This is a genomic window from Vibrio sp. B181a, assembly GCF_030248375.1.
GTDB lineage: Bacteria > Pseudomonadota > Gammaproteobacteria > Enterobacterales > Vibrionaceae > Vibrio > Vibrio campbellii.
Genome location: NZ_JAHGAD010000046.1, coordinates 1 through 57,671 on the forward strand (window position 1 = coordinate 1; position 57,671 = coordinate 57,671).

Sequence of the window (57,671 nt, forward strand, 5' to 3'; positions counted from 1 at the left end):
TATATTGTTAAAGAGCTTTTCGATTGAGCTTTGCTCAAATCGGACGGCCATTTTAGCGAGTTAAAGTTTAGTGTCAATCACTTTTTTCAAACTTTTTTCAAGCGTTTCCGCTTGGCTAATTGGCTTGCTAACTCAACCTCGTTTCTTTCGAAGCGTTGCCGTGTCAGCGAGGTGGCATTATAGAGATTGCGATCACATTGGCAAGCCCTTTTTCTCGTTTTTTTTGATTTTTTTATCGTTCGGATAAATTTGCATCAAAAGCGGTCAAAAGAGCACGTTATTTCTACAGTTCTTTGAATTTATCTGCGAAAAAAGCCACTTTTTCCCAATTGGTGTATTCCACCTCTTTGGTCGTATCGGTTTCGCCACCAGTCATCGACATAATGAACTTAATCATAGTTCTATCGAACCAGCTGTAACGTGGGTAATAAAGTGCACCGGCAAAAACACCGATTAAGGTTGGTTTCCATGGCGACTTGGTTAGGAACTTACGAATGTAAGCGCTGCCTTCTGGCGTATCCTTTCCTTGGTCTTCTTTGCGAGCGGTTAGATTCACACAGAAAAATGCCACTTTGCTTTGCTCTAGTTGAGTTAGGTTTTTCTCAATAAACTGGTATAGCTTCTTATTAAGATGGCCATAACGAATAGACGCTCCAATCAATACTCTGTCGTATTGGCTGAAATCCATCGCCTCTACATTATGTAAATCCACCAGCTCGCAATCGAAGTCTGGTAGTTGTTCATCTATATAGTGGAGAATTTTTTTCGTCTGCCCTTCACGGGAAGAGTATAGAAATAATGCTTTTGCCACGATTTCCCCTTAGCTACGCCAAAACGTCGGCGTCAGTAGTATAAGTAAGGTAAAGATTTCCAAACGACCAAACAGCATAGAAACAATCAATACCCATTTTGCTTTATCGTTAACATCACCAAAGTGAAGTGCCACTTCTCCTAAGCCAGGGCCAAGGTTATTCAATGTTGCCGCTACCGCGGAGAACGCACTTAGTTCATCCATTCCAGTAGCAATCAAACACAGCATGCAAACCACAAATACCAGCGCATAAGCAGAGAAGAATCCCCAAACCGCATCAACGACACGTTGTGGTAGTGCACTGCCACCTACTTTAATGGTGTAAACCGCACGCGGGTGAACCAAACGCTTTAGCTCACGCGCACCTTGTAAGGTCAGTAGCAAAATACGGATCACTTTCATGCCGCCGCCTGTCGAACCAGCACAGCCACCTATAAAAGAAGAGAACAATAGCAACACTGGTAAGAACAATGGCCAATCAGCAAAGCCGGTCGTTGTAAAACCTGCAGTTGTAGATATAGACACGGTTTGGAAGAGCGCTTGGTCAAAAGCGTCATATGGCGAGTCATACGAGTGGTGGTTCAATAATAATAAGAAGCACACTAAAAACAGGACAACTTGTATAAAGATGAAGGCGCGGAACTCTGGATCTTTCCAATAGTATTTAGGATGCACGCCGCCGGACGCAAACGCGGCGAAGTGCAAAGAATAGTTACATGCCGATATCAACAAGAAGACAACGGTAATCATGTTAATGGCATAGCTATCGAAATAGCCCATGCTAGCGTCGTGTGTGGAAAAACCACCGATGGCAATCGTAGAGAAGCTATGACTAATAGCATCAAACGGTGTCATACCTGCTAACCAAAATGCCAAGGCACACGCAATAGTCAGACTCAAATAGATGTACCACAGCGCTTTTGCTGTTTCTGCAATACGTGGAGTCATCTTAGTGTCTTTGACTGGACCCGGTATTTCAGCTCGATACAGCTGCATACCACCGATACCAAGAACAGGAAGAATCGCTACCGCCAATACGATGATACCCATACCACCAAACCACTGTAGAAGCTGGCGATAAAAGAGAATCGCTTTTGGTAGTTCGTCCAGTCCGACAATAACCGTCGCGCCTGTAGTCGTTAAGGCAGAGAAAGACTCAAAAAATGCATCAGTCACAGATATATTGGGATTATCTGAGATCAGAAAAGGGATAGAGCCTGCACTACCAAGTACGGTCCAGAAAAGAACCACTATAAGAAAGCCATCACGCGCTTTTAGCTCATGCTTGTGCCTGCGGTTTGGGAACCAACATATCCCACCACACATTAAAAGCACGAAGAAAGTCGTGACAAATGGTACACCGGCACCATCCCGATAGATAAGCGCTACCAGTGCTGGTGCGAGCATTGTGACACTAAAAAGCGCGAGCAATAGCCCGACGATTCGAATAATTGAACGAAATTGCATGGATTGATTGACTAGCGAAGCTGTCCCTGTGGCTTCCTATTTTTCATTATTGTCCGTCTAGTGGGGTGACAACTGCCTTTGCACCACTTTTGTTGATGATAGCTTGGGTAAACGCGCTCACTTCACGTAGCTCAATTTCCACCACTAATACCACCTGATCGCTGTATTCAGCATCCACTTCAACCGCGCCAAACTGGGGCATGAGTGACTGTGCGATAGGCATAAACCCATAGTCTAACTCTAGTCGGAGTTTTGTGGTTATTTTTTTCTCAATTGTTTGAAGCAGCTTGAGCGCTTGTTGCACACCACCACCATAAGCTTTGACCAAACCACCCGTACCAAGCTTGATGCCGCCAGAATATCGAGTAACCACCGCGGTGATCTCACCAACTCCAGAGCCAGACAGCTGAGCGAGGATCGGTTTACCAGCCGTCCCTGATGGCTCTCCATCATCACTAAAGCCCCACTTCATCGAATCTTCTGGTCGACCAGCAACAAATCCCCAGCAGTTATGCCTTGCATCAGAGTGTTTGGTTTTGATCTGCTCAACGAATGCCTTCGCAGCTTCCACGCTGGGCGTATGAGCTAAGTAAGTAATAAAGACACTCTTTTTGATCTCTTCTTCAAATTGAGTGGGCTGGGCAGGAATCAGATAAGGCAGGTCATTCATAGGATTAGGTCACTTTTCTCTTTGTTCAAAGTCTATCACGAGACGGAATTGTGAGTCGCATAAGATCTGCACCAGCGCACAATGTTAAACACTTGTTTAAAAAATGTATTGAAATTAACCAATCCGAGGTCCAAACTAACTCCACTGGTCAAACCAGAACAACAAATATAACGACTTTCCTCTATATCTATTTGTTGCCCTACAGGCGCTCAGCCCGCATCAAATCGGTATACAGACAATCCAAGATTGTATGTCATGGAGATAGACAATGATTTACCAAGCCGAAACCCTACAGGTAAAGGAAGTACAAGATGGCATTGCAGAGCTTAGCTTCTGCTCTCCAAAATCCGTTAACAAGCTCGACCTAGCGACACTAGAGTCACTCGACAAGGCCCTTGATGCACTAAAAGCACACCAAGGACTGAAGGGCTTGATGCTCACCTCAGATAAAGACGCGTTCATTGTTGGCGCTGATATCACCGAATTCTTAGGTCTTTTCGCTAAGACAGACGCTGAACTCGATCAGTGGCTGCAATTTGCTAACAGCATCTTTAACAAGCTGGAAGACTTACCGGTCCCGACTATCTCGGTACTAAAAGGTCACACGTTAGGTGGCGGTTGTGAGTGCGTGCTTGCAACTGACATGCGAATTGGTGACAAGACCACCAGCATCGGTCTGCCAGAAACAAAACTGGGCATCATGCCGGGCTTTGGTGGTTGTGTGCGTCTGCCACGTGTTATTGGCGCCGACAGTGCGATGGAAGTGATCACACAAGGCAAAGCGTGTCGTGCGGATGAGGCATTAAAGATTGGTCTTCTGGATGCGGTTGTCGACAGCGACGCACTTTACGAGTCAGCACTCAAGACAATTACCTCGGCAATCAACGAGAAGTTGGACTGGCAAGCTCGTCGTAAGCAAAAGACATCACCACTTACGTTAAGTAAGCTCGAATCAATGATGAGCTTTACCATGGCGAAAGGTCTGGTGGCACAAAAAGCAGGTCCTCACTACCCAGCACCAATGACTGCCGTTATTACTATTGAAGAAGGCGCTCGCTTCGCTCGTAACGAAGCACTCGACATTGAGCGTAAACACTTCGTAAAACTGGCTAAGTCTGAAGAAGCAAAATCACTGGTTGGTTTGTTCCTTAACGACCAATACATTAAAGGGCTTGCTAAAAAATCCGCTAAGTCAGCGAGTAAAGACACGCAACGTGCCGCTGTGCTTGGTGCGGGCATTATGGGCGGCGGCATCGCCTACCAATCTGCATTAAAAGGCGTACCGGTGTTAATGAAAGACATCGCGCAACCTTCACTCGATTTAGGCATGACTGAAGCATCTAAGCTACTAAATAAACGCTTATCTCGTGGTCGCATTGATGGCTTTAAGATGGCTGGTATTTTAGCGTCTATCACACCAAGCCTACATTACGCAGGCATCGAAGAATCAGACGTGATTGTTGAGGCCGTAGTAGAAAACCCGAAAGTAAAAGCAGCAGTTTTGAGTGAAGTGGAATCACATGTCGGTGACGACACGGTTATCACCTCAAACACCTCGACGATTCCTATCAATCTATTAGCGAAATCACTAAAACGCCCAGAAAACTTCTGTGGCATGCACTTCTTCAACCCAGTGCACCGCATGCCTCTTGTTGAGATCATCCGTGGTGAACATACCTCTGATGAAACCATCAATCGTGTTGTTGCGTACGCAGCGAAAATGGGTAAATCACCAATTGTCGTTAATGACTGCCCTGGGTTCTTTGTAAACCGCGTATTGTTCCCATACTTTGGTGGCTTCAGCATGCTACTTCGCGATGGTGCTGACTTTACGAAAATCGACAAAATTATGGAGCGCAAGTTTGGCTGGCCGATGGGACCTGCATACTTGCTCGATGTCGTTGGTATTGATACAGCTCACCACGCACAAGCCGTTATGGCGCAAGGCTTCCCTGAGCGTATGGGTAAACAAGGTCGTGACGCGATCGATGCACTATTCGAAGCAAGCAAATACGGTCAAAAGAATGGCAGTGGCTTCTACAGCTACACCATAGATAGAAAAGGTAAGCCGAAGAAAACCTTCTCTGAAGAGATCTTGCCGGTGCTCGCTGACGTTTGTGCCGATAAGCAGGACTTTGACGATCAGACCATCATTCAACGTATGATGATTCCGATGATCAACGAAGTGGTACTGTGTCTACAAGAAGGCATCATTGCCACTCCACAAGAAGCGGATATGGCATTAGTTTACGGTCTTGGTTTCCCTCCATTCCGCGGCGGCGTATTCCGCTACCTAGATAGCGTAGGTATCGCTGAGTTTGTTGCAATGGCAAAACAATACTCAGAGCTTGGTGCTATGTACCAAGTACCACAGATGCTGATTGATATGGCGGCGAAAGGTGAAAGCTTTTACGGTGCACAACAGCAAGGTTCTATCTAAGGAGGGATTCTAAAATGACTAATCAAACAAGAAATGTTGTCGTAGTTGATTGTCTACGTACGCCAATGGGTCGCTCTAAAGGTGGTGCTTTCCGTCATACACGAGCAGAAGATCTGTCTGCGCGCCTAATGAAAGGTATTCTTGCGCGTAACCCACAGGTAAACCCAAGCGAGATTGAAGATATCTACTGGGGCTGTGTACAACAAACCCTAGAACAAGGCTTTAACGTGGCACGTAATGCCGCGCTGCTTGCTGGCCTACCAATTGAGATTGGCGCCGTGACGGTTAACCGCTTGTGTGGTTCATCCATGCAAGCACTTCACGACGGTACACGTGCCATCATGACGGGTGATGCTGAAATCTGCCTAATTGGTGGTGTTGAGCACATGGGACACGTACCAATGAACCACGGCGTGGACTTCCACCCTGGCATGTCAAAGACGGTTGCAAAAGCAGCAGGCATGATGGGCTTAACGGCAGAAATGCTTGGTAAGCTGCATGGCATTAGCCGTGAACAACAAGACGAATTTGCTGCGCGTTCTCATGCTCGTGCACATGCTGCAACCGTAGAGGGTCGTTTCAAAAACGAAATCCTACCAATTGAAGGTCATGCGGCTGACGGCACGCTGTTCACTCTAGATTACGATGAAGTGATTCGCCCTGAAACATCCGTTGAAGGTCTGTCTCAACTTCGTCCTGTTTTCGACCCAGCAAACGGCACAGTAACAGCCGGTACATCATCGGCGCTGTCTGATGGTGCATCAGCAATGTTGATCATGAGTGAAGAGAAAGCCAATGAGCTAGGCCTAACGATTCGCGCACGTATTAAAGGTATGGCAATTGCCGGCTGTGATCCTTCTATCATGGGTTACGGTCCTGTACCTGCGACGCAAAAAGCACTCAAGCGTGCTGGTCTTTCAATTGAAGACATGGATGTGGTTGAGCTAAACGAAGCATTTGCCGCGCAGTCTCTACCATGTGCGAAAGACTTGGGTCTGCTTGATGTGATGGATGAGAAGGTCAACCTTAACGGGGGTGCGATTGCATTGGGTCACCCGCTTGGTTGTTCTGGCTCACGTATCTCAACAACGTTAATCAACCTTATGGAAGCGAAAGACGCGAAATACGGTCTGGCAACCATGTGTATCGGTTTAGGCCAGGGTATTGCGACCGTATTTGAACGACCTTAGGTTATTTGAGAATCACAGCAAATACTCCAATACTGAAAAGTTTTAGGTTTACACTTAAGGGCGGCATCTAATGTCGCCCTTTGTTTTACGCCAAACATTGCTTACATGCACAATAAGCATACATTAAATGCTCAAGTTTCATTTTATTCATAGACAAAGAAGACATACACTTAGCAGCAGTTGATATCTTGCTGCATGTGACCCAGAGTCACGCTACCGCACAATCGGAGAACCTTATGTTTAATGCTCTAGTTCTAAATCAAGAAGACAAACGCACTATCGCTAGCATCGAGCAAATCGATGAAACACAACTGCCTGAAGGCGACGTTCTGATTGACGTTGATTACTCATCGTTGAACTACAAAGACGGCCTTGCAATTACAGGTAAAGGTAAAATCATCCGTAACTTCCCGATGGTGCCGGGTATTGACCTAGCAGGTACAGTAGTAAGCTCAGAAGACCACCGCTACCAAGCAGGCGACAAAGTTGTTCTTACTGGTTGGGGTGTAGGTGAAAACCATTGGGGCGGTATGTCTCAACGTGCTCGTCTAAAAGCGGATTGGCTAGTACCACTACCAAAAGGTCTAGACAGCAAGAAAGCAATGATGGTGGGTACTGCTGGCTTCACTGGCATGCTATGTGTTCAAGCACTGCTTGATGCAGGCATCAAACCTGAAAATGGCGAAATCCTAGTAACTGGCGCAAGTGGCGGTGTAGGCTCAGTAGCCGTAACGCTTCTAGCACAGCTTGGCTACAAAGTTGCTGCAGTGACAGGTCGCGTAGAGAAAAATGGCCCACTACTAGAAAAACTTGGTGCTAGCCGTATCATCGACCGCGTTGAATTTGAAGAGCCAGCACGCCCGCTTGAAAAGCAAGTATGGGCAGGTGCCGTTGATACTGTGGGCAGTAAAGTACTAGCAAAAGTATTGGCACAAATGGATTACAACAGTGCAGTTGCGGCTTGTGGTCTTGCAGGTGGCTTCGATCTACCGACGACAGTGATGCCATTCATTCTACGTAACGTTCGTCTACAAGGTGTGGATTCTGTTTCATGCCCATTTGAAAAACGTACTGCAGCATGGGAAAAATTGGTTGAGCTACTACCAGACAGCTACTTCGAACAAGCTTGTACTGAAGTTGAACTAGCAGAAGCACCAAAATACGCTGAAGACATCACAAACGGCCAAGTAACTGGTCGTGTGGTTATCAAGCTATAAGCGTTAACCCTTTAATAGAATAAACAAAGCCGGGTCATTGCCCGGCTTTTTGCTATTTCGATTTTCGGAAAAATCAGTCCAATCCCATATCTTCAATTCGCTTGGCAATAAGACGACTACATTCTTCACGAACCACCGCACGCAACCATTCTTGAGCGGGAGAGTGCTCGCAACGTGCGTGCCAAATCATCGAATATTCAAACGGCGTGAATTGGAATGGTAATGGCTTCACCACCAAGTCATAACGATCAGCAACCAAGTACGCTAAATCGGCAGGTACGGTAATGATAATTGGCAGAGTATCGACAATCGCTAGCGCTGCTTCCAAGTGATAAGCGCGCAATACCATCTGGCGTTGTGGCTTCTCCACCAGCGCTTGCTCAATCAGTGCCTTAACCCCATCACTGATGGCGATCATGGCATGCGGGTGACTGAGATAATCATCCAGACTCATCTCTTTGTCAGCTAGCGGATGCTGCTTAGAGAGCAGACACAACACACCAACTCGCCCTAACACTTCACTGCGTAATGGTTCCACTGGACCTGTAGGACGACAAATCGCTAAGTCCGCGCCTTCGTATGTTAATTGATCAGATAAACGGTCATGTTGCAGCGGCAAGAAGTTAAACGACACGTTCGGCGCTTCCTGATAGATACGTGGCAAAGCGAAAGGCAGAATGGTTTGCATTGCGTAGTCAGTCGTGGCGATATTAAACGTCTGATCGCAACTGCGTGGATCAAACTCGCGTGGAGAAAGTAATTGGCGCAGTGATTCCAGCGGCTCACCCAAAGAGCGATCAATTTCTAACGCTTTTTGAGTTGGGATCAAATGCTGACCTTGACGAGTAAACAGTGGGTCACCAAGCAGATCACGTAAACGCCCTAGCACACGACTCATTGCCGATTGGCTTAAATTGAGACGCGTTGCAGCTTTACTTACACTGCTCTCTTCGATCAGCACACGTAACGCAACCAATAAGTTCAGATCTCGACGATAAATGTCTTCTAATTCCACGATTTGCCACTTAACATGTAGGGGATTTAGATAAATTGTACTCTTCAGGCAAAAAAAATCCCGCCTTTCAGCGGGGAAGCCCAAGAAAAATGGGGATAGTGTCGGAATGAAGTGTCGTTAAAATTGGTGAGCTGTATATCAATAGGTTCCGATTACAGCAAGAAGCGCTAATTTTCTTGCTCAGATGCACCTGACCATTTGTGCATCTCAATCCAAATCCCAATAATTGTTGCACTCATGCCTACGAGAGGCATCAATGAGGTTTCACCTGGCGTCCTAAGTACCAATGCACAGAACGAGATGAAACATAAAACCGAATAGATGGTTAGTCTGTCTAACGCTGTTAACATCGTCTCTCCTTGCCAGTTGTTACCAAATTGTTAATTTAAGGTAAATCAAAAAATTCGGTTTGCCAAGTGGTTATTGAATATTTTTTCAACGAAAGTAAAATTCAATGCTCAGTTAGTTACGAGAATCACACTATGAGTTTTAATCCTGAACTGGCGACCAAAACATTAGAGGCGGAAGGATTACGCTGCCCAGAGCCAGTGATGATGGTCAGGAAGACAATTCGAAACATGCAAGATGGTGAGGTATTGCTAGTGAAAGCGGACGACCCATCTACGACTCGAGATATCCCGAGTTTCTGTCGATTTATGGATCACCAGTTGATAGCGGCACAAACGGAACAACTTCCATACCAGTACCTGATCAAGAAAGGTTTGGAATAATCTCAGCAAGATCAAAAACGGCAGCCTATTGGGCTGCCGTTTGTTTATTCATCGTATTCTAGTGTGCGAACTTCAGATTGTAGCTTGTTCAGTTGCTTTCTCATTGCACGCATCTCTTCGTGCATTGGGATAATATGCGCGACTCGAATCCAAGCCTCTACCGTTAGACCGGTAAGGATGAAGGTCCCTGCCACAATCGGCAGCCACATATCAGTCAGCACCATAGCCAACAAGCACAACGCCAAACCAAAGGTGAATAAATAACTCTGACTCTTTGGGGACATCCCCATATAACGTGTAAGCATAAACTTGCCCTCTCGCCATCATTCACACCATTAAAGTACCATGACAAGTATGGCACTAATATGTCACCCGTCACGGTCTTGAACGATTTTAAGCCAGAGTTTGAATTCGCGCATTACTTCACTAGTTATTGATAATTAACACCATTTACGTGGAAAAAATCAGAATAGTGCTGCACCAATAGCAAGAGCAACAAACAGGAATGCGGTCACCTTACGAATCAACCCTAAAGGCATCTTATCGGCCGACAATTTACCAATCAGGACCACAGGTACATTCGCCAGCAGCATACCAATCGTGGTGCCAAGAATCACCCAACTCAATGCATCTGCGTATTGCGCACCCAAGATAGAAGTCGCAATCTGAGTCTTATCGCCAATCTCCGCAACGAAGAAAGCAATAAAACTGGCAATGAATGGACCACGGTTGGAGATCTGCTCGTCGTCATCCAGTTTATCTGGGATCAACACCCAAGCCGCCATGGCGACAAAACTGACCACCAGCACCCATTTGAGAACTTCAGGCGAAAGATAGTCGGCCACCACCACACCTAACCATGCAGCCAAAGCGTGGTTGGCAATGGTTGCCAAAAAGATTGCTGCAACAATAGGGATTGGCTTGCGGTAACGACTGGCAAGTAATAGAGATAGCAATTGGGTCTTATCGCCAATTTCTGCTAACGCTACAGTAGTAATTGAAATAGCTAAAACGCTCACGACATGCTCATTGGGGCGGGATAATTATTTTTAACCATAGACAAACCTCACGCCCCACCCCGGTTCGTGATGATTTGTCTAAGGTCTTGCTAAACTCATCGGGCTGATGAGTCTCGAGCGCCATGGTGATTTTGCACCAATTATGTTGACGAACGAACCGGATGAAACAGACATTTCATCGAGTAAGCTACTCCCCAAAGACAGGCGCAATTCTAGCCACCTTTTTCCACCACCTCAAGAGCGAAAGCCAGCGAAAACTCCCTTTTAAGAAAAATTCAGCAGATAACGCGGTAAAAATCCATTAAAGGAGAAAATTGCCCACGAATTAATCAAGATTAGCTCTACTCCCATGCTCAATATCTGGGTATACTTGATTGTTAATTTATTCAACCGTAATTACTTTGAATCGCCATTGTTGAGGCAAGAAAACCCAACAAAAGAGACGAATTCACGAGTAATAAGAGAATCGCGCGAACCTGACTTATGCAAAAATACGATATCAAAACCTTCCAGGGAATGATCCTCGCGCTGCAGGATTATTGGGCTCAGAATGGTTGTACCATTGTTCAACCACTAGATATGGAAGTTGGTGCGGGTACCTCTCACCCAATGACCTGTCTACGAGCACTTGGCCCAGAGCCAATGTCTACAGCTTACGTACAACCTTCACGTCGTCCTACTGATGGCCGTTATGGTGAAAACCCTAACCGTCTTCAGCACTACTACCAATTCCAAGTAGCGCTAAAACCATCGCCAGACAATATCCAAGAGTTGTACCTAGGTTCTCTAGAGGTTCTTGGTGTCGACCCACTTGTTCACGACATTCGTTTCGTAGAAGACAACTGGGAAAACCCTACACTAGGCGCATGGGGTCTAGGCTGGGAAGTTTGGCTAAACGGCATGGAAGTGACTCAGTTTACTTACTTCCAACAAGTTGGCGGCCTTGAGTGTAAGCCAGTCACTGGTGAGATCACTTACGGTATCGAACGTCTGGCAATGTACATCCAAGAAGTAGACTCTGTTTACGACCTAGTTTGGAATATCGCACCAGACGGCAGCAAAGTGACTTACGGTGACATCTTCCACCAAAACGAAGTAGAGCAATCGACTTACAACTTCGAGCACGCAGACGTTGACTTCCTATTTGGTTTCTTCGAACAGTGCGAGAAAGAGTGTAAAGAGCTGCTTGAGCTTGAAAAGCCACTGCCACTACCTGCTTACGAGCGCATTCTAAAAGCGGGTCACGCATTCAACCTACTAGACGCGCGTAAAGCGATCTCAGTAACTGAACGCCAACGTTACATCCTACGCATCCGCAACCTGACGAAAGCAGTTGCAGAAGCATACTACGCATCGCGTGAAGCTCTAGGCTTCCCAATGTGTAAGAAAGAACAAGCGTAAGGGGCAGAGTAACATGGCAAAAGAATTTCTAATCGAGCTAGGTACAGAAGAGCTACCACCAACGCAACTTCGCACTCTAGCTGAAGCATTCGCAGCAAACTTCGAAGCAGAACTAAAAGGCGCTGAGCTTGCTCACGAAGGCGTGAAATGGTTCGCGGCACCTCGTCGTCTTGCACTAAAAGTAGCAGCACTAGCAGACAGCCAGTCTGACAAAGTTGTTGAAAAACGTGGCCCTGCGGTTTCTGCAGCGTTTGACGCGGAAGGCAACCCAACAAAAGCAGCTCAAGGCTGGGCTCGCGGTTGTGGCATCACGGTTGACCAAGCAGATCGCATGGTTACAGACAAAGGTGAATGGCTACTGTTCAAACAAGAAGTGAAAGGTCAGCCAACGTCTGAGATCGTAGTTGAACTTGCAGCGAAAGCACTAGCAAACCTACCTATCGCAAAACCAATGCGCTGGGGCAACAAAACGACTCAATTTATCCGCCCAGTTAAGACGCTAACCATGCTAATGGGTAGCGACCTAATCGAAGGCGAGATCCTTGGTGTCGCTTCAGACCGCACAATCCGTGGTCACCGCTTCATGGGTGAACAAGAGTTCACTATCGATTCTGCTGAGCAATACCCTGCGATCCTAGAAGAGCGCGGTAAAGTAATGGCAGATTACGAAGCGCGTAAAGCAATCATCCTAGCTGACGCACAAAAAGCGGCAGCAGCGGTTGGCGGTATCGCTGACCTAGAAGATGACCTAGTAGAAGAAGTAACGTCTCTGGTTGAATGGCCAGTGGTACTAACAGCGAAGTTTGAAGAAGAGTTCCTAAAAGTACCTTCTGAAGCGTTGGTTTACACCATGAAGGGTGACCAGAAGTACTTCCCCGTCTATTCACATGAGAATGGCGATGAAAACAAGAAGCTACTGCCTAACTTCATCTTCGTATCGAACATCGAATCAAAAGAGCCTCGTTACGTAATCGAAGGTAACGAGAAAGTAGTTCGCCCTCGTCTTGCTGACGCAGAGTTCTTCTTCAACACAGACCGTAAGCGTCCGCTTATCGACCGTCTACCTGAACTAGAGCAAGCGATCTTCCAAAAGCAACTGGGTACGATCAAAGACAAAACAGACCGCATCACAGAACTTGCTGGCTACATTGCTGAGCAAATCGGTGCTGACGTCGAGAAATCAAAGCGTGCTGGTCTACTAGCAAAATGTGACCTAATGACCTCAATGGTATTCGAATTCACGGATACTCAAGGTGTTATGGGTATGCACTATGCTCGTCACGACGGTGAAGCAGAAGAAGTTGCAGTAGCACTGAACGAGCAATACATGCCTCGTTTCGCAGGTGATGAACTGCCATCAAACGGCGTTTCAACAGCCGTTGCAATGGCAGACAAGCTAGACACTATCGTAGGTATCTTCGGTATTGGTCAAGCACCTAAAGGCAGCGATCCATTCGCACTACGCCGCGCATCTCTAGGTGTACTACGTATCATCGTTGAATACGGCTACAACCTAGATCTTGTTGACCTAGTGGCGAAAGCGAAATCACTATTTGGCGATCGCCTAACTAACGACAACGTTGAACAAGACGTTATCGAGTTCATGCTTGGTCGTTTCCGTGCTTGGTACCAAGACGAAGGCTTCAGCGTAGACATCATTCAAGCGGTTCTAGCGCGTCGTCCAACGAAACCAGCTGACTTCGACCAACGAGTTAAAGCAGTTTCTCACTTCCGTGAACTAGAAGCAGCAGAGTCTCTAGCAGCAGCGAACAAACGTGTAGGTAACATCCTAGCGAAATTCGACGGCGAACTAGCAGCAGACATTGACCTAGCACTTCTACAAGAAGACGCAGAGAAAGCACTAGCAGAAAGCGTTGAAGTAATGACAGAAGCGCTAGAGCCAGCATTTGCTACAGGTAACTACCAAGAAGCCCTAAGCAAGCTAGCTGACCTACGTGAACCAGTTGATGCGTTCTTTGATAACGTAATGGTAATGGCAGACGACGAAGCACTTAAGAAGAACCGTCTAACACTACTGAACAACCTGCGTAACCTGTTCCTACAGATCGCAGATATTTCTTTGCTTCAAAAGTAATTCATTACTCTTCGAAGTGATTAAGAAATAAGTAAAAGGGAAGCAGATGCTTCCCTTTTTTGTTGCTCTTTTTTCCTTTTCATCTCGTACCTCTGGTCTGATGACACACTTTTTTCTTTTTCGGCTTAATTCACACTTTGCGTCGTATAGACATTAAGGTAAGGTCAAGGATTATCCTATTGACCAGTCAAAGACTGGCGTTAAGACACATAAAGCAATCACAATGAATTAGGTATAACGACAAATGCAGTTCTCAAAGTTTGGTGAAAAATTTAATCAGTATTCAGGTATCACGCAGTTAATGGACGATTTGAATGATGGTCTGCGCACACCAGGTGCCATCATGCTCGGTGGAGGTAACCCAGCCGCCATTCCTGCCATGCTCGATTACTTTCGCCAAGCCAGTGAGGAAATGCTCGCCAGTGGGGAGCTCGTCGCCGCCCTCGCCAACTACGATGGTCCGCAGGGCAAAGATGCGTTCGTTAAAGCGCTGGCTCAGTTATTCCGTGAAACTTACGGCTGGGATATTTCCGAGAAAAACATCAGCCTAACTAACGGCAGCCAAAGTGGCTTTTTCTACTTGTTCAACTTGTTGGCAGGTAAACAGCCAGACGGTTCGCACAAGAAAGTGCTACTGCCTATCGCGCCTGAGTACATAGGTTATGGTGACGCAGGTATTGATGAAGATATCTTTGTCTCATACCACCCAGAGATCGAACTGTTGGATAACGGTCTGTTTAAATACCACGTCGATTTTGAGCAGCTAAAAGTTGATGACTCTGTTGCGGCAATCTGCGCGTCTCGCCCAACCAACCCAACGGGTAACGTACTGACAGACGAAGAAGTACGTAAGCTGGACAAGCTAGCACGTGAGAACAACATTCCTCTGATCATTGATAACGCCTACGGTCTGCCGTTCCCGAATATCATTTTTGAAGATGTCGAACCGTTCTGGAATGAAAACACCATCCTGTGCATGAGCTTATCTAAACTTGGCTTGCCGGGCGTGCGTTGTGGGATTGTGATCGCGAGTGAAGAAATCACGCAAGCGTTGACCAATATGAACGGCATCATCAGCCTAGCACCGGGCAGTGTTGGTCCAGCGTTGGCAAACCACATCATTGGCAAAGGCGATCTGCTTAAACTGAGCTCAGAGGTGATTAAGCCGTTTTATAAGCAGAAGTCGCAACGTGCGGTTGAACTGCTCCAAGAAGCGATTACCGATGAGCGCTTTCGTATTCACAAACCGGAAGGCGCTATCTTCTTGTGGCTATGGTTTGATGAACTGCCAATTACGACAATGGAACTTTACCAACGCTTGAAAGCGCGTGGGGTCTTGATTGTTCCGGGTGAATACTTCTTTATTGGCCAGAAGGACGAGTGGGATCATGCGCACCAATGCTTGCGTATGAACTACGTTCAAGACGATGAGATGATGCAAAAAGGCATTGCGATTATCGCTGAAGAAGTTGAAAAAGCTTACCGCGAAGGTAAATAGACCGATTAAACTCAGCCGTTGTTCTCTTTGAAATTAAGGCTTTGAAATTGCGGCTTTGAAAGCCCCAAACTAAAAAGAGCGCCCTTTTCCATAATGGAAGGCGCTCTTTCTCATTCTATAACCGTGTGGTTAACTGAAATGTCATCAGCTGATTAGCTGTTTTCAATCAGGTTGTTACCACCGATAGCAATCTTACGCGGTTGCATCGCTTCTGGAATTTCACGAACTAAATCGATATGAAGTAGACCGTTTTCCATTGATGCTCCGACAACTTTTACGTAATCCGCGAGTTGGAATTTACGTTCAAAATCGCGTTCTGCAATGCCTTGGTAAACGTAGTTTTTGCCTTCTTCGGCTTTACGCTCGCCCTTCACGATCAACATGTTTTCGTTTTGAGTCAAATCGAGCTGATCTTCAGCAAAACCTGCAACTGCCATAGTAATACGGTAGTTGTGCTCGTCTTTTTGCTCGATGTTGTATGGAGGGTAACCGCCAGAAGTGTTCTTCGCAGAGCTTGCTTCCATCAGGTTAAACAGACGGTCGAAGCCAATTGCATTACGGTATAGTGGTGAGAAATCTACATTGCGCATAATCTATCCTCTTTTAAGCAATAGTCTTAGCTCAGATGAAGGTCATCCACGTGGCGTATTTATGCAAGAAAACGCCGAGCTAAGAGATCCGATGATTCATTCCTCTGACCTACTCTTTAGGTGCGGGGACATGATGTCGAATCTAGGGTCAAGTTGTGTGCTAATACTGAGTATCCTCTCCTGAGCGATCTCGTTTAGCGATTCCAGAGGCGCTGTTCTTCTCTTGTTGAGCAAGTTAGCCATCCCTCTTCATAACTAGATATAAGGTCGAAAAATGGGCTTTCAAGGGCTTCAGTGAAAATATTTTTAGCTCCTCGACTCTTTTATCTCGTTTCTACCCCCATAAAAAAAACGCCACCTCTTGCGAGATGGCGTTTTTAGTATGATTTGACTGAGTCTGTAAGACTACACGTCTAGGTTTGCTACTTTCAGCGCATTCTCTTCGATGAAGTTACGACGCGGCTCAACTTGGTCACCCATTAGCGTTGTGAACAATTGGTCTGCGCCTACCGCATCTTCAATGGTTACTTGCATCATGCGACGTGTCTCAGGGTCCATTGTGGTTTCCCAAAGCTGATCTGGGTTCATCTCACCTAGACCTTTGTAGCGCTGTAGGCTTAGACCACGACGCGATTCTTTGATTAGCCACTCAAGTGCCGATGCAAAGCTCGATACAGGCTGAGTACGCTCACCACGCTTGATGTAAGCGCCTTCTTCTAGCAGACCGTCTAACGCTTCAGATAGATCCGCTAGCTTGCCGTACTCTTTAGAGTTCAGTAGGTCGATGCTTAGTGCGTAGTCGTGAGTCACACCGTGAGTACGCACGATGATCTTAGGTAGGTTAAGACCTAGCTCTTCGTGTTGCTCAACTTCGAAGCTGTATTGGCTTGCGCCTACTTCTTTCGCGTTAAGCTGTTCAACTAGCTGTTTTGTCCACGCTTCTACTGCTGCTGCATCGTGGCATTGCTCTGCCGTTAGACGCGGCGTGTAGATTAGCTCATGAACTAGCGCGCTTGGGTAACGACGGCTCATGCGATCCGCCAGCTTGATACCTGCGTTGTATTGCTGAACTAGCTTCTCTAGCGCTTCGCCTGCCAATGCTGGTGCTTCTGCGTTTACGTGTAGCGATGCGTTATCAAGTGCCAAAGCAACTTGGTATTGGTTCATCGCGTCTTCATCTTTGATGTACTGCTCTTGTTTGCCTTTCTTCACTTTGTAAAGCGGTGGCTGAGCAATGTACACATAGCCACGCTCGATAAGCTCTGGCATTTGACGGTAGAAGAAGGTCAACAGTAGCGTACGGATATGCGAACCATCGACGTCAGCATCGGTCATGATGATGATGTTGTGGTAACGCAGTTTGTCCGGGTTGTACTCGTCACGACCGATACCACAGCCTAGTGCCGTGATCAGCGTTGCTACTTCTTGAGAAGAAAGCATCTTGTCGAAACGCGCTTTTTCTACGTTAAGAATCTTACCTTTTAACGGTAGGATTGCTTGGTTCTTACGGTTACGGCCTTGTTTTGCGGAGCCGCCTGCCGAATCACCCTCCACTATGTATAGTTCAGAGAGTGCTGGATCTTTTTCCTGACAGTCTGCAAGTTTGCCTGGCAGACCTGCTAGGTCTAGTGCGCCTTTACGACGAGTCATTTCACGAGCTTTACGCGCTGCTTCACGAGCACGAGCTGCATCGATGATTTTCGAACAAACCATCTTCGCTTCTGTCGGGTTCTCAATCAGGAACTCAGACAGTTTCTCACCCATTGCTGATTCAACCGCTGACTTCACTTCAGAAGAAACCAGTTTGTCTTTTGTTTGGCTAGAGAACTTAGGATCTGGCACTTTAACTGAAACAACCGCAGTTAGACCTTCACGCGCATCATCACCAGAAGTTGCTGTTTTCGCTTTCTTAGAGAAGCCTTCTTTGTCCATGAAAGAGTTCAGTGTACGCGTTAGCGCTGCACGGAAACCGGCAAGGTGAGTACCACCGTCGCGTTGTGGGATGTTGTTAGTGAAACAGTAGATGTTCTCTTGGAAACCGTCATTCCACTGCATCGCCACTTCTACCGAGATACCATCTTCGCGCTCAAAGTCGAAGTGGAAGATTTTCTCGATGATTGGTGTTTTGTTGGTGTTTAGGTGCTCAACAAACGCTTGGATACCACCTTCAAACATGAAGTGGTCGCTCTTGTCTGCTTCACGCTCATCAACCAGTTTGATTGAAACACCAGAGTTCAGGAAAGAAAGTTCACGTAGACGCTTCGCTAGGATGTCGTAGTGAAATTCTGTGTTCGAGAATGTTTCTGCACTTGGCCAGAAACGGATTTGTGTACCAGTTTGGTCAGTATCACCAATTACTGCTAGTGGCGCTTGAGGCTCACCATGATGGTAAGTTTGCGTATGGATATGACCGCCGCGGTGGATAGTCAGAACCACTTTCTCAGACAGTGCGTTTACTACTGAAACACCTACGCCGTGTAGACCGCCTGATACTTTGTATGAGTTATCATCGAACTTACCACCAGCGTGAAGTACCGTCATGATAACTTCTGCAGCAGATACTTTTTCTTCTGGGTGCATTTCTGTTGGAATGCCACGACCATCATCCGTAACTGAAACCGAGTTGTCCTCATGAATTGTCACAACGATGTCTTTACAGTGACCTGCCAACGCTTCATCAATTGAGTTATCCACCACCTCGAAGACCATGTGGTGAAGACCAGTGCCGTCGTCCGTGTCGCCGATGTACATACCTGGACGCTTACGTACCGCATCCAGACCCTTCAGTACCTTAATACTCGATGAATCGTAATTTTCAGACATGAGTTTCTCTCTTCTAGTTTTACTCTATCCTGCCATGTTCCACATGAAACAATTTGCCCGTATCATCCAACATATCGGCGATTTGGCTTTCAGTGATAGAGCTTACAAATACTTGTGCGCCCGTCTCTTTCAAGCAGTCCGCTAGACGCTTGCGACGTTGGCTGTCTAATTCCGACGCAAAGTCGTCAATTAGGTAAATACATTGTTTGCCGGTCATTTCGGTAAGGTGTTGCCCCTGCGCCACACGCAAAGCACACACCATGAGTTTTAATTGACCGCGTGACAAAACGTCCTCAACGGGCGTTCCGTTCACTTTAATGCGCAGATCAGCTTTATTCGGACCACTAAAGGTGTAACCCAATGACTGATCACGCTCGAAATTTTTTTCTAGTATCTCATGATAAGGGGTATCTTTGTCCCATCCACGATAATACTTTAATTGGATCTCAAATTCTGGCAAAAACGTCTGACAGATAGTTTCCGCTACAGTTTTCATCTGTTCGATGTACAGCGCTCGCCATTGACTGATGTTTTCAGCCAAACGCGCCATCTCTTGATCCCAATAACTGAGTTCGCGATAACTTCTGGCAGTTTTAAGCAGTGCATTACGTTGCTTGTTAAGACGCTTGAACCGTCCCCATGCATCATAGAAAGCTGGCTCGGTATGAAACACACCCCAGTCGATGAATGCACGACGATGTTTTGGACCATCCGTTAGTAGATCAAATCCTTCTGGATGTATCAACTGCAGAGGCAAAACTTGTGCAAGTTGCGCCAGTTTTTGTCCAGATTGACCGCCTATTTTAACCTCTGTTGAGCCATCACGCTGCTTATTAATGCCGATAGGTAGCTCAAATTGATCCGAGTTCAAAAAACGACCATGAACAAACAGTTCGTCACACTCATTTTGGATAACTCGACCCGTCAGCGAACTCTTGAAAGAACGTCCGTGTCCGAGCAAGTAAATTGCTTCTAGAACACTGGTTTTACCGCTGCCGTTCGGCCCAATAAGAAAGTTAAAGCCTGCTGATAGGTCAATATCACAGGCTTTAATGTTTCGAAACTGCTGAATGATGAGGCGAGAAAGTGGCATTCAGATGGCTTATAGACGGATTGGCATCACCACGTACATTGCACTGTCGTCGTCTGCGTTTTCAATCAACGCACTGGCGTTGGCATCCGACATCGACACACGCACGTTGTCGCAACGCAGGGTATTAAGTACATCAAGCACGTAGCTTACGTTGAAGCCGATCTCGATAGCGTCACCTTCAAAGGTCACGTCGAGCATTTCTTCCGCTTCTTCTTGCTCTGGGTTGTTAGCAGTAATGCGCATTTCACTGCCCGCAAGATTTACACGAACACCACGGAATTTTTCGTTAGAAAGAATCGCGGCACGTGAGAAAGCCTGACGCAGTTCATCACAACCGGTTTCCAACGTTTTGTTGGTACTTTGTGGCAATACGCGGCGATAGTCAGGGAAACGACCATCAACAAGCTTAGAAGTGAAAATAAAGTTGTTCACTTCTGCACGCACATTTGAGCTACCGATTTGTAGTACAACAGGTTGCTCTGGTGCGTCCATCAGTTTAACCAACTCTTGTACACCTTTACGTGGCACGATGATTTGCTTCTGCGCAAAATCCGCACCGAGCTGAGTTTGAGATACCGCCATACGGTGACCGTCAGTAGCTACGCTGCGTAGCGTCGTACCATCGATTTCAAACAACATGCCGTTTAGGTAGTAACGAACGTCTTGGTTCGCCATTGAGAATTGCGTTTTTTCGATCAGCGTACGCAGATCAGACTGAGTCAGTGATACTTCCACTTCACTCTGCCAATCTTCGATGTTCGGGAAATCGTTCGCTGGAAGTGTTGCCAATGAGAAACGGCTACGGCCAGAACGAACTTGCACGCGATCGCCTTCTAGTACGAAGGTGATGATAGAGTCATCCGGCAAACCACGACAGATATCAAGAAACTTACGAGAAGGAACGGTAATGCTGCCCGCTTCGAAATCCCCTTCTAGAGTCACTTTGCTCACCAATTCCACTTCCAAATCGGTCGCGGTCATGGATAACACGTTCTCTTCTACTTTAAGCAGTAGGTTACCCAGAATTGGTAGGGTTGGTCGGCCACCTAGTGCGCCCGAAACCTGTTGTAGCGGTTTGATTAAATGACTACGTTCAATGGTAAATTTCATGCTTGGCTCTTTACGCTGTCAGCTCAATTAATGATTTGCTTAGAATACTGTCATTCTAACCGATTACGAAGACAGGGTGCGAATCAAGTTAGAGTAATCTTCTTTAATATCGTGGCTCTCTTCACGCAGCTGCTCAATCTTGCGACATGCATGCAGTACCGTGGTGTGGTCACGACCACCAAACGCATCGCCAATTTCTGGCAAGCTGTGATTGGTCAACTCTTTTGCCAACGCCATCGCCAACTGACGAGGACGAGCAACCGAGCGAGAGCGACGTTTAGATAGTAGGTCAGCAACCTTAATCTTGTAATATTCAGCGACCGTCTTTTGAATGTTATCGATCGTCACCAACTTCTCTTGCAGAGCAAGCAAATCACGCAGCGCTTCACGAACAAAATCAATCGTAATTGGACGACCAGTAAAGTTTGCGTTTGCGATTACGCGGTTCAGTGCACCTTCCAGTTCACGAACGTTAGAGCGTAGACGCTTAGCAATAAAGAACGCTACTTCATCCGCTAAGTGGATTTGGTGGTCTTCGGCTTTCTTCATCAAGATCGCCACACGAGTTTCTAACTCAGGCGGCTCAATCGCGACGGTTAGACCCCAACCGAAACGTGATTTCAGACGATCTTCTACGCCGCTGATCTCTTTTGGATAACGGTCAGATGTCAGGATGATCTGTTGGTTACCTTCTAATAGTGCATTAAAGGTATGGAAGAATTCTTCTTGTGAGCGCTCTTTATTAGCAAAGAATTGGATGTCATCGATAAGTAGCGCATCAACACTGCGGTAGTAGCGTTTGAACTCTTCAATCGCGTTGTTTTGCAGTGCTTTCACCATATCTTGCACAAAACGCTCAGAGTGCATGTACACCACTTTTGCGTTGGGATTGTTATCCACAATCGCGTTACCTACCGCGTGCAAAAGGTGAGTTTTACCCAAACCTGTACCACCGTATAAGAATAGTGGGTTATAGGCTGCGCCTGGGTTATCCGAAACTTGACGAGCAGCAGCAAGACCCAATTGGTTCGACTTACCTTCTACGAAGTTGTTGAACTTGTGTTTTGGGTTCACGTTTGAACGGTGGTTGATGTCAGCGATCGCTTGCGCGTCGTCATCCCACGTTTTATGCACAGGCTTACGTGCTTGCAGTTGAGCAGGCGCTGAAGATTCTGCAGCCACGTCTGCCGGCGTACGTGTCGGTGCCGGTTTTGGTGCTGCAACTGGGCGACTGCCCACTTCAAAGCGCAGGCTAGGTACGTCGTTACCGCAGTATTCTTGCAGTAAACGATTGATGCTGTTCAGGTACTTGTCGCGAACCCAATCCAACACGAAGCGGTTAGGTGCGAACAGAGTGAGAGTATTGTCATTGAGCTCCGCTTGTAACGGACGAACCCACATGCTGAATTCTGTAGCTGGTAGCTCTTCTTGAAGCTGCTGCAAACATTGCAACCAAAGCGAAGATGACACGGTGCCCCCACTGAGTATTTGAATTATCGGAAAAGACTGGCAATTTTACCTGTTGATAACCAAGATCGCCAGCAATTGATCGACGATCCAGTGAATAAGATCTAAGTTATTCACAATATTTTCGCTCAACTTAGAGAGTTCAACACATCTTGCCCCAAATTTGCCCACACAACGATCCACATTTGGGCAAAATAGGCCAGATCGAGCGATTGGTGATAACTCTGTGTATGAATTTCTGTTCACTGATATTTTTCGATCGTCATTTCCACTCTTTCCGATCGTTTTTTCATCATTTATCCCTATATCTTGGCTACTATCTATACCAAATAAGATCTTATTACTCTGAGGTCTAGGTTATTGCACTTGGTTATTTATTTAATTGAGCTAACTGACAGTAGTATTTCCAACCATAAAAGTATGGAGATGTATTATGAAAAACTGGATTAAGGTTGCCGTTGCAGCCATCGCTTTGTCTGCTGCGACCGTTCAAGCGGCTACTGAAGTAAAAGTAGGCATGTCTGGCCGCTACTTCCCATTCACCTTTGTGAAGCAAGATAAACTGCAAGGCTTTGAAGTGGATATGTGGGATGAGATCGGTAAACGTAACGATTACAAGATCGAATACGTCACAGCGAACTTTTCTGGTTTATTTGGCCTATTAGAAACGGGCCGTATTGATACCATCTCGAACCAGATCACCATGACAGATGCGCGTAAGGCGAAATACCTATTTGCTGACCCATACGTAGTAGACGGTGCGCAAATTACCGTGCGTAAAGGCAACGACAGCATCCAAGGTGTCGAAGATCTAGCAGGCAAAACCGTTGCAGTTAACCTAGGCTCTAACTTTGAGCAGTTGCTTCGCAGCTACGACAAAGACGGTAAGATCAACATCAAGACTTACGATACTGGTATTGAACATGATGTGGCACTAGGTCGTGCTGATGCCTTCATCATGGACCGTTTGTCTGCTCTAGAACTGATTAAAAAGACAGGTCTACCGTTACAACTTGCGGGCGAACCATTTGAAACGATTCAAAACGCTTGGCCATTCGTTGATAACGAAAAAGGTCGTAAGCTACAGGCAGAAGTGAATAAAGCGCTTGAAGAGATGCGTGCCGACGGAACAGTAGAGAAGATTTCTGTGAAATGGTTTGGTGCCGACATCACTAAGTAAAACTTCTCTTCTTTTAGGACGCAGAGCTTTATCTCGCGTCCTTTTTTAACTCAATGACAAGGTGGAACTTCGTATTCCACCTTTTCTTTTCTCAAGGTAAGTCGTATGGGATTTGATTTTAATTACATGTTGGAACTGCTGCCAATACTGCTCAAGTATCTTGGCACAACCATGGAAATGGCCACATGGGGATTGGTCTTTTCACTGATTCTAGCCGTCATTTTAGCGAACATTCGCGTATTTAAGCTGCCAGTTCTCGATCAATTGAGCCAACTTTATATCAGTTTCTTCCGTGGTACCCCACTTCTAGTACAACTGTTTTTGCTTTACTACGGCTTACCGCAAATCTTCCCATTCATGGTGGGTATTGATGCCTTTTCCGCGGCAGTGATTGGTTTGACATTGCACTTTGCCGCCTACATGGCAGAGAGCATTCGTGCCGCTATCATTGGTATTGATCGCAGTCAAATGGAAGCGAGCTTGTCAGTGGGGATGACAACACCTCAAGCGATGCGTCGGGTTATTTTGCCACAAGCAACGCGAGTCGCACTGCCTTCATTGATGAACTACTTCATCGATATGATTAAGTCCACTTCCCTCGCCTTCACGCTTGGTGTGGCTGAAATTATGGCTAAAGCGCAAATGGAAGCCTCTTCTAGCTTCCGCTTCTTCGAGGCTTTCCTTGCCGTCGCTCTTATTTACTGGGGTGTGGTGGTGATTCTGACTCGAGTACAAATTTGGGCAGAGGCAAAATTGAATAAGGCGTACGTACGATGATCAAATTAGAAAATATCCACAAACGCTTTGGCGAAACAGAAGTCCTCAAAGGTATTGATCTCGATATCAAACAAGGTGAGATCATCGTTATTATTGGCTCAAGTGGTACGGGTAAATCGACCCTATTGCGCACCGTTAACTTCTTAGAGCAAGCGGATGAAGGTCGCATTACCATCGATGACATCTCCGTAGATACACAAAAACATACCAAAGCCGAAGTATTGGCTCTACGCCGCCGAACTGGGTTTGTTTTTCAAAACTATGCCCTATTTACTCATATGAACGCGCGTCAGAACATCGCAGAAGGCTTGATCACGGTACGCGGTTGGAAAAAAGAAGACGCTCTCAAGCGTGCTCAAGAAATTCTGGATGATATCGGTCTTGGCGATAAAGGAGAAAGTTATCCAGCGGCTCTGTCTGGTGGACAACAACAACGTGTAGGTATCGGCCGAGCGATGGCGCTACAACCGGAACTGCTGCTTTTTGATGAGCCAACGTCTGCGCTGGATCCGGAATGGGTCGGAGAAGTTCTCTCATTAATGAAGAAGTTAGCCAATCAACATCAGACCATGTTGGTGGTTACACACGAGATGCAATTTGCCAAAGAAGTGGCGGATAGAGTGATCTTTATGGCCGAAGGCAACATCGTTGAACAAGGTTCTCCACAAGATATCTTCGATAATCCACAAGATCTTCGTTTGAAAAAATTCCTTAACCAAGTGGGAATAGAGTAAAGATCAAGCATCAAGATCAATCGATCCTTGAGATTTTACTCACACTACGTATAATCGCCCGGCCGGAATTTCGTACTCATGAGTCATTGACACATTATGTGAGTGTGATTACAATTCCGCCTCTTTGTTGAGAGGCGTCGGTTGTTCTTCTTTAATAAAGAGCTTCTTTATATAAAGAAAGCAAAATGCCCACGCCGGGTTTAACAAGAACCTAAAACTACTGATCAGTAAAGGTAATTATCATGAAACGCACTTTTCAACCTACAGTTCTAAAGCGCAAGCGTACTCACGGCTTCCGTGCTCGCATGGCAACTAAGAACGGTCGTAAAGTTATCAACGCACGTCGTGCAAAAGGCCGTGCGCGCCTATCAAAATAATCGCTAGTTTATTTTGAACACGTACGCGTTTAATCGGGAGTTACGCTTGTTAACTCCCGAGCATTATCAAAACGTCTTCCAGCAAGCTCATCGAGCTGGCTCGCCTCATTTCACCATCATTGCTCGCAATAACAAACTTTCTCACCCACGCTTAGGTTTAGCTGTTCCGAAAAAGCAAATCAAAACTGCTGTCGGTCGTAACCGTTTTAAGCGTTTGGCTCGTGAAAGCTTTCGTAACAATCAACATCAGCTTCCAAATAAAGATTTTGTTGTGATCGCGAAGAAAAGCGCGCAAGATTTAAGCAATGAGGAATTATTTAAGTTGTTTGATAAGCTATGGCATCGCCTGTCTCGCCCTTCACGTGGATAGCCATTGGGCTCGTTAATCTTTATCGCTGGTTTATCAGCCCTCTGATTGGTCCTCGCTGCCGGTTCACACCAACTTGTTCCACTTACGCGCTAGAAGCTTTGAGAGCTCACGGTTTTGTAAAAGGATGTTGGTTATCAGGCAAACGTCTATTAAAATGCCACCCTTTGAATGAAGGGGGGTATGACCCCGTTCCACCAGTCCAAAAACAAGACAGAGATAACTAACGATGGATTCTCAACGTAATATCCTGCTCATTGCTCTGGCACTGGTTTCTTTCTTGCTGTTCCAACAGTGGCAAGTCGCAAAGAACCCAGCACCTCAAGCAGTTGAACAGGCTCAATCAAGCAGTACTCTACCTGCACCATCTTTTGCTGACGAGCTAGACCCAGTTCCTGGTCAACAGCAAGCTTCTGCAAAAACTATCACAGTAACGACTGATGTTTTAACTCTGTCGATCGACACCGTTGGTGGCGATGTGGTACATGCCGACCTAAACAAATACTCTGCTGAACTTGATTCATCAGACCCATTCGTTCTGCTAAAAGACACTAAAGGTCACCAGTTCATCGCGCAAAGCGGTCTAGTGGGCCCTCAAGGTATCGACCTAAGCAGCACTAACCGCCCTCACTACAACGTGAGCGCAGACAGCTTTACTCTAGCTGATGGTCAAGACGAACTACGCGTTCCAATGACATTCACTGCGAACGGTATCGAATACATCAAGACTTACGTATTCAAACGTGGCAGCTACGCGCTAAACGTAGAATACGATGTCGTGAACAACTCTGGTAACAACGCAACATTTGGTATGTACGCTCACTTGCGTCAAAACCTAATGGACGCTGGTGGTAGCATCACAATGCCTACTTACCGCGGCGGTGCTTACTCAACAGAAGACGTTCGCTACAAGAAATACAGCTTTGAAGATATGCAGGATCGTAACCTGTCTATCAACCTAGCAGATGGCCAAGGTTGGGCAGCAATGATCCAACACTACTTCGCTGCAGCTTGGATCCCACGCAACGAACCAGGTACTAACCTGTACACTCGCGTAATTGGTAACCTAGGCGATATCGGCGTACGTATGCCAAACAAAACTATCGCAACGGGTGACCAAGCGAAGTTTGAAGCAACACTATGGGTTGGTCCTAAGCTACAAAACGAAATGGCAGCAGTGGCACCAAACCTAGACCTAGTAGTGGACTACGGCTGGCTATGGTTCATCGCTAAACCACTTCACTCACTGCTTGCTTTTATCCAAAGCTTCGTGGGTAACTGGGGTGTGGCAATCATCTGTTTGACCTTCATCGTTCGTGGTGCAATGTACCCACTAACGAAAGCGCAATACACGTCTATGGCGAAAATGCGCATGCTACAGCCTAAGCTGCAAGCAATGCGTGAGCGCATCGGTGATGACCGTCAGCGCATGAGCCAAGAGATGATGGAACTGTACAAGAAAGAGAAAGTGAACCCACTGGGTGGCTGTCTACCTCTTATCCTACAGATGCCTATCTTCATCGCGCTTTACTGGGCACTAATGGAATCGGTTGAGCTACGTCACTCACCATTCTTCGGTTGGATTCACGACCTTTCAGCACAGGACCCTTACTACATCCTGCCGCTACTGATGGGTGCGTCAATGTTCCTAATCCAGAAGATGAGCCCAACAACAGTAACGGATCCAATGCAGCAGAAGATCATGACCTTTATGCCGGTTATGTTTACCTTCTTCTTCTTGTTCTTCCCATCAGGCCTAGTTCTATACTGGTTGGTGTCGAACATCGTTACGCTTATCCAGCAAACTTTGATTTACAAAGCGCTGGAGAAAAAAGGCTTACACACTAAGTAACCTTGATAGAAAAGCATAAGAAAGGCGGCCAAAAGGTCGCCTTTTTGTTTTTGGCTGATTACAATTCAGCTAATTAATTGGTTCTGGCTCCCTAGGGGTGTAAACCCTATAGCCCAGCTCAAAAGGCAAGATTATGACTACAGATACGATTGTCGCTCAGGCTACCGCACCCGGTCGTGGTGGTGTCGGCATTATTCGTGTTTCAGGCCCTAAGGCCAATCAAGTGGCGCTAGAAGTCACAGGTAAAACGCTAAAGCCTCGCTACGCAGAGTATCTGCCATTCCAAGCGGAAGATGGTACCGTGCTAGACCAAGGCATTGCCCTGTACTTCCCTAACCCACATTCGTTTACTGGCGAAGACGTACTTGAACTGCAAGGTCATGGTGGCCCTGTTGTAATGGATATGCTGATTAAGCGTATCTTGGGTATTGACGGTGTGCGTGCTGCTCGACCAGGTGAGTTCTCAGAACGCGCTTTCCTAAACGACAAGATGGACCTCACTCAAGCAGAAGCGATTGCCGACCTGATTGATGCCAGCTCAGAAGAAGCGGCAAAATCAGCACTACAATCACTGCAAGGTCAGTTCTCACAACGCATCCAAACGCTGGTGGAATCTCTGATCCACTTACGTATCTACGTGGAAGCGGCAATTGACTTCCCAGAAGAAGAAATCGACTTCTTGGCCGATGGTAAAGTATCTGGTGACCTTCAAGCGATCATCGATAACCTCGATGCAGTACGTAAAGAAGCCAACCAAGGCGCGATCATGCGTGAAGGCATGAAAGTCGTGATTGCTGGCCGTCCTAATGCGGGTAAATCTAGCCTTCTGAATGCTCTATCTGGAAAAGAATCCGCTATCGTTACGGATATCGCCGGTACCACACGTGACGTATTGCGTGAACACATCCATATCGATGGTATGCCTTTGCACATCATCGATACCGCTGGTCTGCGTGATGCTTCTGATGAAGTAGAGAAAATCGGTATCGAGCGTGCATGGGATGAAATCGCCCAAGCAGACCGTGTTCTGTTTATGGTAGATGGCACCACAACCGAGGCAACGGATCCAAAAGACATTTGGCCAGACTTCGTTGATCGCTTGCCAAACAGTATTGGCATGACGGTGATCCGTAACAAAGCGGATCAAACAGGTGAAGAAATGGGGATCTGCCATGTAAACGATCCGACTCTGATTCGCCTTTCTGCAAAAACAGGCGCAGGTGTGGATGCTTTGCGTACTCACTTAAAAGAGTGTATGGGCTTCTCAGGCAATACGGAAGGCGGCTTTATGGCTCGTCGTCGTCACCTAGATGCGCTAGAACGTGCTGCTCAACATCTTCAAATCGGCCAAGAACAGCTTGAAGGCTATATGGCTGGCGAAATCTTGGCAGAAGAGCTGCGCATTACTCAGCAGCACTTGAATGAGATTACCGGAGAGTTCAGCTCTGATGACCTCCTCGGCCGAATCTTCTCCTCATTCTGTATCGGTAAATAATCAAAACACGCGGTGTTAAGCATAGGTTTAACACCGCGTTTCTTTTTGTACTGGCGCTAATAACACGTTGGCGTCAGTGAGGCTCAATAAAGGAAGACACATGATCCACATTATTACAGGCAGTACGTTAGGTGGCGCAGAATACGTTGGTGATCACCTAAGTGATCTACTCAATGAGAACGGTTTTGAAACAACGATCCACAACCAGCCGGAGTTATCTGCGATCGAAAACCAAGGCACTTGGTTGGTGATCACTTCAACTCACGGCGCGGGTGAATACCCAGATAACATTCAGCCTTTCATTGCTGCATTACAAAACACACCGCCTAAGATGGCAGACGTAAAGTTTGCTGTGATAGCGATTGGTGACTCAAGTTACGATACGTTCTGTGCTGCAGGCCAACATGCTTACGACCTGTTAGAAGACATTGGCGCAACGCCAATCACAGACTGCTTGAAGATTGATGTACTTAGCCACGACGTACCTGAAGACGCCGCAGAAGTGTGGTTGAAGGAAAATCTGGCTCGCTTTTCTGCTTAATTCCTCTATCACAGAGTCGCATTGCGGCTCTGTTTCTCCCCATTGTGAATAACTCCCCTAAAAAATCTTGTTCAATCGCTCAAAAAACACCCAAACCATCTGTGGATAAGTCAGGTAAGATCCAGTGATTTTCCTTTAGTTATCCAAAGAACAACTTAGATCCTTTTTTACCCCTGTGTATAACCCCGCATTTTGATCTCAGGAAATCCTCGATCTGATCAAGCCATGATCACAAGATATGATCCAAAGAAGATCCATGATCTTGTTGATCATTTTCTAGTTATCCACAGAAACGTGCGATCCTAATAATAGATCCAATAAAAGATCATATATATAGATCTTATATATATAGTCTTAGGGACTAAAATTTGAAAAGCGAGAAAACGATTCTCTCTCACACAGAAAAAAGGTAAAATACCGCTCTTTTTTATCTGTTCATTAAATCCTTTGAATACCTGAGGTCAGTTCATGCTTTATCACGAAAACTTTGACGTCATTGTTGTCGGTGGCGGACACGCAGGAACGGAAGCCGCGCTCGCATCTGCACGCACAGGACAAAAAACACTCCTCCTTACCCATAACATCGATACGTTAGGCCAGATGTCTTGTAATCCAGCGATTGGTGGTATCGGTAAAGGTCACTTAGTAAAAGAAGTGGATGCTATGGGCGGTCTGATGGCTGAAGCCATTGACCATGCAGGTATTCAATTCCGAACACTGAACGCCTCTAAAGGTCCAGCGGTTCGAGCAACACGTGCTCAAGCTGACCGTGCATTGTACAAAGCGTACGTACGCAACGCGCTAGAAAACGCACCAAACCTAACTCTGTTCCAACAATCGGTTGATGATCTGATTGTGGACCAAGATCGTGTGGTTGGCGTCGTAACGCAAATGGGTCTGAAATTCCACGCGAAAGCGGTGGTATTAACCGTAGGTACTTTCCTTGGCGGAAAGATCCATATCGGTATGGAAAGCTCTTCAGGTGGTCGCGCTGGGGATCCACCATCGATCGCACTGGCGGATCGACTACGTGAACTACCATTCCGTGTCGATCGTTTGAAAACAGGTACACCACCACGTATCGATGCACGCAGCGTGGATTTCTCAGTGTTGGAAGCACAACACGGTGATAACCCAACACCTGTATTCTCATTCATGGGCAAACGTGAACATCAGCCGCGTCAAATCCCATGTTTTATTACTCACACTAATGAGCAAACTCATGATGTGATCCGCAACAACCTTGATCGTAGCCCAATGTACGCAGGCGTGATCGAAGGTATTGGCCCGCGCTACTGTCCTTCTATCGAAGACAAAGTGATGCGCTTTGCGGACAAGAACAGTCACCAAATCTTCATTGAGCCAGAAGGCCTAACCACGCACGAGTTATACCCTAACGGTATTTCCACCAGCTTGCCGTTTGACGTGCAAGTGCAAATCGTTCGTTCAATGAAAGGTTTTGAGAACGCACACATCGTTCGTCCAGGTTATGCGATCGAGTACGATTTCTTCGACCCACGTGATTTGAAGCAAACCTACGAGACCAAGTTCATCAGTGGTCTGTTCTTTGCTGGTCAAATCAACGGTACGACTGGCTACGAAGAAGCTGCAGCACAAGGTTTGATGGCAGGCTTGAACGCAAGTTTGCACAGTCAAGGCAAAGAAGGCTGGAGCCCACGCCGTGACCAAGCTTACATGGGCGTGTTAATCGATGATTTGTCGACCATGGGTACCAAAGAGCCGTACCGCATGTTCACTTCTCGTGCGGAATACCGTCTGTTGCTTCGTGAAGATAACGCCGATCTACGTTTGACGGAAAAAGCGCGTGAACTTGGTTTGATTGATGATGTTCGTTGGGCACGTTTCAACGAGAAAATCGAGAACATGGAAACCGAGCGCCAACGTCTAAAATCGACATGGATGAACCCGAATTCTGCAGGCATTGATGAGCTGAACAAGCTATTGAAAACACCAATGGCTCGTGAAGCAAGTGGTGAAGATCTTTTGCGTCGTCCAGAGATCTCATACTCAGATCTCACTCAGCTTGATGCATTTGCACCTGCTCTGGAAGATCAACAAGCGTCAGAGCAAGTTGAGATTCAAGTGAAGTACGATGGCTACATCAAGCGCCAGCAAGAAGAGATCGAAAAATCGCTGCGTCATGAGCACACTAAGCTCCCAGCAGACTTGGATTACAAAGACGTGAAAGGTCTGTCTAACGAAGTCGTTGCTAAGCTGACAGAAGCCAAACCAGAAAGCATTGGTATTGCTTCTCGTATCTCAGGTATCACACCGGCAGCGATCTCTATTCTGCTTGTTCACCTGAAGAAGCACGGTTTGCTGAAGAAAGGCGAGGAAGAGTAATGAGTGCTTTACGTACCAGATTAGACGAGCTGATCGCACAAACCAATTTGGAAGTGTCTGAAAAACAACGCGAGCAGTTGGTCGGTTACGTCGAACTGCTCGACAAGTGGAACAAAGCTTACAACCTAACGTCGGTTCGTGACCCACTTGAGATGCTAGTGAAACATATCCTTGATAGCATCGTTGTTAGCACTCACTTACCAGGTGAGCGTTTTATCGATGTTGGCACAGGACCAGGTTTGCCAGGTATTCCATTGGCAATCATGAATCCAGAGAAAACCTTCTTCTTGCTCGATAGCCTTGGCAAACGCATCCGCTTTATCAAGCAAGTTGTGCACACGCTAGGGCTGAAAAATGTGACGGCAATTCAAAGTCGCGTCGAAGAATTCCAGCCAGAAGAAAAATTTGATGGCGTTTTGAGTCGAGCTTTTGCTTCAATGACGGACATGGTGGAATGGTGTCATCATCTGCCTAAACAAGATTCTGGGGTGTTCTTAGCTTTGAAAGGGCTTCACCCTAAAGATGAAATAGATCTGCTTCCTGAATGGTGTAGTGTGACAGAGATCATATCTTTAGCTGTTCCTGAGTTGGAAGGTGATCGTCATCTAGTAATCTTATCGCGCAAGGAAAATTAGCGAGGTAATCGTGGGTAAAATTGTAGCAATCGCCAACCAGAAAGGTGGGGTCGGCAAAACAACAACGTGCATTAACTTAGCAGCTTCGATGGCGGCAACAAAGCGCAAGGTTTTGGTGATCGATCTCGACCCTCAAGGCAACGCTACGATGGCCAGTGGCGTCGACAAATATATGGTCGACGCAACGGCGTATGATCTTCTGGTTGAAGATACCCCGTTTGATCAGGTGGTTTGTACCGAAACCACAGGGAAATACGATCTGATTGCAGCGAACGGAGACGTTACCGCTGCAGAAATCAAATTGATGGAAGTGTTCGCGCGTGAGGTACGTCTGAAAAACGCCCTTGCGTCAGTTCGCGATAACTATGATTTCATCTTTATTGATTGTCCTCCTTCTCTAAACCTTCTTACAATCAATGCTATGGCCGCAGCCGACTCTGTGCTGGTGCCGATGCAATGTGAATACTTTGCGTTAGAAGGTTTAACTGCTCTTATGGATACAATCAGCAAGTTAGCGGCCGTGGTCAATGAGAACCTCAAAATCGAAGGTTTACTGCGTACCATGTACGATCCACGTAACCGCCTGTCTAATGAAGTATCCGATCAACTTAAAAAACACTTTGGTAGTAAAGTTTACCGTACTGTGATCCCACGTAATGTGCGTTTGGCCGAAGCGCCGAGCCACGGTAAACCAGCCATGTACTATGACAAGTACTCTGCTGGCGCCAAAGCGTATCTTGCTTTAGCGGGCGAAATGCTCCGCCGCGAAGAAATCCCAGTTTAACTCTAACCTAAGGAATTCCTCCTATGTCTAAGCGTGGTCTAGGAAAAGGACTGGATGCGTTGTTGTCGACCAGTTCGTTAGCTCGTGAAAAACAGCACATTGCATCGCACAGCCAAGCATTGTCGGCTGACGGTGAACTGACGGATTTGGCGATTGGTCAATTGCAGCCGGGTGTTTACCAACCGCGTAAAGATATGGCGCCAGAAGCGCTAGAAGAGCTGGCAGCTTCGATTCAATCACAAGGCATCATTCAGCCGATCGTGGTTCGCCAAGTTGCGGGTGGTCAGTTTGAAATCATCGCTGGTGAACGCCGTTGGCGCGCTGCAAAACAGGCTGGTCTTAAACGTGTGCCTTGTTTAGTGAAAAAGGTCGAAGACCGCGCAGCGATAGCGATGGCACTGATCGAAAACATTCAACGTGAAGATTTGAATGTGATTGAAGAAGCGCAAGCGCTTGAGCGCCTGCAGGATGAATTCACGCTGACGCATCAGCAAGTGGCCGATGTGATTGGCAAATCAAGAACCACAGTAAGTAACCTATTACGTCTAAATCAGTTGGAAATTGATGTAAAGGGTCTGGTTGCAGATAAAAAATTAGAAATGGGTCATGCTCGAGCTCTGTTAGCGCTAGAAGGCGAACAGCAAATCGAAGTGGCTCAACAGGTGGCTAAGAAGCAAATGACGGTTCGACAAACCGAACAGTTAGTAAAAAAGTGCTTAGCCCCACAAAATGAGCAAAAAGCTCAACAAGAAGATACCGAAGCGGAGCAAATGTCGCATAAATTGAGTCAACTGCTTGATGCCAAGGTTTCTTTGGTCCGTTCTGCAAACGGCAAAGCGAAAGTGACGATAAGTCTTGATGAGCCTCACAAATTGAATCAACTGATTGCCAAGCTAGAGGCCTAGATGAGATAATTGATTTAGGTCAATTAATCAAAATAATCGAATTTTGTGTGAAAGTTGTCGGATTGTAAACAAAACTGTAAGTTTTTGATGCAATATAATTGCATTCAATTGTTCTCACCGTATAATTTTCGCCAATTTCCCTGCACAGAGAGTTTAGTGCAAAGTGGATATTACTAGAGGTACGAATACATGGTAGCTGCGTTAGCTAGACCAGGACGAGAGCTCGCAAAGCAATTGTTAATGATCCAGTCTGGCGCGGTTATTTTTGTGGCTGCAGGAATGGCGATGGCCGTGAATCCTGAATGGGGAATTTCAGCGCTGGTTGGTGGGGGCATTTTTGTTGTTGCCAATGCTGTCTTTGCGCTATGTGCTTTTATGTTTAGTGGGGCTCGTGCTGCCAAGCGCATCGCGGCGTCCTTCTACACAGGTGAAGTTCTGAAAATCCTCATCACGGTTGTGTTGTTCTACGTAGCCTACATGTATATGCAGGTGGAACTTGTTCCCCTCAAACTAACCTATTTGCTGGTACTAGGTATTAATATCTGTGCACCAGTGCTATTCATTAACAACAAAAAATAGGATGAGTTATGGCTGCGCCAGGTGAAGCGCTAACATCGTCCGGTTACATTGCCCACCACTTATCAAACCTATCTTTAGCTAAGTTAGGCTTGGTAGCGGATGAAGCAAGTTTCTGGAACGTACATATCGATAGCCTGTTTTTTTCTTGGTTTACTGGTTTAATCTTCCTCGGAATTTTTTACAAAGTAGCAAAGAGAACAACAGCGGGTGTACCGGGTAAGCTTCAGTGTGCTGTAGAAATGATCGTTGAATTTGTCGCGGAAAACGTCAAAGACACGTTCCATGGACGCAACCCACTGATCGCGCCTTTAGCACTGACTATCTTTTGTTGGGTATTTTTGATGAACGTGATGGACTTAGTTCCGATCGACTTCTTACCGTACCCAGCAGAGCATTGGCTAGGTATCCCTTATCTTAAGGTTGTACCGTCTGCTGATGTGAATATCACCATGGCTATGGCTCTAGGCGTTTTCGCATTGATGATCTACTACAGCATCAAAGTGAAAGGTCTAGGTGGATTCGCAAAAGAACTTGCACTACATCCATTCAATCACCCACTGATGATTCCGTTTAACCTACTGATTGAAGTGGTATCGCTACTAGCGAAGCCTCTATCACTTGGTATGCGTCTATTCGGTAACATGTTCGCGGGTGAGGTTGTATTCATTCTTTGTGCGGCAATGCTACCATGGTACTTGCAATGGATGGGTTCACTACCGTGGGCAATCTTCCATATCTTGGTTATTACGATTCAAGCCTTCGTATTTATGATGTTGACAATTGTTTACCTGTCAATGGCACACGAAGATTCTGATCATTAATTTTTTAAGCTTTTTATTTGGGCACATAAGCCAACAACTATAAATTGGAGATAGTAATGGAAACTTTACTGAGCTTTTCTGCAATCGCCGTAGGTATTATCGTCGGTCTTGCTTCTCTTGGTACAGCGATTGGTTTCGCACTACTAGGTGGTAAATTCCTAGAAGGTGCAGCACGTCAACCAGAAATGGCTCCTATGCTACAAGTTAAGATGTTCATCATCGCAGGTCTACTTGATGCGGTTCCAATGATCGGTATCGTAATCGCGCTACTATTCACATTCGCAAACCCATTCGTTGGTCAACTAGGTTAATCACCTTTAACTCGGGACGAGCTCAGGCTTGTCACTGATTAACACTAAGTCCAAATAGAGGGGTAGCTGTTGTGAACATAAACGCAACTCTGCTAGGTCAAGCAATCTCGTTCGCACTATTTGTGTGGTTCTGCATGAAGTATGTATGGCCACCGTTGATGCAAGCGATCGAAGAGCGTCAGAAGAAAATTGCTGATGGTCTTCAAGCAGCGGAACGTGCTGCAAAAGACTTGGATCTAGCACAAGCCAACGCTTCTGATCAGTTGAAAGAAGCGAAGCGCACAGCAACTGAGATCATCGATCAAGCGAACAAGCGTAAGTCTCAAATTATTGACGAAGCTCGCGAGGAAGCTCAGGCAGAACGCCAGAAAATCCTAGCGCAAGCAGAAGCAGAACTTGAAGCTGAACGCAATCGTGCACGCGATGAGCTGCGCAAACAAGTTGCTACTCTGGCTGTAGCTGGTGCTGAGAAAATCCTTGAGCGTTCTATCGATAAAGACGCTCAGAAAGATATTCTCGACAACATTACTGCAAAACTTTAAGTCTGGGGGCGCATATGTCTGATTTGACTACAATCGCACGCCCCTATGCTAAAGCAGCCTTCGACTTTGCTGTAGACAAAGACCAGTTGGACCAATGGGGCCAAATGTTGTCTTTTGCTGCTGAAGTCGCTAAAAACGAGCAAATGAACGAACTTCTAACGGGTTCGGTTTCTGCTGACAAAATGGCAGAGATTTTTGTTGCAGTTTGCGGCGAACAAGTTGATACGCACGGCCAAAACCTGATTAAGGTAATGGCTGAGAATGGTCGTCTAACGACCCTTCCTGATGTTTGTGAACAATTCTTCCTATTGAAGAAAGAGCATGAGAAAGAAATCGATGTTGAAGTGATTTCAGCAAGCGAACTTTCTGATGAACAACTTGCAAACATTGGCAGCAAACTTGAAGTGCGTCTAGAACGCAAAGTGAAGCTGAATTGCAGTGTAGATGAGACCCTACTTGGTGGGGTTATTATTCGAGCCGGAGACCTAGTCATCGATGACTCAGCGCGTGGTCGTTTGAACCGCCTGAGCGATGCATTGCAGTCTTAATGGGGATTGGAGCATGCAACTTAATTCCACGGAAATTAGCGATCTGATCAAACAACGTATCGAATCTTTCGAAGTTGTTAGTGAAGCTCGCAACGAGGGTACTATCGTATCGGTAAGCGATGGTATCATCCGCATCCACGGCCTAGCGGACGTGATGCAAGGTGAAATGATTGAATTACCGGGTGGCCGTTATGCACTAGCACTTAACCTTGAGCGTGACTCGGTTGGTGCGGTAGTAATGGGCCCATATGCTGACCTTAAGGAAGGCATGAAAGTTACAGGTACTGGCCGCATTCTTGAAGTGCCAGTTGGTCCAGAACTTCTAGGTCGCGTAGTGAACACACTAGGTGAGCCTATCGATGGTAAAGGTCCAATCGAAGCTAAATTGACTTCGCCTGTAGAAGTAATCGCACCAGGTGTAATCGACCGTAAATCGGTAGACCAACCTGTACAAACTGGTTACAAATCAGTTGACTCAATGATCCCAATCGGTCGTGGTCAGCGTGAGCTTGTAATCGGTGACCGTCAAACTGGTAAAACAGCAATGGCGATCGATGCGATTATCAACCAGAAAGACTCTGGTATTTTCTCAATCTACGTAGCAATCGGTCAGAAAGCATCGACTATCGCTAACGTAGTTCGCAAACTAGAAGAGCACGGCGCGCTAGCTAACACTATCGTTGTTGTTGCATCTGCTTCTGAATCTGCAGCGCTACAATACCTAGCGCCATACGCAGGTTGTGCGATGGGTGAATACTTCCGCGATCGCGGTGAAGACGCACTGATTGTTTACGATGATCTATCTAAGCAAGCGGTAGCTTACCGTCAGATCTCTCTACTACTAAAACGTCCACCAGGCCGTGAGGCATTCCCAGGTGACGTATTCTACTTACACTCTCGTCTACTAGAGCGTGCAGCTCGTGTAAACGAAGAGTACGTAGAGCGTTTCACTAACGGTGAAGTGAAAGGTAAGACTGGTTCTTTGACTGCTCTTCCTATCATCGAAACTCAAGCAGGTGACGTTTCAGCATTCGTACCGACTAACGTAATCTCGATTACCGATGGTCAGATCTTCCTACAAACTGAGCTATTCAACGCGGGTGTACGCCCAGCCGTTGACCCAGGTATCTCAGTATCTCGTGTAGGTGGTTCAGCTCAGACGAAAATCATCAAGAAGCTATCTGGCGGTATCCGTACTGCACTAGCTCAGTACCGTGAACTAGCGGCATTTGCACAGTTCTCGTCTGACCTTGATGAAGCGACGAAGAAACAGCTAGACCACGGTCAAAAAGTTACAGAACTAATGAAGCAGAAGCAGTACGCTCCAATGTCTGTATTTGACCAAGCACTAGTAATCTTCGCGGCAGAGCGCGGCTATTTAGCAGATGTTGAACTAAACAAACTGCTAGATTTCGAAGCGGCTCTACTATCGTACGCTCGCGGTCAATACGCTGAATTTGCAGCTGAGATCGACAAGACGGGTGCATACAACGATGAAGTTGAAGCTCAGTTGAAGAAACTGACTGACGACTTCGTAGCAACCCAAACTTGGTAATTAGGTCGGTGGCAGTTTCTGCCACCAACTAACGGAGAGTAACGATGGCCGGCGCAAAAGAGATACGTAATAAAATCGGTAGTGTTAAAAGCACGCAGAAAATTACGAAAGCGATGGAAATGGTAGCAGCTTCAAAAATGCGTCGTTCTCAAGACGCAATGGAAGCTTCTCGTCCATACGCTGAAACAATGCGTAAAGTGATCGGTCATGTGGCTAACGCAAACCTAGAGTACCGTCATCCGTACCTAGAAGAGCGTGAAGCTAAACGTGTTGGTTACATCATCGTTTCGACAGACCGTGGTCTGTGTGGTGGCTTGAACATTAACGTGTTCAAGAAAGCCGTTACAGACATGCAATCATGGAAAGAGAAAGGTGCTGAAGTTGAGCTAGCTGTAATTGGCTCAAAAGCAACAGCTTTCTTTAGAAATGGTGGCGCAAAAGTTGCGGCACAGGTTTCTGGTCTGGGTGATAACCCAAGCCTAGAAGACCTAATCGGTTCTGTTGGCGTAATGCTTAAGAAATACGATGAAGGTGAACTGGATCGTCTATATGTGGTGTTCAACAAGTTTGTGAACACTATGATTCAGCAACCAACGATCGATCAATTGCTACCTTTGCCTAAATCGGACAGCGAAGAGATGCAGCGTGAGCACTCATGGGACTACATCTATGAGCCTGAGCCAAAACCTCTATTAGACACACTTCTAGTGCGTTACGTAGAGTCTCAGGTATACCAAGGTGTGGTTGAGAACCTTGCTTGTGAGCAAGCGGCTCGAATGATTGCGATGAAGGCTGCAACGGATAACGCAACCAACTTGATTGAAGATTTAGAACTTGTGTACAACAAAGCCCGTCAGGCTGCGATCACACAAGAACTATCAGAAATCGTTGGTGGTGCATCTGCGGTTTAAGCTTAGGTAAAACGAAATAGTTTAGAGGATTAACGATGGCTACAGGTAAGATCGTACAGATCATCGGTGCGGTAGTCGACGTAGAGTTCCCACAGAGCGAAGTACCAAGTGTATATGACGCTCTAAACGTTACGGACTCAAAAGAGCGTCTTGTTCTTGAAGTTCAACAACAGCTAGGCGGTGGCGTAGTTCGTTGTATCGTAATGGGTAGCTCTGATGGTTTACGTCGTGGCGTTGAAGTGGTTAACACTGGCGCTCCAATTTCAGTACCAGTAGGTACTAAAACTCTAGGTCGTATCATGAACGTCCTAGGTGACGCGATTGATGAGCGTGGTGAGATCGGTGCAGAAGAGGTTTACTCTATCCACCGTGAAGCACCAAGCTACGAAGAGCAATCAAACGAAACAGCACTTCTAGAAACTGGTGTTAAAGTAATCGACTTGGTTTGTCCATTCGCTAAGGGTGGTAAAATCGGTCTATTCGGTGGTGCAGGTGTAGGTAAGACCGTTAACATGATGGAGCTTATCAACAACATCGCACTTCAACACTCAGGTCTATCAGTATTTGCTGGTGTTGGTGAACGTACTCGTGAAGGTAACGATTTCTACTACGAGATGCAGGAAGCAGGCGTTGTAAACGTTGAGAATCCTGAAGAATCTAAAGTAGCGATGGTTTACGGTCAGATGAACGAGCCACCAGGCAACCGTCTACGTGTTGCACTGACTGGTCTAACAATGGCAGAACGTTTCCGTGACGAAGGTCGTGACGTACTTCTGTTCGTTGATAACATCTACCGTTACACGCTTGCAGGTACTGAGGTATCAGCACTTCTAGGTCGTATGCCTTCTGCGGTAGGTTACCAGCCAACTCTTGCAGAAGAGATGGGTGTACTACAGGAGCGTATCACGTCAACCAAGCAAGGTTCTATCACGTCTGTACAGGCGGTATACGTACCTGCGGATGACTTGACTGACCCGTCTCCAGCAACAACGTTCGCGCACTTGGATGCAACGGTTGTACTTAACCGTAACATCGCAGCAATGGGTCTATACCCAGCGATCGACCCACTAGATTCGACTTCTCGTCAGCTAGACCCACTAGTAGTTGGTCAAGATCACTACGACACAGCTCGTGGCGTTCAGCAGACACTTCAGCGCTACAAAGAGCTGAAAGATATCATCGCGATTCTAGGTATGGACGAGCTATCTGAAGAAGATAAGCAAGTTGTATCTCGTGCACGTAAGATTGAGCGTTTCCTAACTCAGCCTTACCACGTAGCGGAAGTATTTACAGGTGACCCAGGCGTTTACGTACCTCTTAAAGAGACACTACGTGGCTTCAAAGGTCTACTAGCTGGTGAATACGATGACATTCCAGAGCAAGCGTTCATGTACTGCGGTACGATTGACGATGCTATCGAGAATGCGAAGAAGCTATAAGGCTAACTAGGAGGCGATATGGCACCAATAACCTTTCACCTAGACGTAGTAAGCGCTGAGAAACGCATTTTCTCTGGTCGCGTAGAAACGTTTCAGGTGACCGGTAGCGAAGGTGAGCTGGGTATTTTCCACGGCCATACTCCGCTGCTGTCCGCTATTAAGCCTGGTATGGTGCGTATTGTGAAACAGCACGGCCACGAAGAGTTCATTTATGTCTCTGGTGGTATGGTCGAGGTTCAGCCTGGTACTGCTACAGTACTGGCTGATACAGCGATTCGTGGTGAAGATCTAGACGCAGCGAAGGCAGAAGAAGCCAAGCGCCGCGCTGAGGAGCAAATCCAGAATCAGCATGGTGACATGGACTTCGCACAAGCGGCCAGTGAACTGGCTAAAGCCATTGCTCAGCTACGAGTTATCGAGCTGACCAAAAAGCGTCGCTAAGCTCAATTAGCAACGTTGCATGAAAAAAGGCGGCCATTTGGTCGCCTTTTTGATTAATTTTAGTTGTAAATTTACATCCTGCCATTAACTATTCCTTCCAAGCTGTTTAAAATAACGGCCATTTAATATAAAACGTCAATAGGTTATCAATGAAATTCAGTGCTGTGATTCTTGCTGCGGGTAAAGGTACCCGTATGTATTCGAACATGCCTAAAGTGCTACACACTTTGGCAGGGAAGCCAATGGCAAAACATGTTATCGATACATGTACAGGTCTTGGCGCCCAAAACATCCACCTAGTATATGGTCACGGTGGTGATCAAATGCAGCAAACGCTTGCTGAAGAGCCAGTTAACTGGGTACTGCAAGCGGAACAATTAGGTACTGGCCACGCGGTTGATCAAGCGTCTCCAAAGTTTGAAGACGATGAAAAAGTACTGGTGCTTTACGGTGATGTTCCACTGATTTCAGCTGAAACAATTGAAAACCTATTAGATGCACAGCCAACAGGCGGTATTGCATTACTCACAGTAATGCTGGATAACCCAATGGGCTACGGTCGTATCATTCGTAAAAACGGTCCTGTAGTGGCGATCGTTGAGCAAAAAGACGCGACAGAAGAGCAGAAGCTCATCAAAGAATGTAATACTGGTGTGCTGGTGGCGACAGGTGGTGACCTGAAACGCTGGCTTGCTGGTCTAAACAACGAAAACGCACAAGGCGAATACTACCTAACAGACGTTATCGCGGCAGCGCACGATGAAGGTCGTGCGGTTGAGGCAGTGCATCCAGTAAACGCGATTGAAGTGGAAGGCGTTAACGATCGTGCTCAATTGGCTCGTCTTGAGCGTGCATTCCAATCAATGCAGGCGCAAAAGCTATTAGAGCAAGGTGTGATGCTGCGTGATCCAGCGCGTTTCGACCTACGTGGTGAACTGCAATGCGGTATGGATTGTGAAATCGATGCGAACGTAATCATCGAAGGCAACGTATCACTGGGCGATAACGTTGTCATCGGCGCTGGCTGTGTACTGAAAGACTGTGAAATCGACGATAACACAGTTGTGCGTCCATACAGTGTAATTGAAGGTGCAACTGTTGGTGAAGAATGTACAGTTGGTCCATTCACACGCCTGCGTCCTGGCGCAGAGATGCGTAACGACTCTCACGTGGGTAACTTCGTTGAAGTGAAAAACGCGCGTATCGGTGAAGGCTCTAAAGCAAACCACCTGACTTACCTAGGTGATGCAGAGATCGGTCAACGTACTAACATTGGTGCAGGTACTATCACTTGTAACTACGACGGTGCGAACAAGTTCAAGACCGTTATCGGTAACGACGTTTTTGTTGGTTCAGATAGCCAGCTTGTTGCACCAGTGACGATTGCTGATGGTGCAACGATTGGTGCCGGCACTACATTGACCAAAGATGTTGCGGAAGGTGAGCTTGTGATCACTCGCGTGAAAGAGCGCAAAATCACTGGTTGGCAACGCCCTGTGAAACAAAAGTAAGCCTCAGCTGCTTTCTTTAACCGAAATAAACCAAAGCCGCTCATCATGAGCGGCTTTGTTGTATCTAGTGGTGTGAAAGGACAGTTTAGTGACTTGGTATCGCGATGCGCTTCTCTAGCCAACGCACCGCTTGGGAAACCAAAAGAATCAGCACCAAATACTCTAAGACGAGAAACGTATAGATTTCTAGTGGTAAGTACTCATTCACCACCAATTCATTAGCACGCCTTGTTAAGTCGCTTAGACCGATTACGCTGACTAAAGAACTCATCTTAAGGATATAAACGAATTGATTCCCCAGTGGCGGTAAGATTTGGCGAAATGCTTGGGGCAGAATTACCAATCGCATTTTTTGCCAGTAGTTTAGCCCAAGCGACTCTGCAGCTTCATGTTGTCCGCGGCTGATGGCTTGGATTCCTCCTCTAAACACTTCCGCCATAAAGGCACTTTCTGCAATGGTTAATGCAATCACACCTGCCCAAAAATGATTCAGGGAAACATCAAGCAGTGTCGGCATTCCGTAATACACCCACAGCAACAATACCAAAACTGGAATAGAGCGGATCACTTCCACATAAACACGGTTGATCCACTTAAGTGCTGGAGAGTCTGACAGGGCGGGAAGGGCGACGATCAATCCGATGGTCATCGCAAACAGCATACTGAGTAGCGACACTTGGATCGTGTCATTAAAGCCTGCGACCAGAAACTTTATGTTTGTCAGGCCTTGCTCGGTTGATGGGTCAAGAACATACCAACCCCATTGATAATCGGAGCAACCAGTGAGAAGCAGCAACGAAATCAGCCATAGATGTCTATAGTTCACATTTACTCCCTGAACTGACTAAAAAACTTCCTTTGTTACTGCTATGTTATCAATGAAGTTGCATTAATAGTTAATAATTAAAGGGAATATCTCCCATCATCATTCTTTTAAGGGAATTGAAATGAAAAAAACGTTGCTTGCGCTAGGAATGTGTTTACTTGCGATGACCCAAGTCGCTCATGCTAACAGCCGTTTACAAGAGGTGTTGGATAAGGGCGTTTTGCGTGTCGGAACGACAGGGGATTGGAATCCGATGACAATGAAAGATCCCGCTACCAATAGTTATCGTGGTTTTGATATCGATGTCACCACTGAGCTCGCCAAAGATCTTGGCGTTAAGGTGGAATATGTTGCGACCGATTGGAAAACACTAGTCAATGGCATTACTGCCAACAAATACGATATTACCGGTAGTGCGTCATTGAATATGTCACGCGCAAAAGTAGCAGGTTATAGCCAACCGTATTTCTACCTTGCGTTTGTGCCTGTGGTGCAAAAGAAAGACTTAGCGAAATTCTCAGATTGGGCAGACTTTGACAAGCCTGATGTAAAAGTGGCGGCTACGCTGGGCACTGTGCAAGAAAAGATGGTCAAAGACTTCTTCCCATCTGCACAGCACATTGTGATTGAAGCGCCGGCGCGTGATTTCCAAGAGCTTCTGGCTCGTCGTGCCGATGTCTCCGTGACGTCCAACGTTGAAGCGGCAACGCTGGTGGAGAAATTTAAACAGTTAGCGATTGTCCCAGTCAAAGAGCCTCGCAAGCCAACGCCTATTGCGATGCTGTTGCCTCAAGACGACCAAGTCTGGATTAACTATATTAACCACTGGGTTGAGTTGAAGAAAACTCAAGGCTTCTTTAAGCAAACCGCCGAGAAATGGGGTTTAAAGAGTATGTAAGGCTTTGCCTTATTCTTTCGGCTATAAAAGACAAAGAGCCGCATTAAGCGGCTCTTCTTTATTATGTAGTGGGATTGAGTTTGACGAAGAATTAGAGCTCGTCTTCACTCACTACGCGAGCGTTGTCCGGAGTCGTGAAGTGCTGAGACAATTCACGGTTGGATAGGATATAACCTATCCACAGACCGCCCATACAAATCACAATCGCTACACCCGTTACCATTTGAGCTTGGCTTGCCATCGCCGCAACCAGTGCGCTTGATAGGCTGCTTACGGTAATTTGTAGGCTGTTCTGTAGACCGGCTGCGGTTGCTGGACTTTGCTTTGCACTCGCTAATGCACGGTTTACTACGATTGGGTAAAGAGCACCATTTGCCACCGCAATCAAACAGAATGGCGCCAGGATTGGCCAGATAGAGGTCAGTTGCCACTGTGATGCAGCGAAGATAAGTAGCGCAGCAACACTAAACAAACCAATCAACTGACGCAGAATCTTCTCGTCACCGTATTTGCGAACGCCAACCTTACCTAAGTAACCACCCACCATGAAGGCGATAGTTTGTGGAATAAAGCTCAAACCAATGTCCTTTGCTTCATAGCCAAGTTGAGACATGATTTCTGGCATACCCGTTAGGTAAGCAAAGAAAGCCGCAGACGCTGTAGCAAACATAAACACATTACCTAGGTAAGTTTTAGAACCTAGTAGTGATTTGATGTCTGAAGACATGCTGGTTTGTTTTACTTCTACTTTTTCATTTTTTTGCGCCATTGTCGCAACAACAAGCAGTACACCCATCAGTGTCAATGCAACAAAAATACTGTGCCAGCCAAAGCTGTCAGCCAGCAGTACACCTAATTGAGGTGCTAGTGCAGGAGACAGTGCTACAAGCGGCATGATAGTGGCAAAGATCTGCTGGCTCTGGCCTGAGTGACGCTTGATCACCATCGCTTGCCAGATTACCGCAGGAGCACAAACACCAATCGCTTGAACGAAGCGTAGCGCGAGTAGTTGCCAAACTTGCTCACTGAATGCGAGACCAAATGAGGCGACAGTGAACAGCGCCAAACCAGCTGCTAACGTGTTGCGATGACCGAATTTGTCTGAAGCTAGGCCCCACATCAATTGACCAAAAGCCATACCAACAAGAAAGACGGTCAATGAAAGTGCGATCTGTTCAGGGCCAGTAGCAAAGTCGACTTCCATCGCTTTGAAGGCAGGTAAGTACATATCGGTGGCAATGAAGCCGAGCATAGACAGGGCTGCAAGGTAAACGAGTTGTAGTTTTGAGATTTTCATGATTCAACCAATCAAATTATTTAATCATTTTTTGTTCAGTATCAGTTGGCGCCAACCCTGATTTATTTACCTCGCCATTCTATTTTTCGATTTTGAGAAAATAAAACGCTAAAATTGTTGGTTATCAATCAAATTTTTTGAAAGGTAGAAGTCATGTTCTCCAAATCTTCTCTGGAAATGCTCGATACCGTTGCTCGATTAGGCAGTTTTACAGCGGCTGCAGAAGTACTGCATAAAGTCCCTTCAGCGATCAGCTACGGAGTGCGTCAAGTGGAGCAGGAGTTAGATGTGGTTCTGTTTCGTCGCTTACCGAGAAAAGTGGAGCTAACGCCGGCCGGTGAGTTGTTTATCGAAGAGGCGCGCTTACTGCTCAGACAAATGGCAGAAGTGAAAGCGCAAACTCGTCGTGCCGCACATGGTTGGCAATCAACATTGAAGCTCACGCTGGATAATGTGGTTAAGCTGGATAAGCTCAAACCTTTGGTTGAAGACTTCTACCGTGAGTTTGAATTCGCAGAGCTGCAAATCAACATGGAAGTGTTTAACGGCTCATGGGAAGCCATCGCACAGGGGCGTGCTGATATTGTCGTTGGAGCAACGTCAGCGATTCCTGTTGGTGGGGATTTTGAGGTCAAAGACATGGGCGTGCTCGATTGGGCATTCGTGATGTCGCCGGCTCATCCATGCGTACGCCAGCAAGTATTGACCGAAGAGTTTGTCAGTCAATTTCCGGCGATCTGCCTCGATGATACCTCGAACGTGCTACCAAAACGCCATACAGGACATTATGCAAAGCAGCGTCGTTTGCTCCTACCAAATTGGTATAGCGCGATTGAATGTCTGAAAAATGGAGTCGGAGTGGGCTACATGCCACGCCATATTGCGATGCCGCTTATCCATGAAGGAGTGCTGGTGGAAAAAGTTCTGCAGAATGATAAGCCATTGAGCCAATGCTGCTTGGTATGGCGTAAAGACGATAATCACAAGTTGATTCAATGGATGGTGGATTATCTTGGTTCGTCAAGTCAACTACATCGAGATTGGCTACAACATTCATAAAAATGGAAATTGCTTTAAACACCTGTTGACAACATGGTCAATTTATTAACAATCAAAACAAAGTTCGGTAAATTTAGGATGAAGGATTATGTCAAAGCTAGTGGATCGAAAATGGCAAATCTTACCGATCATTGCATTGTCTGTGTTTATGTTGGTGGGGCTTTACGGTTTTTATATGACGCTTGAGCGTTCTGTGCATGATTCAGTTCAGCGCACTACCGAGTCATTGCTCACTGACGTTATTTATGAAATTAAGGAAGACAACCCTCACTTTGCTAGTGAGTCGGATATCGACGACTACATTGGCGATCTCACGCAAGCGGATGCGGACGCTCGTATTCAAGTGATAGATCAGCAAGGGACGGTGGTAGGCGATACCGCACTTTCTGATCGTGCTCTGATTGGCTTGGAGAGTCACAGTGATCGCCCTGAGTTTATCCAAGCTTGGGAAAGCGGTTCTGGCTACGATGTGCGCTTTAGTGAAGTGCTGTCGGTTGACCTATTCTATGTTTCACGCAAGATTGAATTTGATGCTCAGGAATTTGTGGTCGTGTTGTCCGTACCGATGCATCACCTTAAAACCATGACTTCAGAGTTAATGGCAATCTTAGGTGTGATGGTTGTGTTGAGTATTGGTTTTCTTATCGCGACCTCGATCTTCAGTCATCGCCAAATTATCCATAAAGTTTCTGAAGAGCAGAAAAAGCAGGACGAGCGCATTCGTCAACGTACTCTAGAAATCGAGCTAATGCATCGCCTAGCGAATATGCTGGCAGCTTGTAACAACCTGGTCGAAGCGCAAATGGTGGTGGAAGACATCGTGCCGCGTATTCTTGGCAAGGTAAATGGCAGTATTTCCCTAATGCGCTCTTCGCGCAACCAGTTGGTTACTCAACTTGATTGGGGAGAGAGTTGGCCGGGTAGTCGTTCTTTCGCTCCGGATGAATGCTGGTCATTGCGCAAAGGTCGCAGTCACTTATCGATTGAATCTTTCCATAATCTCACGTGTGAGCACATGGCATCGGTTGAGAATAACCAGACATTATGCATTCCTCTGACAGCACATGGTAACACCATTGGCATTATGCATTTGTACTTTGGCCAAGGTGATATCAAGGTTGACGAGATGACCATGCAGCTTGCTTACAGTGTGGCGGAGCACCTTGGTTTGGCATTGGCTAACCTGAGCCTGCAAGAAAAACTGCGCTCGCAAGCACTGAGCGATCCGCTGACGGGTTTGTACAATCGTCGCTTCTTCGAGCAGAAGCTGACTGAACACGTGAACAACTCGGCAACCAGTACCGAAGATATGTCTCTATTGATGCTCGATCTCGACCATTTCAAGCGATTTAATGACAACTTCGGCCATGATGCAGGTGATTACGTGCTAAAAGAGATCAGTGCATTGCTGAAGCGAACTGTGTCAGAAGATGAAACGGCGTGTCGTCTCGGTGGTGAAGAGCTAGCCGTGATTCTACCGCATTGCGATATGGCTTCTGCGACCGATTATGCGCAAAACATTGTTGACCAGATTCGAGCGCTGCATCTTGAGCACAAAGGCTTGTCGTTAGGGCAGTTAAGTGTGTCGATTGGTGTTGCAACGTATCCAGAACCGGCTTCGGATATTGAGGGACTGGTGAAGATGGCGGATAAGGCGCTGTACCTTGCGAAAGACCAAGGTCGAGACCGTGTCGTCAACTATCAGCAATACAGCGAGTTCAAGGCGCCAGAGCCGGAAACGGCAGAGATTGCGTTGATTCAAAGTTGATAAAAAAATCCCTCGCCAAGCGAGGGATTTTTTATTGCGTGATACTAGTTACGATAAGAAGAACTTGTAAGACGGGTTATCTGTTTCGTCTTTGCATTGATAGCCAAGTTCGCGCAAATGCGCAGAAAACTGAGCTAAGTCGCTTTCATCTAACTCGAAACCACATAAAACGCGTCCGTAGTCCGCACCGTGGTTACGGTAATTGAACAAGCTGATATTCCAATGAGTACCGAGTGTGCTTAGGAACTTAAGTAGTGCTCCTGGATACTCTGGAAACTCAAAGCTGTAGAGGCGTTCTTTAAGCGGCTTAGACGGCTTACCACCAATCATGTAGCGCACGTGTAGCTTCGCCATTTCATCATCAGACAGGTCAACTACAGGGTAGCCACCATCACGTAAATCATGAATGATGTTTTCTAGCTCTTCCTGACCGCCTTGCAAGCGCACACCGACAAAGATATTTGCCAGTGCATCATCGTTGTAGCGGTAGTTAAACTCCGTTACCGCGCGGCCGCCAATCAAGTTACAGAACTCAAAGAAGGCACCTTGACGCTCAGGGATGGTGACCGCAAGCAGACCTTCACGTTTCTCACCAAGCTCACAGCGCTCAGAAACATAACGCAGACCATGGAAGTTGGTATTAGCCCCAGACAGTACAGTACCTAGATTCTTACCTTGCAGTTTGTTTTGCTCAGCAAATTTCTTCAAACCCGCCAGAGCAAGTGCGCCCGAAGGCTCAGCAATAGCGCGAGTGTCTTCAAAGATGTCTTTTACTGCTGCGCAGATTTCATCGCTAGAGACTGCAATATGGCCATCAATGTACTTTTGGCATAGACGAAACGTCTCTTCGCCAATGCGTTTTACAGCGACGCCATCGGCAAACATGCTGACTTGGTCTAGTACCACTGGCTCACCAGCATCCAAAGCGGCTTTGAGGCATGACGAATCTTCTGGCTCAACTGCGATTACTTTGATTTCTGGCATTAACTGCTTCACAAGCACCGCAACACCGGCAGCCAAACCGCCGCCGCCGACAGGAACGAAGATGTAATCAAGGTGACCATTTTGCTGCAGCATTTCCATGCCAATTGTGCCTTGACCTGCAATCACCAGTGGGTGATCGAAGGGAGGGACAAAGGTGTACCCGTTTAACTCGGATAGACGCTCTGCCTCGGCTTTTGCCTCATCAAAGTTACTGCCGTGCAGCACCACGTTGCCACCGAAACCACGTACTGCATCAACTTTGATGTCTGGCGTGGTTTTTGGCATCACGATAGTGGTCTTGATGCCTAGCTTAGTACCAGAAAGCGCCATGCCTTGAGCGTGGTTACCTGCAGATGCTGCGATGACACCTGCAGCTTTTTGCTCTTCAGACAGGCTTGCCACCATGTTGTATGCACCGCGTAATTTGAACGAGTGCACGGGCTGGCGATCTTCGCGCTTGATTTGCACATTGTTGCCAATACGAGCAGCAAGGCGAGGCATCTCTTGCAGTGGTGTCACTGTCGCGACTTCATACACAGGAGCACGCAAGATCTGGCGCAGATAATCTGCACCAGATTGGTTTTCCTGCTTTAAGGGAAAGGGTTGACTCATAAAGCTAGCCCTCGAGCTTAGATTTGTCTCGTACTGCACCTTTGTCAGCACTGGTCGCCATACTTGCGTACGCTTTGAGTGCAAATGAAACTTCACGTTGGCGGTCAACAGGTTTCCAGCCTAGCTCGTCTTGTTTTGCACGGCGCTCAGCAAGCTCTTGTTCAGAAACTTGAAGTGAGATTGAACGGTTTGGAATATCAATCGCGATCATATCACCTTGTTTAACCAAACCAATGGCACCACCGTTTGCAGCTTCAGGAGAAGCGTGACCGATAGACAGACCAGATGTACCGCCAGAGAAACGGCCGTCAGTCAGAAGTGCACACTCTTTACCAAGACCCATTGATTTTAGGTAAGTGGTTGGGTAAAGCATTTCTTGCATGCCCGGACCACCTTTAGGACCTTCGTAGCGGATAACAACCACATCGCCGGCTTTGACTTTGCCGCCTAAAATACCTTCTACGGCGTCTTCTTGGCTTTCAAATACTACTGCCGGGCCTGTGAACTTATGGATGCTCTCATCAACGCCTGCTGTCTTAACGATACAGCCATCTAATGCGATGTTGCCTGATAGAACCGCTAAGCCACCTTCTTGGCTAAAGGCATTTTCTTTGGTTCGAATACAACCTTCTGCACGGTCGTCGTCAAGGCGATCCCAGCGGCAATCTTGTGAGAAAGCTTGTGTGGTACGAATGCCTGCAGGGCCCGCTCGGAAGAACTTAAGTACGTCTTCATCTTCTGTTTGAATGATGTCGTATTTCGCCAACTGCTCTTTCATCGAGAGGCCAAGTACGGTACGAGCTTGGTTATGCAGTAGGCCTGCACGGTCTAACTCACCAAGAATCGCCATTACGCCACCAGCGCGGTGCACGTCTTCCATGTGATACTTCTGAGTAGATGGTGCCACTTTACATAGGTGTGGTACTTGGCGAGATAAGCGATCGATATCTTCCATATCGAAATCGACTTCGCCTTCTTGCGCCGCGGCCAGTAGATGCAGAATGGTATTGGTTGAGCCGCCCATTGCGATGTCCAATGCCATCGCGTTTTCGAAGGCATCAAACGTAGCGATGTTGCGAGGTAGGGCTGATTCGTCATCTTGCTCGTAGTAACGACGAGTCAGTTCAACGATGCGACGACCTGCATTAAGGAACAGTTGTTCACGGTCTGCGTGCGTTGCCAGCATAGAACCGTTACCTGGTTGAGAAAGCCCCAGTGCTTCCGTTAGACAGTTCATTGAGTTTGCAGTGAACATGCCTGAACACGATCCACACGTTGGACATGCGCTGCGTTCGATCTGCTCACTTTGCTCATCAGAGACTTTTGGATCCGCACCTTGGATCATCGCATCAACAAGGTCTAGCTTGATGATCTGATCTGAAAGCTTGGTTTTACCCGCTTCCATTGGACCACCAGAAACAAAGATAACAGGGATGTTAAGACGCATAGATGCCATCAACATTCCCGGAGTGATTTTGTCACAGTTAGAGATACACACCATCGCATCGGCACAGTGCGCGTTGACCATGTATTCTACTGAGTCTGCGATCAGTTCGCGTGAAGGCAGTGAGTACAGCATGCCGCCGTGACCCATTGCGATACCATCATCAACCGCGATGGTGTTGAATTCTTTTGCGATGCCGCCGGCTTTTTCGATTTCACGTGCTACAAGCTGACCCATGTCTTTTAGGTGTACGTGACCCGGAACAAATTGAGTAAACGAGTTTACGACAGCGATGATTGGCTTACCGAAGTCTTCATCTTTTACGCCTGTTGCACGCCACAGTGCGCGAGCACCCGCCATGTTACGACCATGTGTGGTGGTAGCTGATCTATATTTTGGCATTTCCTAATCCTTCTTACTTCTGTTCTGGGTACACATAGTCTAACCAGCCCCACTTATCTTCCGTGGTGCCGTTAAATAGGCCAAAGTAGGCCGCTTGTAGTTCTTTAGTGATTGGGCCGCGTTTACCGGTGCCCACTTCAATTTTGTCGATGGTTGCTACCGGCACAACTTCGGCTGCCGTACCTGTCATAAAGACTTCATCGGCTAGGTAAAGTGCTTCACGCGCAATGTTCGCTTCGCGCACTTCATAACCTTTATCGCGTGCGATGGTCATAATTGAATCACGAGTGATGCCCGGCAAAATTGCACTGGTTGCTGGTGGTGTGGTGATCACGCCGTCTTTGATAACAAAGATGTTTTCACCAGCACCTTCCGATAGATAACCGTCTACGCTCAGTGCGATACCTTCGTCGTAACCGTGACGACGCGCTTCACCACCGACTAGTAGCGAAGATAGGTAGTTACCGCCTGCTTTAGCCGCAGTTGGGATGGTGTTTGGCGCTGCACGGTTCCAGCTTGAAATCATTGCATCAACGCCAGCTTCTAGCGCTTCTTCACCCAAGTAAGAGCCCCAAGGGAAAGCGGCAATGATTAGGTCCATCTCTGTGCCAACAGGTGGGCACACGCCCAAGCCAACATTACCGACAAAACCCAATGGGCGAATATAAGCACTATCAAGTTTGTTCTGGCGCAGGGTTTCACGCGTCGCTTCCATGATTTCTTCTACAGAAAACGGGATTGGGAAGCGGTAAATCTTCGCAGAGTCTTTTAAACGCTGTGCATGTTCGCGGTGACGGAAGACAATTGGTCCTTTCGGCGTGTTGTAGCAGCGTACGCCTTCAAATACAGAGGTACCGTAGTGCATCGCGTGAGTCAAAACGTGAACGTTCGCCTCTGCCCATGGAACCATCTCACCATTAAACCAAATGAAATCTGCAGTTTTCGTTGCCATTTATTGCCTTCCTTATGCACTCACGTGTTGTTGTAAGTTGTGATTTGGGAGCTCATCGCTGCGGATTTTGAGTACCTCAACGGTGCGAATATCCCACAACTTCTCAATTTGATTGACCAAAAACGAGATAGGTCGATCGCTGTCGACGATGATCTCTACGCTGGCTACTTTGCTTTCGTGGTTTTGGGTAGCAGCGACTTGTTTGATCACAAAGCCTCGGTGACGAATCACACGAAGAACGCGCTCCAACAATACCGGTTTATCGTCGGCTTTGATGTCGAGTAAATATCTGTCCATGCGATTGTCTCCTAAGTGTTTTCCAACATATCACTGTTTGATGCACCAGGTGGTACAAGTGGCCACACGTTCTCTTCTTCATCGATTAAAACGTGAAGCATGTAAGAAGTCTTACTTTCTAGCATCTCTTTGAGAGCCGGTTCGACTTCTTCTTTCTTGGTGATGGTTTTACCCGGGATATCGAACGCTTTTGCCAGCATCACGAAGTCTGGGTTGTCATCAAGAATGGTTTCGCTGTGGCGGCCGTCAAAGAACAATGACTGCCATTGGCGAACCATGCCAAGACGTTGGTTGTTAAGAAGGACAATCTTTACTGGAATCTGACGACGCTTCAGCGTGCCCAATTCCTGCACGTTCATCATAAATGAACCGTCACCTGTAATAAGGATAGACTGATCGTCAGGACGTGCGACAGCGGCACCCATTGCTGCTGGCAAGCCGAAGCCCATGGTGCCAAGACCAGCAGAGGTGATGAAGTTTTGTGGATCACGCGGCTGGATGTGTTGCGCTGCCCACATCTGATGCTGGCCGACGTCAGTCGACACAATTGAGCTATCAGGCATCATGTCAGACAGCTGTTTAAGCAATAGCGGTGCGTAGATCAATTCGCCTGGATGGTCGTAACGCCATTTGAATCCGCTACGCAGGCTTTCACTGTGATGTACCCAAGGGGTGATGTCTTGAGTCAGCTCTAATTGAGGAAGAATCTTACTGATCTCACCACGAAGTGGTGCATTGGCGTGGCGAAGCTTATGGATTTCAGCTGCATCGATATCGATATGAATCACTTTCGCATGCGGTGCAAACGTGTCGAGCTTACCTGTAACGCGATCATCAAAACGTGCCCCAACTACAATCAAAAGGTCACATTCTTGAACCACTAGGTTTGCGGCTTTGGTGCCATGCATGCCCAACATCCCCAAATAGTGTGGGTCATGACGTTCAATGGTGCCCAAACCTTTTAGCGTGCTTACTGCAGGCATTGGGTTTAAACGTAGGAACTCGCGTACTGAGTCTGTCGCTTTGGCAATTTGCACGCCACCGCCGACGTATAAAACTGGGCGAGTTGAAGCGGCTAGTACTTCTTGAGCGCGCTGGATATCGGCATCACTGACTTGTGGAGCGGTTGGTGGAACAAAAGGAGGCAGAAGTTCTGTGGGTGTTTGAGCAAGCTGAACGTCTTTGGCGATATCAACAATCACCGGGCCAGGTCGACCTGCTTTTGCTACTTCGAACGCTTCGGCTAGCGTTGGGGCAAGGTCTTCGATCTCAGTCACTAGATAACTGTGTTTGGTACAGGCTAGAGACATTCCGATCACATCCATTTCTTGGAACGCGTCGGTACCGATATGAGAGCTAGCAACCTGACCTGTGATGGCCACTAGAGGAACGGAATCGAGGAAGGCGTCGGCAAGGCCAGTAACAAGGTTGGTGGCGCCTGGGCCGGAAGTGGCCATACAAACTGCAACATCTTGCGTTGCGCGGGCCATCCCGATGGCGGCCATTGCAGCCCCTTGTTCATGACGGCATAAGATGTGTTCTACACCTCCATCATACAACGCATCGTAGATTGGCATTATGGCTCCACCCGGATACCCAAACACCGTTTCGATGCCTTGTTGTCTTAAAGCGGCTACGACTAGTTCTGCACCGGTCATCGTAAACCTCCTTTGCTACGTTGTGGCTCGTAGCTATCGCCATGTGTTTTGCACTTCATGTGCACTCCCATTCTTCCCGTTAAGCTGTCTAAGGGTTAGACAGATGACAACTTGTAGTTGTAAAAAAACCCCCGGACTTCTCAGTGCGGGGGTTTTTTGTAATTTGTGGTTACCTTTCGCCCACAATACCCCGCGCGGTGCCAATAATGACCACGATAATCAGGGCTAGCAGTGAGTTGATGTGAGCGAATAAGTTCATCTGTCTGTCGTTCTGTTTTCGTTAATAAGTCTTGTGTAATGTTCTACGAAAATGTTTGCGTCACTAGTGGTAACACACAAATCTGCTGCATGACAAGCAAAAAGTCATTCTTTTTTCACATTAAGTACCCATCTGTACAGGCTATATAACATATCCATATAAAAAACATTTGGTTAGATAACGTACAATAATTTGAGGGAATTATGGGGCTGGCAATCATTCATAGTCGAGCAAGTGTGGGTGTGCAAGCGCCATCGGTAAGCGTGGAAGTCCACATCAGTAATGGGATGCCGGGCTTTACCTTGGTGGGGTTACCTGAGACCACAGTAAAAGAATCCAAAGATCGCGTACGAAGTGCGATCGTCAATTCTAACTTTCAGTTTCCTGCAAAACGAATCACGGTCAATTTGGCACCTGCGGATTTGCCCAAAGAAGGCGGGCGCTTCGATCTGCCGATTGCATTGGGAATTTTAGCGGCTTCAGAGCAAATCGCGACAGATAAGCTCAAAAACTACGAATTTGTCGGTGAATTAGCCCTTTCTGGTGGATTGAGAACGGTAAAAGGCGTATTGCCCGCTGCATTGGCTGCGAACAAAAAACAGCGCCGTTTAGTGGTGCCTCATACTAATGGCGATCAGGCGGCACTTGTCGGCAAGGAGCAGCACAAATCTGCCCAATCACTATTGGAAGTTTGTGCAGAGCTTTGTGGTCAACACCAATTGAATTTGTACCAAACGCCCAAGAAGAAAGAACTCAAAGCACACGGTCGTGACTTGCAGGATATCATAGGTCAGCAGCAGGGAAAGCGCGCTTTAGAAATTGCGGCAGCTGGCAATCACAACCTGCTTTTCCTTGGCCCTCCAGGCACTGGCAAAACCATGTTGGCCTCTCGATTATGCGATTTGTTACCTGAGATGAGTGATGAAGAGGCGATGGAAACGGCTTCTGTGGCGTCACTGACTCAAAGTGAAATCAATGAACACAATTGGAAGACGCGGCCGTTTCGTGCCCCGCATCATTCCAGCTCCATGGCGGCTTTAGTTGGTGGTGGATCTGTGCCGAGACCGGGCGAAATATCTCTAGCTCACAACGGGTTATTGTTTTTGGACGAGATGCCGGAGTTTGATCGTAAGGTGCTCGACTCTTTACGTGAGCCATTGGAGTCCGGTGAAATTATTATCTCTCGGGCGCAAGGTAAGACGCGTTTTCCTGCTCGGTTCCAAATTGTAGGGGCGCTTAACCCGAGTCCGACAGGGTATTACGAAGGCAACCAAGCCAGAACGAATCCGCAAGCCATCCTGCGTTACCTTGGCCGCTTATCAGGCCCACTTCTTGACCGCTTTGATATGTCATTAGAAATTCCTGCATTGCCGAAAGGAACTCTCTCTGAAGGTGGCGATAGAGGGGAACCCACGGCTATCGTCAAAGAGCGGGTGAATCAAGCACGTGACTGTATGCTGGCTCGTAGTGGTAAGGTGAATGCATTATTGGGCAGTCGTGAAATTGAAGCCTTCTGCCCGTTGCAAAAAAGTGATGCGGAGTTTTTGGAAAATGCGCTGCATCGCCTTGGATTGTCGATTCGTGCTTATCACCGCATCATTAAAGTTGCGCGTACTATTGCCGATCTGGAGGGGTCACCGCAAATTGAGCGAACGCACCTAGCAGAAGCTTTGGGCTATCGAGCAATGGATAGGTTACTTAAACAGTTAACCGCACAAGCCGTTTAAACCCGAATGTTTAGCCTTGCTTGCGAGCGTGCTTGTCTTGATACAGTGCTTTATCGGCGTCTTCTAGACATTGCTCTAGATTGTCATTGCAGGCCATCAGACCAAAGCTAAACGAAATGCCATGGAGGTGAATGTCGCTTTCCACCGCTTGGCGGATTTGCAATAAGGTTTCTCTAGCATCA

At 46.9% G+C, this 57,671-nt stretch carries 54 protein-coding genes (1 of these 54 running past the window's edge); 34 read left to right on the forward strand and 20 right to left on the reverse strand.

The genetic code is table 11. The features are described from left to right. Positions 1–283: 283 nt before the first annotated feature. From hemG to KIO97_RS20040, 3 genes are read right to left on the reverse strand one after another with little or no spacing between them, the layout of a single operon-like run. Entirely contained in the window at positions 284–811 is a 528-nt protein-coding gene (gene hemG, locus KIO97_RS20030; RefSeq protein ID WP_285383793.1) for a menaquinone-dependent protoporphyrinogen IX dehydrogenase, read from the reverse strand. Between the two features lie 9 nt (positions 812–820). Continuing rightward, the gene (locus KIO97_RS20035) at positions 821–2,278 is read right to left on the reverse strand and encodes a TrkH family potassium uptake protein (protein WP_285383794.1); all 1,458 of its coding nucleotides are present in this window, start codon (positions 2,276–2,278) and stop codon (positions 821–823) included. 46 nt (positions 2,279–2,324) lie between these two features. Next, positions 2,325–2,948, reverse strand: a complete 624-nt coding sequence (locus KIO97_RS20040; protein ID WP_038885255.1) for a YigZ family protein — start codon at positions 2,946–2,948, stop codon at positions 2,325–2,327. A gap of 268 nt (positions 2,949–3,216) precedes the next feature. Between KIO97_RS20040 and fadB the strand changes: the two genes are divergently transcribed. The 3 genes from fadB to KIO97_RS20055 all read left to right on the forward strand — a co-directional run bounded on the left by fadB (position 3,217) and on the right by KIO97_RS20055 (position 7,795). After that, a complete protein-coding gene (gene fadB, locus KIO97_RS20045; protein ID WP_005426040.1) occupies positions 3,217–5,388 on the forward strand; it encodes a fatty acid oxidation complex subunit alpha FadB in 2,172 nt (723 codons plus the stop codon). Between the two features lie 14 nt (positions 5,389–5,402). Further along, positions 5,403–6,578 (forward strand): acetyl-CoA C-acyltransferase FadA, encoded by a 1,176-nt coding sequence (gene fadA / locus KIO97_RS20050; RefSeq protein WP_050904781.1) that lies wholly within the window; start codon positions 5,403–5,405, stop codon positions 6,576–6,578. A 236-nt stretch (positions 6,579–6,814) separates the two neighbouring features. Beyond that, a complete protein-coding gene (locus KIO97_RS20055; protein ID WP_050904780.1) occupies positions 6,815–7,795 on the forward strand; it encodes an MDR family oxidoreductase in 981 nt (326 codons plus the stop codon). Positions 7,796–7,868: 73 nt separating this feature from the next. Here the strand turns inward: KIO97_RS20055 and KIO97_RS20060 are convergent, their stop codons facing one another. Next, positions 7,869–8,810, reverse strand: coding sequence for a LysR family transcriptional regulator (locus tag KIO97_RS20060; RefSeq protein ID WP_045371864.1), 942 nt, complete (start codon positions 8,808–8,810; stop codon positions 7,869–7,871). 167 nt (positions 8,811–8,977) lie between these two features. Continuing rightward, positions 8,978–9,160, reverse strand: a complete 183-nt coding sequence (locus KIO97_RS20065; RefSeq protein WP_005426049.1) for a hypothetical protein — start codon at positions 9,158–9,160, stop codon at positions 8,978–8,980. 132 nt (positions 9,161–9,292) lie between these two features. On the opposite strand from KIO97_RS20065, the gene tusA reads away from it, so the two are divergent. Next, complete coding sequence (gene tusA / locus KIO97_RS20070; RefSeq protein ID WP_005426051.1) at positions 9,293–9,541, forward strand: sulfurtransferase TusA; 249 nt, start codon at positions 9,293–9,295, stop codon at positions 9,539–9,541. Between the two features lie 44 nt (positions 9,542–9,585). Here the strand turns inward: tusA and KIO97_RS20075 are convergent, their stop codons facing one another. Both KIO97_RS20075 and KIO97_RS20080 read right to left on the reverse strand, forming a co-directional pair. Then, positions 9,586–9,846 carry a hypothetical protein gene (locus tag KIO97_RS20075; protein ID WP_005426054.1) on the reverse strand — a complete coding sequence of 87 codons (261 nt, stop codon included), beginning with the start codon at positions 9,844–9,846 and terminating at the stop codon, positions 9,586–9,588. Between the two features lie 159 nt (positions 9,847–10,005). After that, positions 10,006–10,560 carry a TMEM165/GDT1 family protein gene (locus KIO97_RS20080; RefSeq protein WP_285383795.1) on the reverse strand — a complete coding sequence of 185 codons (555 nt, stop codon included), beginning with the start codon at positions 10,558–10,560 and terminating at the stop codon, positions 10,006–10,008. Positions 10,561–11,043: 483 nt separating this feature from the next. Here KIO97_RS20080 and glyQ point away from each other — a divergent pair, with 483 nt between their 5' ends. The 3 genes from glyQ to KIO97_RS20095 all read left to right on the forward strand — a co-directional run bounded on the left by glyQ (position 11,044) and on the right by KIO97_RS20095 (position 15,554). Continuing rightward, the gene (gene glyQ, locus KIO97_RS20085; protein WP_009842813.1) at positions 11,044–11,961 is read left to right on the forward strand and encodes a glycine--tRNA ligase subunit alpha; all 918 of its coding nucleotides are present in this window, start codon (positions 11,044–11,046) and stop codon (positions 11,959–11,961) included. 13 nt (positions 11,962–11,974) lie between these two features. Further along, positions 11,975–14,056 (forward strand): glycine--tRNA ligase subunit beta, encoded by a 2,082-nt coding sequence (gene glyS, locus KIO97_RS20090; protein WP_045398804.1) that lies wholly within the window; start codon positions 11,975–11,977, stop codon positions 14,054–14,056. 244 nt (positions 14,057–14,300) lie between these two features. After that, entirely contained in the window at positions 14,301–15,554 is a 1,254-nt protein-coding gene (locus KIO97_RS20095) for a valine--pyruvate transaminase (RefSeq protein ID WP_038885246.1), read from the forward strand. Between the two features lie 152 nt (positions 15,555–15,706). Here the strand turns inward: KIO97_RS20095 and KIO97_RS20100 are convergent, their stop codons facing one another. From KIO97_RS20100 to dnaA, 5 genes are all read right to left on the reverse strand, one after another. Next, positions 15,707–16,144, reverse strand: coding sequence for an Hsp20 family protein (locus tag KIO97_RS20100; RefSeq protein WP_005426066.1), 438 nt, complete (start codon positions 16,142–16,144; stop codon positions 15,707–15,709). 405 nt (positions 16,145–16,549) lie between these two features. Further along, positions 16,550–18,967, reverse strand: a complete 2,418-nt coding sequence (gene gyrB / locus KIO97_RS20105; RefSeq protein WP_077262061.1) for a DNA topoisomerase (ATP-hydrolyzing) subunit B — start codon at positions 18,965–18,967, stop codon at positions 16,550–16,552. Positions 18,968–18,986: 19 nt separating this feature from the next. Then, positions 18,987–20,060 carry a DNA replication/repair protein RecF gene (gene recF / locus KIO97_RS20110; protein ID WP_050904777.1) on the reverse strand — a complete coding sequence of 358 codons (1,074 nt, stop codon included), beginning with the start codon at positions 20,058–20,060 and terminating at the stop codon, positions 18,987–18,989. 9 nt (positions 20,061–20,069) lie between these two features. Further along, positions 20,070–21,170 carry a DNA polymerase III subunit beta gene (gene dnaN / locus KIO97_RS20115; RefSeq protein WP_012126666.1) on the reverse strand — a complete coding sequence of 367 codons (1,101 nt, stop codon included), beginning with the start codon at positions 21,168–21,170 and terminating at the stop codon, positions 20,070–20,072. Between the two features lie 63 nt (positions 21,171–21,233). Then, the gene (gene dnaA / locus KIO97_RS20120) at positions 21,234–22,640 is read right to left on the reverse strand and encodes a chromosomal replication initiator protein DnaA (protein WP_005532851.1); all 1,407 of its coding nucleotides are present in this window, start codon (positions 22,638–22,640) and stop codon (positions 21,234–21,236) included. 430 nt (positions 22,641–23,070) lie between these two features. Between dnaA and KIO97_RS20125 the strand changes: the two genes are divergently transcribed. The 23 genes from KIO97_RS20125 to glmU all read left to right on the forward strand — a co-directional run bounded on the left by KIO97_RS20125 (position 23,071) and on the right by glmU (position 43,306). Beyond that, positions 23,071–23,817 (forward strand): amino acid ABC transporter substrate-binding protein, encoded by a 747-nt coding sequence (locus tag KIO97_RS20125; protein ID WP_228175606.1) that lies wholly within the window; start codon positions 23,071–23,073, stop codon positions 23,815–23,817. A gap of 105 nt (positions 23,818–23,922) precedes the next feature. Beyond that, positions 23,923–24,594 carry an amino acid ABC transporter permease gene (locus tag KIO97_RS20130; RefSeq protein ID WP_005440833.1) on the forward strand — a complete coding sequence of 224 codons (672 nt, stop codon included), beginning with the start codon at positions 23,923–23,925 and terminating at the stop codon, positions 24,592–24,594. After that, complete coding sequence (locus tag KIO97_RS20135; RefSeq protein WP_038892425.1) at positions 24,591–25,328, forward strand: amino acid ABC transporter ATP-binding protein; 738 nt, start codon at positions 24,591–24,593, stop codon at positions 25,326–25,328. The genes KIO97_RS20130 and KIO97_RS20135 overlap by 4 nt, the downstream gene beginning before the upstream one ends. Positions 25,329–25,570: 242 nt before the next feature. Then, positions 25,571–25,705: a 50S ribosomal protein L34 gene (gene rpmH / locus KIO97_RS20140; RefSeq protein WP_005378825.1), complete on the forward strand. Its 135-nt coding sequence runs from the start codon at positions 25,571–25,573 to the stop codon at positions 25,703–25,705. A gap of 46 nt (positions 25,706–25,751) precedes the next feature. After that, complete coding sequence (gene rnpA / locus KIO97_RS20145) at positions 25,752–26,075, forward strand: ribonuclease P protein component (RefSeq protein ID WP_009699098.1); 324 nt, start codon at positions 25,752–25,754, stop codon at positions 26,073–26,075. After that, complete coding sequence (gene yidD / locus KIO97_RS20150; protein WP_005451046.1) at positions 26,042–26,299, forward strand: membrane protein insertion efficiency factor YidD; 258 nt, start codon at positions 26,042–26,044, stop codon at positions 26,297–26,299. Before rnpA ends, yidD begins: the two co-directional genes overlap by 34 nt. A gap of 2 nt (positions 26,300–26,301) precedes the next feature. Next, positions 26,302–27,924, forward strand: coding sequence for a membrane protein insertase YidC (gene yidC / locus KIO97_RS20155; RefSeq protein ID WP_010444766.1), 1,623 nt, complete (start codon positions 26,302–26,304; stop codon positions 27,922–27,924). A 133-nt stretch (positions 27,925–28,057) separates the two neighbouring features. Next, positions 28,058–29,419, forward strand: a complete 1,362-nt coding sequence (gene mnmE / locus KIO97_RS20160) for a tRNA uridine-5-carboxymethylaminomethyl(34) synthesis GTPase MnmE (protein ID WP_045421100.1) — start codon at positions 28,058–28,060, stop codon at positions 29,417–29,419. A gap of 100 nt (positions 29,420–29,519) precedes the next feature. Further along, a complete protein-coding gene (gene mioC, locus KIO97_RS20165) occupies positions 29,520–29,960 on the forward strand; it encodes an FMN-binding protein MioC (protein ID WP_005424936.1) in 441 nt (146 codons plus the stop codon). Positions 29,961–30,428: 468 nt separating this feature from the next. Continuing rightward, positions 30,429–32,324 (forward strand): tRNA uridine-5-carboxymethylaminomethyl(34) synthesis enzyme MnmG, encoded by a 1,896-nt coding sequence (mnmG, locus tag KIO97_RS20170; protein WP_045421099.1) that lies wholly within the window; start codon positions 30,429–30,431, stop codon positions 32,322–32,324. Beyond that, entirely contained in the window at positions 32,324–32,959 is a 636-nt protein-coding gene (gene rsmG / locus KIO97_RS20175; protein WP_045398822.1) for a 16S rRNA (guanine(527)-N(7))-methyltransferase RsmG, read from the forward strand. The genes mnmG and rsmG overlap by 1 nt, the downstream gene beginning before the upstream one ends. Positions 32,960–32,969: 10 nt before the next feature. Continuing rightward, positions 32,970–33,743: a ParA family protein gene (locus tag KIO97_RS20180; protein ID WP_005440815.1), complete on the forward strand. Its 774-nt coding sequence runs from the start codon at positions 32,970–32,972 to the stop codon at positions 33,741–33,743. A gap of 23 nt (positions 33,744–33,766) precedes the next feature. Next, a complete protein-coding gene (locus tag KIO97_RS20185) occupies positions 33,767–34,648 on the forward strand; it encodes a ParB/RepB/Spo0J family partition protein (RefSeq protein WP_285383796.1) in 882 nt (293 codons plus the stop codon). 189 nt (positions 34,649–34,837) lie between these two features. Next, positions 34,838–35,227 carry a F0F1 ATP synthase subunit I gene (locus tag KIO97_RS20190; RefSeq protein WP_005532841.1) on the forward strand — a complete coding sequence of 130 codons (390 nt, stop codon included), beginning with the start codon at positions 34,838–34,840 and terminating at the stop codon, positions 35,225–35,227. Positions 35,228–35,235: 8 nt separating this feature from the next. Continuing rightward, the gene (atpB, locus tag KIO97_RS20195) at positions 35,236–36,048 is read left to right on the forward strand and encodes a F0F1 ATP synthase subunit A (protein ID WP_005429781.1); all 813 of its coding nucleotides are present in this window, start codon (positions 35,236–35,238) and stop codon (positions 36,046–36,048) included. Positions 36,049–36,104: 56 nt separating this feature from the next. Then, positions 36,105–36,359, forward strand: coding sequence for a F0F1 ATP synthase subunit C (gene atpE, locus KIO97_RS20200; protein ID WP_002540812.1), 255 nt, complete (start codon positions 36,105–36,107; stop codon positions 36,357–36,359). A gap of 71 nt (positions 36,360–36,430) precedes the next feature. Continuing rightward, complete coding sequence (atpF, locus tag KIO97_RS20205; protein ID WP_005429802.1) at positions 36,431–36,901, forward strand: F0F1 ATP synthase subunit B; 471 nt, start codon at positions 36,431–36,433, stop codon at positions 36,899–36,901. A 14-nt stretch (positions 36,902–36,915) separates the two neighbouring features. Continuing rightward, on the forward strand, positions 36,916–37,449 hold the full coding sequence (gene atpH, locus KIO97_RS20210) for a F0F1 ATP synthase subunit delta (protein ID WP_285383797.1): 534 nt from the start codon (positions 36,916–36,918) through the stop codon (positions 37,447–37,449). A gap of 13 nt (positions 37,450–37,462) precedes the next feature. Continuing rightward, positions 37,463–39,004, forward strand: a complete 1,542-nt coding sequence (atpA, locus tag KIO97_RS20215; protein WP_005429813.1) for a F0F1 ATP synthase subunit alpha — start codon at positions 37,463–37,465, stop codon at positions 39,002–39,004. 44 nt (positions 39,005–39,048) lie between these two features. Next, on the forward strand, positions 39,049–39,915 hold the full coding sequence (atpG, locus tag KIO97_RS20220; protein ID WP_038892413.1) for a F0F1 ATP synthase subunit gamma: 867 nt from the start codon (positions 39,049–39,051) through the stop codon (positions 39,913–39,915). Between the two features lie 35 nt (positions 39,916–39,950). Continuing rightward, positions 39,951–41,354: a F0F1 ATP synthase subunit beta gene (atpD, locus tag KIO97_RS20225; protein ID WP_005532839.1), complete on the forward strand. Its 1,404-nt coding sequence runs from the start codon at positions 39,951–39,953 to the stop codon at positions 41,352–41,354. A gap of 18 nt (positions 41,355–41,372) precedes the next feature. Then, positions 41,373–41,795, forward strand: coding sequence for a F0F1 ATP synthase subunit epsilon (locus KIO97_RS20230; RefSeq protein WP_005429758.1), 423 nt, complete (start codon positions 41,373–41,375; stop codon positions 41,793–41,795). 149 nt (positions 41,796–41,944) lie between these two features. Next, the gene (glmU, locus tag KIO97_RS20235; RefSeq protein WP_285383798.1) at positions 41,945–43,306 is read left to right on the forward strand and encodes a bifunctional UDP-N-acetylglucosamine diphosphorylase/glucosamine-1-phosphate N-acetyltransferase GlmU; all 1,362 of its coding nucleotides are present in this window, start codon (positions 41,945–41,947) and stop codon (positions 43,304–43,306) included. Between the two features lie 85 nt (positions 43,307–43,391). Here the strand turns inward: glmU and KIO97_RS20240 are convergent, their stop codons facing one another. Beyond that, positions 43,392–44,132, reverse strand: a complete 741-nt coding sequence (locus tag KIO97_RS20240; RefSeq protein WP_005429752.1) for an amino acid ABC transporter permease — start codon at positions 44,130–44,132, stop codon at positions 43,392–43,394. A gap of 121 nt (positions 44,133–44,253) precedes the next feature. On the opposite strand from KIO97_RS20240, the gene KIO97_RS20245 reads away from it, so the two are divergent. Then, on the forward strand, positions 44,254–45,030 hold the full coding sequence (locus tag KIO97_RS20245) for a transporter substrate-binding domain-containing protein (protein WP_005429773.1): 777 nt from the start codon (positions 44,254–44,256) through the stop codon (positions 45,028–45,030). Positions 45,031–45,121: 91 nt separating this feature from the next. On the opposite strand, the gene punC is transcribed toward KIO97_RS20245, so the two are convergent. Further along, positions 45,122–46,327, reverse strand: coding sequence for a purine nucleoside transporter PunC (gene punC / locus KIO97_RS20250; RefSeq protein ID WP_005429760.1), 1,206 nt, complete (start codon positions 46,325–46,327; stop codon positions 45,122–45,124). A 153-nt stretch (positions 46,328–46,480) separates the two neighbouring features. Here punC and punR point away from each other — a divergent pair, with 153 nt between their 5' ends. Beyond that, positions 46,481–47,386 (forward strand): DNA-binding transcriptional activator PunR, encoded by a 906-nt coding sequence (gene punR / locus KIO97_RS20255; protein WP_045421092.1) that lies wholly within the window; start codon positions 46,481–46,483, stop codon positions 47,384–47,386. Positions 47,387–47,474: 88 nt separating this feature from the next. After that, on the forward strand, positions 47,475–49,154 hold the full coding sequence (locus tag KIO97_RS20260) for a sensor domain-containing diguanylate cyclase (protein ID WP_045371930.1): 1,680 nt from the start codon (positions 47,475–47,477) through the stop codon (positions 49,152–49,154). Between the two features lie 48 nt (positions 49,155–49,202). On the opposite strand, the gene ilvA is transcribed toward KIO97_RS20260, so the two are convergent. The 5 genes from ilvA to ilvG are packed head-to-tail and all read right to left on the reverse strand — an operon-like array spanning position 49,203 to position 55,503. Further along, positions 49,203–50,750, reverse strand: coding sequence for a threonine ammonia-lyase, biosynthetic (gene ilvA, locus KIO97_RS20265; RefSeq protein WP_005440790.1), 1,548 nt, complete (start codon positions 50,748–50,750; stop codon positions 49,203–49,205). 4 nt (positions 50,751–50,754) lie between these two features. Continuing rightward, complete coding sequence (gene ilvD / locus KIO97_RS20270) at positions 50,755–52,596, reverse strand: dihydroxy-acid dehydratase (protein WP_045371932.1); 1,842 nt, start codon at positions 52,594–52,596, stop codon at positions 50,755–50,757. A 13-nt stretch (positions 52,597–52,609) separates the two neighbouring features. After that, on the reverse strand, positions 52,610–53,548 hold the full coding sequence (gene ilvE, locus KIO97_RS20275; RefSeq protein WP_005429790.1) for a branched-chain-amino-acid transaminase: 939 nt from the start codon (positions 53,546–53,548) through the stop codon (positions 52,610–52,612). Between the two features lie 12 nt (positions 53,549–53,560). Next, positions 53,561–53,845 carry an acetolactate synthase 2 small subunit gene (ilvM, locus tag KIO97_RS20280; protein WP_005429819.1) on the reverse strand — a complete coding sequence of 95 codons (285 nt, stop codon included), beginning with the start codon at positions 53,843–53,845 and terminating at the stop codon, positions 53,561–53,563. 11 nt (positions 53,846–53,856) lie between these two features. Continuing rightward, the gene (gene ilvG / locus KIO97_RS20285; protein ID WP_285383799.1) at positions 53,857–55,503 is read right to left on the reverse strand and encodes an acetolactate synthase 2 catalytic subunit; all 1,647 of its coding nucleotides are present in this window, start codon (positions 55,501–55,503) and stop codon (positions 53,857–53,859) included. A 462-nt stretch (positions 55,504–55,965) separates the two neighbouring features. Between ilvG and KIO97_RS20290 the strand changes: the two genes are divergently transcribed. Further along, the gene (locus KIO97_RS20290; protein ID WP_045421082.1) at positions 55,966–57,489 is read left to right on the forward strand and encodes a YifB family Mg chelatase-like AAA ATPase; all 1,524 of its coding nucleotides are present in this window, start codon (positions 55,966–55,968) and stop codon (positions 57,487–57,489) included. Between the two features lie 10 nt (positions 57,490–57,499). Here KIO97_RS20290 and KIO97_RS20295 read toward each other — a convergent pair whose 3' ends face one another. Further along, a protein-coding gene (locus KIO97_RS20295; protein ID WP_285383800.1) for a GGDEF domain-containing protein crosses the window boundary here: on the reverse strand, positions 57,500–57,671 show its end. 662 nt of this gene lie beyond the right edge of the window; 172 of the gene's 834 nt are visible here — the last part of the coding sequence; the start codon falls outside the window, past its right edge — the gene reads right to left on this strand; the stop codon is at positions 57,500–57,502.

Bases quoted from the DNA above. Each gene is read 5' to 3' on its own strand.
- KIO97_RS20035 (WP_285383794.1), bottom strand. From the start codon at position 2,278: ATGCAATTTCGTTCAATTATTCGAATCGTCGGGCTATTGCTCGCGCTT.
- KIO97_RS20040 (WP_038885255.1), bottom strand. From the start codon at position 2,948: ATGAATGACCTGCCTTATCTGATTCCTGCCCAGCCCACTCAATTTGAA.
- fadB (WP_005426040.1), top strand. From the start codon at position 3,217: ATGATTTACCAAGCCGAAACCCTACAGGTAAAGGAAGTACAAGATGGC.
- fadA (WP_050904781.1), top strand. From the start codon at position 5,403: ATGACTAATCAAACAAGAAATGTTGTCGTAGTTGATTGTCTACGTACG.
- KIO97_RS20055 (WP_050904780.1), top strand. From the start codon at position 6,815: ATGTTTAATGCTCTAGTTCTAAATCAAGAAGACAAACGCACTATCGCT.
- KIO97_RS20065 (WP_005426049.1), bottom strand. From the start codon at position 9,160: ATGTTAACAGCGTTAGACAGACTAACCATCTATTCGGTTTTATGTTTC.
- tusA (WP_005426051.1), top strand. From the start codon at position 9,293: ATGAGTTTTAATCCTGAACTGGCGACCAAAACATTAGAGGCGGAAGGA.
- KIO97_RS20075 (WP_005426054.1), bottom strand. From the start codon at position 9,846: ATGCTTACACGTTATATGGGGATGTCCCCAAAGAGTCAGAGTTATTTA.
- glyQ (WP_009842813.1), top strand. From the start codon at position 11,044: ATGCAAAAATACGATATCAAAACCTTCCAGGGAATGATCCTCGCGCTG.
- glyS (WP_045398804.1), top strand. From the start codon at position 11,975: ATGGCAAAAGAATTTCTAATCGAGCTAGGTACAGAAGAGCTACCACCA.
- KIO97_RS20095 (WP_038885246.1), top strand. From the start codon at position 14,301: ATGCAGTTCTCAAAGTTTGGTGAAAAATTTAATCAGTATTCAGGTATC.
- KIO97_RS20100 (WP_005426066.1), bottom strand. From the start codon at position 16,144: ATGCGCAATGTAGATTTCTCACCACTATACCGTAATGCAATTGGCTTC.
- gyrB (WP_077262061.1), bottom strand. From the start codon at position 18,967: ATGTCTGAAAATTACGATTCATCGAGTATTAAGGTACTGAAGGGTCTG.
- recF (WP_050904777.1), bottom strand. From the start codon at position 20,060: ATGCCACTTTCTCGCCTCATCATTCAGCAGTTTCGAAACATTAAAGCC.
- dnaN (WP_012126666.1), bottom strand. From the start codon at position 21,170: ATGAAATTTACCATTGAACGTAGTCATTTAATCAAACCGCTACAACAG.
- KIO97_RS20125 (WP_228175606.1), top strand. From the start codon at position 23,071: ATGAAAAACTGGATTAAGGTTGCCGTTGCAGCCATCGCTTTGTCTGCT.
- KIO97_RS20130 (WP_005440833.1), top strand. From the start codon at position 23,923: ATGGGATTTGATTTTAATTACATGTTGGAACTGCTGCCAATACTGCTC.
- KIO97_RS20135 (WP_038892425.1), top strand. From the start codon at position 24,591: ATGATCAAATTAGAAAATATCCACAAACGCTTTGGCGAAACAGAAGTC.
- rpmH (WP_005378825.1), top strand. From the start codon at position 25,571: ATGAAACGCACTTTTCAACCTACAGTTCTAAAGCGCAAGCGTACTCAC.
- yidD (WP_005451046.1), top strand. From the start codon at position 26,042: ATGGCATCGCCTGTCTCGCCCTTCACGTGGATAGCCATTGGGCTCGTT.
- yidC (WP_010444766.1), top strand. From the start codon at position 26,302: ATGGATTCTCAACGTAATATCCTGCTCATTGCTCTGGCACTGGTTTCT.
- mnmE (WP_045421100.1), top strand. From the start codon at position 28,058: ATGACTACAGATACGATTGTCGCTCAGGCTACCGCACCCGGTCGTGGT.
- mioC (WP_005424936.1), top strand. From the start codon at position 29,520: ATGATCCACATTATTACAGGCAGTACGTTAGGTGGCGCAGAATACGTT.
- mnmG (WP_045421099.1), top strand. From the start codon at position 30,429: ATGCTTTATCACGAAAACTTTGACGTCATTGTTGTCGGTGGCGGACAC.
- rsmG (WP_045398822.1), top strand. From the start codon at position 32,324: ATGAGTGCTTTACGTACCAGATTAGACGAGCTGATCGCACAAACCAAT.
- KIO97_RS20185 (WP_285383796.1), top strand. From the start codon at position 33,767: ATGTCTAAGCGTGGTCTAGGAAAAGGACTGGATGCGTTGTTGTCGACC.
- KIO97_RS20190 (WP_005532841.1), top strand. From the start codon at position 34,838: ATGGTAGCTGCGTTAGCTAGACCAGGACGAGAGCTCGCAAAGCAATTG.
- atpB (WP_005429781.1), top strand. From the start codon at position 35,236: ATGGCTGCGCCAGGTGAAGCGCTAACATCGTCCGGTTACATTGCCCAC.
- atpE (WP_002540812.1), top strand. From the start codon at position 36,105: ATGGAAACTTTACTGAGCTTTTCTGCAATCGCCGTAGGTATTATCGTC.
- atpH (WP_285383797.1), top strand. From the start codon at position 36,916: ATGTCTGATTTGACTACAATCGCACGCCCCTATGCTAAAGCAGCCTTC.
- atpA (WP_005429813.1), top strand. From the start codon at position 37,463: ATGCAACTTAATTCCACGGAAATTAGCGATCTGATCAAACAACGTATC.
- atpG (WP_038892413.1), top strand. From the start codon at position 39,049: ATGGCCGGCGCAAAAGAGATACGTAATAAAATCGGTAGTGTTAAAAGC.
- atpD (WP_005532839.1), top strand. From the start codon at position 39,951: ATGGCTACAGGTAAGATCGTACAGATCATCGGTGCGGTAGTCGACGTA.
- KIO97_RS20230 (WP_005429758.1), top strand. From the start codon at position 41,373: ATGGCACCAATAACCTTTCACCTAGACGTAGTAAGCGCTGAGAAACGC.
- glmU (WP_285383798.1), top strand. From the start codon at position 41,945: ATGAAATTCAGTGCTGTGATTCTTGCTGCGGGTAAAGGTACCCGTATG.
- KIO97_RS20245 (WP_005429773.1), top strand. From the start codon at position 44,254: ATGAAAAAAACGTTGCTTGCGCTAGGAATGTGTTTACTTGCGATGACC.
- punC (WP_005429760.1), bottom strand. From the start codon at position 46,327: ATGAAAATCTCAAAACTACAACTCGTTTACCTTGCAGCCCTGTCTATG.
- punR (WP_045421092.1), top strand. From the start codon at position 46,481: ATGTTCTCCAAATCTTCTCTGGAAATGCTCGATACCGTTGCTCGATTA.
- KIO97_RS20260 (WP_045371930.1), top strand. From the start codon at position 47,475: ATGTCAAAGCTAGTGGATCGAAAATGGCAAATCTTACCGATCATTGCA.
- ilvA (WP_005440790.1), bottom strand. From the start codon at position 50,750: ATGAGTCAACCCTTTCCCTTAAAGCAGGAAAACCAATCTGGTGCAGAT.
- ilvD (WP_045371932.1), bottom strand. From the start codon at position 52,596: ATGCCAAAATATAGATCAGCTACCACCACACATGGTCGTAACATGGCG.
- ilvE (WP_005429790.1), bottom strand. From the start codon at position 53,548: ATGGCAACGAAAACTGCAGATTTCATTTGGTTTAATGGTGAGATGGTT.
- ilvM (WP_005429819.1), bottom strand. From the start codon at position 53,845: ATGGACAGATATTTACTCGACATCAAAGCCGACGATAAACCGGTATTG.
- ilvG (WP_285383799.1), bottom strand. From the start codon at position 55,503: ATGACCGGTGCAGAACTAGTCGTAGCCGCTTTAAGACAACAAGGCATC.
- KIO97_RS20290 (WP_045421082.1), top strand. From the start codon at position 55,966: ATGGGGCTGGCAATCATTCATAGTCGAGCAAGTGTGGGTGTGCAAGCG.